This is a genomic window from Citrobacter sp. S46_ASV_140, from assembly GCF_018919545.1.
Taxonomy (GTDB): Bacteria; Pseudomonadota; Gammaproteobacteria; order Enterobacterales; family Enterobacteriaceae; genus Citrobacter; species Citrobacter braakii.
Window position 1 is genome coordinate 57,672 of record NZ_JAHLRC010000005.1, and the last position, 45,876, is coordinate 103,547.

The window sequence follows — 45,876 nt, forward strand, 5'->3', positions numbered from 1 at the left end:
TGTATATTGCCCGCCAGGACGATCGTCCCGTTGCAGCAATTCTTGAAGCTACGGCGCCAGATGGTTATTCCGGGGCTATTCAACTGCTGGTTGGTGTCGATTTTTCGGGTACCGTGTTGGGTACGCGGGTGACCGAACATCATGAAACGCCAGGGCTGGGCGATAAAATCGAACTGCGACTGTCCGACTGGATCACCCACTTTAGCGGCAAAACGATCGCTGCGGGTAACGACGCTCACTGGGCGGTGAAAAAAGACGGCGGCGACTTTGACCAGTTTACTGGCGCAACCATTACGCCGCGTGCGGTAGTTAATGCAGTAAAACGCGCCGGTTTGTATGCGCAGACGCTGCCCGCGCAACTTCCTCAACTTAGCGCCTGTGGAGAATAAACCATGAGCGAAATTAAAGACGTTATTGTCCAAGGATTATGGAAAAATAACTCCGCGCTTGTGCAGTTACTCGGGATGTGTCCGCTGTTGGCCGTCACCTCGACTGCCACTAACGCGCTGGGCCTGGGACTCGCGACTACGCTCGTCCTGACGCTGACGAATCTGACGATTTCTGCCCTTCGTCGCTGGACACCGCCTGAAATTCGTATTCCGATTTATGTCATGATCATCGCCTCCGTGGTGAGCGCGGTGCAAATGTTGATCAATGCCTACGCTTTTGGCCTGTATCAGTCTCTGGGCATCTTTATCCCGCTGATTGTGACCAACTGTATTGTTGTTGGCCGCGCTGAAGCCTTCGCAGCCAAAAAGGGCCCTGCGCTATCCGCACTCGATGGCTTTTCCATCGGCATGGGCGCAACTGGCGCCATGTTTGTTCTGGGCTCGCTACGTGAAATAATTGGTAACGGTACACTCTTTGATGGCGCAGACGGTTTGTTGGGTAGCTGGGCCAAAGTATTGCGCGTTGAGATCTTTCATACCGATACGCCGTTTCTGCTGGCCATGCTGCCACCAGGCGCGTTTATTGGCCTGGGTCTGATGCTGGCTGTTAAGTATCTGATTGATGAGAAAATGAAGAAACGTCGTGCCGAGGCGGCTGTCACGGACAGTCCGGCCGGTGAAACAGGGAATGTGTAATGAACAAAGCAAAACGGCTGGAAATACTGACGCGCCTGCGTGAGAACAATCCGCATCCGACAACCGAGCTAAATTTTACATCGCCGTTCGAACTGCTGATTTCAGTCTTGCTCTCCGCGCAGGCCACCGATGTCAGCGTCAATAAAGCGACGGCCAAGCTCTACCCCATCGCCAATACGCCAGCCGCGATGCTGGAGCTTGGCGTTGAAGGGGTTAAGTCCTACATCAAGACAATCGGTTTGTTTAACAGCAAAGCGGAGAACGTGATTAAAACCTGCCGCATTCTGCTGGAGCAACATAATGGTGAAGTGCCTGAAGACCGGGCCGCATTAGAAGCCCTGCCCGGGGTTGGGCGAAAGACGGCTAATGTGGTGTTAAATACCGCCTTTGGCTGGCCCACTATTGCCGTAGATACCCATATTTTTCGCGTTTGTAATCGTACCCAGTTCGCCCCGGGTAAAAACGTTGAGCAGGTTGAAGAGAAGCTGCTGAAAGTCGTACCCAGTGAATTTAAAGTCGATTGCCATCACTGGTTAATTCTTCATGGCCGCTACACCTGCATAGCCAGAAAGCCGCGCTGCGGCTCCTGCATTATCGAAGATCTTTGCGAATTCAAAGAGAAAGTCGATATCTGATGCTGCCGGGGCATACTGCTTGCCCCTCGCTAACATAACGATTAGTTATGCACTCCCCTGAGTTTATTTTCCCGACAATGATGCCGTTCAACCGCGCATATCTAATGCAATATTCTTGTTAATTAACACCTGAGCAGGTTAATCGTTTTTTTAGTAAAAGAAATTTCTATCTATACGTGATCCAGATCATCCAGATAACACAATGTTAAAAAATATTTATTTTTTAGTTAAAGTGACAATCAGATGACCTAACTGAACAGTTTCTAAACAAAACATTACACTGGCTATTTTTCAGATAATGGCCTATATCACTGGATTCAAGCGCAAATAGCAGAACATATCGCCACATTGCGGTTTTTACCCTGATTAAACAGTGTAAAAATCTGCCATTTTTCAAATGAAGAAATTTAACGCTAGATAACATTTCACAGTCCCGACGATTTCACCAGTCATGATATATGTAACAGATTATTACAAACCACTTGTCTGAATGGTCAAGATAGTGAACATTACTTGCCGTTTCCCCTCCCACTATAACAATCGGACGGATGAACTTGACTCATCACGTACCTGAACACCCCCGTTGATATGGGATGTAAAAAAAGAGGTAAAAGTGTCTACTGCAAACAATAAACCAACAGAAAGCGTGAGTTTAAACGCCTTCAAACAACCAAAAGCGTTCTATCTCATTTTCTCTATTGAGCTGTGGGAGCGTTTTGGTTATTACGGCCTGCAAGGAATTATGGCCGTCTACCTGGTTAAACAACTGGGTATGTCAGAAGCGGATTCCATCACCCTTTTCTCGTCCTTTAGCGCCCTGGTGTACGGTCTGGTTGCCATTGGCGGCTGGTTAGGTGATAAAGTTCTGGGTACAAAACGTGTCATTATGCTGGGTGCCGTTGTCCTGGCCATCGGTTATGCGTTGGTAGCATGGTCTGGTCACGATGCGGGTATCGTTTATATGGGCATGGCGGCCATCGCGGTCGGTAACGGCCTGTTTAAAGCAAACCCATCATCCCTGCTCTCTACCTGCTATGCCAAAGATGACCCGCGTCTTGATGGTGCATTTACCATGTACTACATGTCCGTCAACATCGGTTCATTCTTCTCTATGCTGGCAACACCGTGGTTGGCTGCGCATTACGGCTGGAGCACCGCGTTCGCTCTGAGCGTCGTGGGTATGCTGATTACCGTTGTTAACTTCGCATTCTGTCAGCGCTGGGTTAAACAGTACGGTTCTAAACCTGACTTTGAGCCGATCAACTTCCGTAACCTGTTGCTGACTATTGTTGGTGTCGTGGTACTGATCGCGATTGCAACCTGGTTGCTGCACAACCAGCAGATCGCTCGTATGGTTCTGGGCGTCATTGCTCTGGGTATCGTGTTTATCTTCGGTAAAGAAGCATTCACCATGCACGGTGCTGCGCGTCGTAAAATGATCGTCGCCTTCATTCTGATGCTGGAAGCGATTATCTTCTTCGTGCTGTACAGCCAGATGCCGACCTCACTGAACTTCTTCGCGATTCGTAACGTTGAGCACTCTATTCTTGGCATTGCTTTCGAACCTGAGCAGTACCAGGCACTGAACCCGTTCTGGATCATCATTGGTAGCCCAATCCTCGCCGCTATCTATAATAAGATGGGCGATACCCTGCCGATGCCAACCAAGTTTGCGATTGGTATGGTGCTGTGTTCCGGTGCATTCCTGATCCTGCCGCTGGGTGCTAAATTCGCTACCGATGCGGGCATCGTTTCCGTTAACTGGCTGATCATCTGCTACGGTCTGCAAAGTATCGGTGAACTGATGATCTCCGGTCTGGGTCTGGCAATGGTGGCTCAGCTGGTTCCGCAACGCCTGATGGGCTTCATCATGGGTAGCTGGTTCCTGACCACTGCCGGTGCAAACATCATCGGTGGTTACGTAGCCAACATGATGGCTGTACCAGAGAACGTCACTGACCCGCTGATGTCCCTTGAAGTCTACGGTCGTGTGTTCCTGCAGATTGGTGTTGCTACGGCTGTTATCGCTGTTCTGATGCTGTTGACGGCACCGAAACTGAATCGTATGACTCAGGACGATGACGTCAATGAGAAAGCCTCTAAGGCCGCAACAGCGTAATTCTCAGGGAAACTCTTTTTCAGGCCGCTAACTGGTGTTAGCGGCTTTTTTTTTGCCTGAGCTAGCACTACCATACGATATACCTCAGCCAAAAGGAGTTACCGATGAAACTGTTCTACAAACCGGGCGCTTGTTCTCTTGCTTCCCACATCACACTTCGTGAGAGCGGTAAAGATTTCACGCTGGATGGTGTTGATCTGATGAAGAAGCGTCTGGAAAACGGCGATGATTTTTTCGCGGTAAACCCAAAAGGGCAAGTTCCCGCGCTGCTGCTGGATGACGGTACGCTACTGACCGAAGGCGTCGCCATCATGCAATACCTGGCGGACACCGTTCCAGACCGTCAACTCCTTGCCCCGACCAGCAGCCTCTCCCGTTACAAAACCATTGAATGGCTTAACTACATTGCGACAGAACTGCATAAAGGCTTTACCCCACTGTTCCGTCCCGATACGCCGGAAGACTTCAAGCCAACCGTTCGCGCGCTGCTGGAGAAAAAAATGCAGTATGTGAACGACGCGCTGCAAGATAACCAATGGATCTGCGGTTCGCGCTTCAGCATTGCGGACGCCTATTTGTTCACCGTGCTGCGTTGGGCCTATGCGGTTAAGCTGAATATGGCAGGATTAAGCAATATCGATGCGTATATGGCGCGTATGGCTGAACGTCCGGCGGTTGCCGCGGCGTTGAAAGCAGAAGGGTTAAATTAATTGTTGTTGCCGGGTAGCGCTTGCGCTTACCCGGCCTACAGCCAAACGCAGGCCCGATAAGCGTGAGCGCCATCGGGCATTGGTTATAGCTGCGTCGCGCTGAAGTAGTGTTCAGGCTTCGCGATACAATCCTGCGCAGCCACGACCTGCAGCTCATACTCGTGCATTTTTTTGGTGGCAATCATCACTTCGTACACCGCCGCCGTCACGTGCTCCAGCGCCTGCTGTAAAGACGCGCCCTGCAGCAGTTTAACCAACAATAAGCCGCTGGTGACATCACCCACGCCAACCGGTTGACGAGCGCCAAAATCGACTAACGGTCGGCTGATATGCCACGCTTGTTCAGCAGTAACTAACAGCATCTCGAAACGATCTGCGCTGATACCCGCGCGAGCCAGATGCTTCACCAGCACAATTTCTGGTCCCTGAGCGATGAGCTCACGCGCTGCCGCCACGGCCTCATTGACATTATTCACCGCATGCTCGCACAGAATTTCGAGCTCAACCAAATTCGGGGCGATAATATCGCTGGCAGGAAGCGCATGGCGTACATGAAACTCAGCTACGCCCGGCGCGACGATACACCCTTTTTCCGGATGGCCCATCACCGGGTCACAAAAATATTTCGCCTGCGGATTGGCCGCTTTTACTTTGCGTACAATACCCAGAATATGCTCGCCCTGTTCAGCCGAGCCAAGATAGCCGCTCAGTACTGCGTCACAAGTCTGGAGTTTATCGATATCGGCAATGCCCTGGACAATGTCAGTCAGATGACTCGGCGGCATAACGCAACCGGTCCATTTGCCGTACTGTGTGTGGTTAGAAAACTGAACGGTATTCAGCGGCCAGACATTTGCGCCAAGGCGACGCATTGGGAATTCTGCTGCACTGTTGCCCGCATGACCAAAAACAACGTGGGACTGGATGGCGAGGATATTCTTCATTTTACTTACCACAACCCTGAAAAAATAAAGGGGCGTAGTTTCCCACGCCCCTGCTAACTAAATCTTACTTCCAGCAAATCAGACAATAGTTCTTCTTGCCACGGCGCAGTAAGGTGTAGCGCCCGAACAGGATATCACTCTCCTGGAAGAAATATTCCGGATCGGATTGCTTCTCACCGTTGATGGTCACCGCATTAGACGCGATAGTCTTACGTGCCTGGCCGCGGGAAGGTTGCAGCTCGGAGTCCACCAGCGCCTGCATCAGATCGGCACCTTTGTCCATCTCGATCATCGGCACGCCATCTTGCGCCAGCTGTTCGAAATCCGCTTCGCTCAAATCGCTCAGATTACCGTTGAACAAGCTTTCGGTAATACGTTTTGCCGCTACCAGCCCTTCTTCGCCGTGAACCAGACGCGTTACTTGCTCAGCCAGAACATACTGGGCGCGCGGCGCTTTACCGCTATTTTTATCATCTTCTTCCAGCGCATTGATCTCTTCAATGTCCATGAAGGTGAAGAATTTCAGGAAGCGATAAACATCCGCATCGGCGGTGTTGATCCAGAACTGGTAGAATTTGTACGGACTGGTTTTCTTCGGATCCAGCCACACAGCGCCGCCTTCCGTCTTACCGAATTTCGTGCCGTCAGCTTTAGTGATCAACGGAACGGTCAGACCAAACACCTGGTTCCGGTGCAGGCGACGGGTCAAATCGATACCCGAAGTAATGTTGCCCCACTGGTCAGAACCGCCAATCTGCAGCGCAACACCGTGCAGTTTGTTCAGGCAGGCAAAGTCATAACCCTGCAGCAGGTTGTAAGAAAACTCGGTAAAAGAGATCCCCTGATCGTCACGGTTCAGACGCTGCTTCACCGCTTCTTTGTTGATCATCTGGTTAACGGAGAAGTGTTTGCCGATATCACGCAGGAAAGTCAGTACATTCATACTGCCAAACCAGTCATAGTTGTTCGCAGCAATCGCCGAGTTGTCGCCACAGTCGAAATCGAGGAACGGCGCAACCTGTTTGCGGATTTTATCCACCCACTCCTGCACGGTGTCTTCGGTATTCAGTTTACGCTCGGCGGCTTTAAAGCTCGGGTCACCAATCAGACCAGTTGCGCCACCCACCAGTGCGACAGGCTTATGGCCTGCCTGCTGGAAGCGTTTCAGGCATAACAATGGAACCAGATGCCCCAAATGCAAGCTGTCAGCGGTAGGATCGAAGCCGCAATAGAGCGCGATCGGGCCTTGCGCCAGTCGCTCTGCTAACGCTTCCTCGTCCGTCACCTGGGCCACCAGCCCCCGCTCTTGCAATTGTTTAATCAAGTTACTGCTTGCCATCAAAATCTCCATGTATAAAACGACTGCACCTTAGCCGGTACACGACTTTTCGCCTGATGCGAAAGAAACATAGAATAAAGCGCCGGATTGTTCAGCACCAGCGCTTAAAACAAGAATTTTGCATCTTTAGGGGGCCAGGCGATCAATTTTCCACGCGTTATCTTCGCGTTGGTATAAAAAACGATCGTGCAGACGGTTTTCGCCACCCTGCCAGAACTCCATCTGCTCAATACTCACGCGAAAGCCTCCCCAGAAACTGGGCAGTGGAACGTCCCCTTGCTGAAACTTCTGCTTCAGTTCGAGGAATTTGCTTTCCAGAATACCGCGCGCGGAGATCCGACTGGATTGCTTAGAGACCCAGGCGCCAATCTGGCTATCACGTGGGCGACTGTGGAAATATTTCACCACTTCCAGCGTGGACAGGCGCTCAGCCTTGCCGATCACCATCACCTGCCGTTCCAGCGTATGCCAGGGAAACAGGAGGCTGATGCGTGGGTTTTTCTCAATCTGATGTGCCTTACGGCTACCGAGGTTGGTATAGAACACCAGCCCTTTATCATCATAATGTTTGAGCAACACGATACGCTGATAAGGCTGACCGTTTTCATCGACGGTAGCAACGACCATCGCTGTGGGATCGGCCAGTTTGGCGTCACAGGCTTGCCCCAGCCAGCGCTCGAACAGCGCAAGGGGCTCGGCGGGAAGATCGCGGCGGCGGAGACCGCCTTTCGTGTATTCACGGCGCAAATGCGCGATTTGCTGCAATTCGTCGTTATCAGACATGATGTTGGCTACGGATTGTCAGTGGGTGACGCTATTGTGCGCCGCCCAGGTGAAAATCTCAACGCTTCGGGTTCTGTAACTGACAGTTATTTAGCACAATTCTGTCTCGTTTATAGACCGTTGCCTCGTCGCCTTTAGACCAGAAGACGTAAATACCATCGGTATAGCGAGCACCTGATGCCGACACGCCCTGTTTGAGGTTCAATAGCTGATTATCATAAACAAAACTCGCCATCTGACGGGTATTGTTCAGCTTCACGGTAAGCGGTTTTTCTTCACAGCGGTATTCGAGGGTATCCGTTTGCATACGCTCGACAAATTGGTTGTACACGCTGCACCCGCTAAGCAGTACCGGCAGACACACTAACAACAGTTTTTTCATAGCCATATCCTGAAGACTTTCCTGGTCCTGGAGGGTAATGGCACCCTCCCTAATATCCCTAGTTTATCGACATATGGCGCTGAATAATTTCAGTTAACTCTGAGTTCGTGGGTTAGCAGGATAAATCGCCCCTAAAACGCTCGGTTCTGATGCGCCGGTCACGGAAGGCAGATTTCCCGGTAATCCCGCCAGCGTTCGCCACGCCAGCCAGGCAAAAGCCAGGGCCTCCATATCATCGCCGCTGATCCCAGCCTCATCGGTTGAAGTGACCTCTGTCCCTGGCAATAATGCCGCCAGACGCATCATCAGCAGCGGATTACGGCTGCCGCCGCCGCATACCATTAGCCGTTCACAGCCTCCACTTAGCAAGACCTGCTCGGAAATGGTCACGGCCGTCAGTTCGGCAAGCGTCGCCTGCACATCCCGCGGGCTTATTCCCGGGAACTGCGCCATATGACGTTCTATCCAGCCATAATTGAAATACTCGCGGCCAGTGCTTTTCGGCGCAGGCGCAGAAAAATAAGGATCGTTAAGCATATTTTGCAGTAAAGGCAGGATCACCGTTCCCGATGTGGCCCACTGCGCATCTTTGTCGTAGGGTTGGCCGCATTGCCGCCAGATCCAGGCATCCATCAGCATATTGCCCGGCCCGGTGTCGTAACCGCGAACGGGTTGCTGTGGGATAAGCAGAGACAGATTGGCAATTCCGCCGATGTTTAGCACCATCCGCCGCTCCGTTGGATGAGCCAACAGCGCTTGATGAAAAGCGGGAACCAACGGCGCGCCCTGCCCGCCGAGAGCGATATCGCGGCGACGAAAATCGCCGATCACCGTTATCCCGGTACGCGCGACGATTTGATTGTTGTCGCCAATTTGCAGCGTGTGCGGCGCGATTCCCGTCGGTTCATGCCACACGGTTTGCCCATGACAGCCAATCGCAACGATCTCATGCGGTTTCAATTTTTCTTGTGCCAACAGCGCATTCACCGCCTCGGCAAACAGATAACCGAGCTGTGCGTCAAGTTGGCCAAACTGCGATAACGTAAGCTGCTGCCCCTGGCAGATATCCAGGATCGCCTGCTTTATATGGAGAGGAATAGGCCAGGTCAGACTCGCCTGTTGCGCAACCATCGTTTCATCTATTGTCGCCAGCACAACATCGACACCATCAAGGCTGGTTCCAGACATTACACCGATAAAACGGCCCGATTTCATATGTCATCCTTTTAAGCAAATTAGCCTTGACACTCAACCATAAAGTGCCGACTAATGCCATGCTTCCTTAATGATTTTTGAGGGCTAATCATTACAATGGACGCTTTATTACATCAATTATATGAATGATTCGTTTATACTCGGTATATCCGATTTCGGTTAAGATTTTCATATTGTTCCAGTAGAACATGTGACCTTAGGCTCACAAGTGCCATATAATTTAGCCATGAAGGGTGCTTTATTAGCGTTTCGTGGTGTTAAAGGAGATTTGTAAATGATTAAACGTGTGCTGATTGTTGCATTAATGGGTGTGTCTTTGGCGGGCTGCGTTAACAATGATAGCCTTTCAGGCGACGTATACACCGCATCCGAAGCGAAACAAGTTCAGAACGTTACCTACGGTACAATTGTTCATGTTCGTCCGGTGCAAATCCAGGGTGGCGATGACGCAAACGTGATTGGCGCCATTGGTGGTGCGGTACTCGGCGGGTTCCTGGGTAACACCGTCGGCGGCGGTACGGGTCGTTCATTAGCCACGGCGGCTGGCGCAGTTGCCGGTGGCGTAGCGGGTCAAGGCGTACAAGGTGCGATGAATAAAACCCAGGGTGTAGAACTGGAAATCCGTAAGGACGACGGTAATACCATCATGGTGGTTCAGAAACAGGGTGCGACCAAGTTCTCAGCTGGCCAGCGCGTTGTTATGGCTAACAACGGCAGCCAGGTTACCGTGTCTCCACGCTAATCGAATTCACGTGTGGTCAGGCTCTGGCCACACGTCATCTTATCGTTTCAGCCCTGTGACTGCAGTTCAATAATATTGTGTTCCAGTCTGGCGACCAGTTTAATCAGCAGATCAATTTCCTCAGCTGAAATCCCTTCCAAAATTTCTCCACGCGTCTTGTTGATAACCGCTTCCATATCTGCAATCAGCGGCTCTGCTTTTTCTGTCAGTTTAATTCTCTTTGCCCGACGATCGCTGGCGCAAGTCTGTCGTGAAATGAGTCCCTTTTCTTCCAGCTGGTCAAGCGTGCGTACCAACGAAGGCTGCTCGATGCCAATCGCTTTAGCCAACTGAATCTGCGATTGATCAGGCGGCAATTGATGAATGTTGTGCAGCGTAACCCAATGCGTCTGCGTCAACTCCAGAGGTTTCAGGCGATGGTCAATCAGAGCACGCCAAATGCGCACCAACCGTGCCAGATCAGAACCTAATGGCGATTCCAATTTCATCTCCTTATAATTAGCTTGCTAAGTTATTATGCTGATTTTAGAATAGTGTGCAGCATTTGTATTCCCAAAACAAATGTATTGCCAAATTTGCTTACCGGCTGACATTTTTTCAGACATTATGCGTTACAGAGACTCATTGTCTCTTTTTTGCTAAACCTATAGCAATGCTCTCTTCCGCCAAGGATTTTGCCCGTGAAGTTTATGTTTAATGCAACAGGATTGCCCCTACAAGATTTAATGATCGGAGCATCTGTCTACTTCCCTCCTGTTTTCAAGGCGTTTGTAGCAGGATTTATTCTCTGGCTGGTTGTTCATCGCCTCCTGCGCGACTGGATTTACTCCGGCGAAATCTGGCATCCCCTGTTAATGGATCTGTCACTCTTTACGCTTTGCGTATGTCTGGCCTTTGTAATGCTGATTGTGTGGTGATTATGTCGCTTAAAACCATTAAATACTTCTCCACCATTATAGTCGCTGCCATCGCAGTTTTCGCCGGATGGTGGATGTGGAATTACTATATGCAATCGCCCTGGACACGTGATGGCAAAGTGCGAGCTGAGCAGGTCAGCATCACGCCGCAGGTCTCAGGCAGCATTAGCGAACTCAATATAAAAGATAACCAGTTTGTTAACAAAGGCGATGTCCTTTTTATCATCGATAAGACGCCGTTTCACATTGCTGAACTAAATGCGCAAGCGCAGCTGGCGAAGGCACAGTCCGATCTGGCGAAAGCCAATAACGAAGCCAACCGCCGCCGTCATTTATCGCAAAATTATATCTCAGCCGAAGATCTGGATACTGCTAACCTCAACGTGAAAGCCATGCAGGCCAGCGTTGAAGCAGCCGAGGCCAGTCTGCGCCAGGCACAGTGGCAACTGACGCAGACGGTGGTCAAAGCGCCCGTAGCGGGCTGGGTCACCAACCTTTCAACTCGTACTGGAGACTACGCCTCAACCGGTAAGCCCCTGTTTGCCCTTGTCGACAGCCACTCTTTCTATGTGATGGGGTATTTTGAAGAAACCAAGTTGCGCCACATTCGTGAAGGTGCGCCTGCGATTATCACGCTCTACAGCGGCAACATAAAGTTACAGGGTCACGTATCCAGTATTGGTCGCGCCATCTACGACCAAAGTGTGGAAAGCGATTCCGGTCTGATTCCCGACATCAAACCCAATGTGCCGTGGGTGCGTCTGGCCCAACGCGTTCCGGTCCGCATCGAATTCGACGCTCTGCCGCAGGATGTCACCCTGGTTTCTGGTACGACCTGCAGCGTGTCTATCGGCCAGCGTAAATGAAACTGTCCCACCTGATGCCAGGCCATTGGCCGTGGTTTAAAGCCACGGTAGCGCAGTGGCGTTATGCGTTGCGAAATACCATTGCGATGTGTCTGGCGTTAACGTTCGCCTATTACCTGAATCTGGATGAGCCCTACTGGGCGATGACCTCGGCGGCAGTGGTCAGCTTTCCCACCGTCGGCGGGGTTATCAGCAAAAGTCTGGGTCGTGTTGCGGGTAGCTTGCTGGGTGCCACCGCCGCGTTGATTATTGCCGGTCATACCCTCAATGAGCCGTGGTTGTTTTTGCTGAGCATGTCAGTGTGGATCGGTTTTTGTACTTGGGCATGCGCGCATTTCACCAATAACGTCGCCTATGCCTTTCAACTGGCCGGTTATACGGCGGCGATCATTGCTTTTCCCATGGTCAATACCATAGAAATTACGCAGTTGTGGGATATCGCTCAGGCCCGCGTATGCGAGGTCATCGTCGGTATCCTGTGCGGCGGCATGATGATGATGATCCTCCCCAGCACCTCCGATGGCACTACGCTGCTTACCGCGCTGAAAAACATGCATTCGCGTTTACTGGAGCATGCCAGCTTACTCTGGCAACCGGAGACAACAGATGCGATTCGCACAGCTCATGAAGGTGTTATCGGTCAGATTCTTACCATGAACCTGCTGCGTATTCAGGCGTTCTGGAGTCACTACCGTTTTCGCCGTCAAAATGCGTTGCTCAATTCGCTGTTGCATCAGCAGTTACGTATGACCAGCGTGATCTCCAGTCTGCGCAGGATGCTCCTGAACTGGCCCAATCCCCCGGCTAATACCCGGGAAATCATCGAACAACTGCTCAGCGAGCTGGTCAAATCCAATACCGACACCTACACCGTCGCACGTATTATCGCCCCCCTGCGTCCTCTCGATGCACGCGACTATCGGCACGTCGCCTTCTGGCAACGACTGCGTTATTTTTGTCGGCTGTACTTACGCAGCAGTCATTATCTGCATTTACTGGAAAATGGCGTTACCGCCGAGCGTATTACTATCGCCCGCACGCCAGGACTTGCCCGTCATACCGATAATGCGGAAGCACTCTGGAGCGGATTGCGTACGTTCTGTACCCTGATGCTTATCGGCGCATGGAGCATTGGCGCGCAATGGGAATCAGGCTCTGGCGCACTAACGCTCGCGGCCATCAGCAGCGTGCTCTATTCCGCCGTAGCCACGCCGTTCAAGTCACTTTCTTTGCTGATGCGCACGCTGGTTCTGCTGTCGCTGTTTAGCTTTGTGGTTAAGTTTGGCCTGATGGTGCAAATCTCTGACCTCTGGCAATTCATTCTGTTTCTCTTCCCGCTGCTCGCTACCATGCAACTCCTGAAGCTGCAAATGCCCGCGCTGGCGGGTCTTTGGGGACAGCTAATCGTGTTTATGGGATCGTTTATCGCGGTGACTAATCCGCCGGTTTATGATTTTGCTGATTTCCTGAATGACAATATGGCGAAAATCACCGGCGTGGCGCTATCGTGGCTGGCATTCGCCATTCTGCGGCCCGGATCGGATGCGCGGAAAGGTCGCCGCCATATTCGCGCCCTGCGCCGGGATTTTGTCGATCAGCTCAGCCGACATCCCTCACTCAGTGAAAACGAATTTGAGTCGCTGACCTATCATCACGTCAGCCAACTCAGCAACAGTCAGGATGCACTGGCGCGACGCTGGCTATTGCGTTGGGGGGTTGTCTTGCTGAACTGCTCGCACGTGGTGTGGCAACTGCGCACCTGGGAGGTACGTTCAGATCCTCTGGCTCGCGTCAGAGACGTGTGTATTTCGCTGCTTCGCGACGTAATGAGTGAGCGCGGCGTTCAGCAACGACCGCTGAATGCCACGCTGAGTGAGCTACAGCGTATTTGCGACACGCTCGCCCACCATCATCAACCTGCGGCGCAGGAACTGTCGGCGCTTATCTGGCGACTACACTGCTCGCTTTCTCAGCTCGAACAGGCGCCTCCGCCGGGTACGCTAGGCAATTGATTATTTGATAACGCCACAGGCGTAGCGCGCGCCACCACCGCCAAGCGGTTTTGGTTGATCGGACATATTATCGCCACCGACATGGATCATCAGCGCTTTGCCTTTAACCTCATCGAGCGTTTTCAGCCGCGGCGCAATGACCGGTGTTGTGGCGTTACCGTCGTTATTCACCACCAGCAGCGGCAGGTCACCCATGTGGCCTGCGCCTTCGGGGCCTTCGTGCTTGCCGGTTTGGTGCGGATCATAATGGCCTCCAGCCGATTCCGCGGCTGAGGCTTTTCCTTCTTTAATCGCCGGTTGGCAACTGCCATTCGCATGGACATGGAAGCCATGTTCACCCGGCGGCAGCGCTTTCAGATCGGGCGTAAACTCCAGCCCTTTCCCGGTTTCAGCAATAGTGACCGTACCAATCGCCTGGCCGACGCCTTGCGACGTTACCAGATTCATCGTCACTTTTTCTTCACTAGCAGCCTGCGCACCTGCACAGGCGAGTAGAGTAATAATGGCCAAACTCAAACGCTTCATAAGACCTCCGTCCGAAAGGTGTCTGATTGATAAGTGTAAACCAGTGACACAAATTTGAACGGAGAAGCGTCAAAAACGCGATTACGGTACGTCGTAACCCAGCGCGGCTTTGCGAATACGGAACCACTGCTGGCGAGACATGTTCAATGACTCAGACTCAACGGCAGCGCGTACGCGCTCTATCTTCCCTGAGCCAATAATCGGCAACGGCTGAGACGGCAGACGTAAAATCCAGGCGTACACCACCTGCTCAATGGACTGCGCGTTTAACTCTTCTGCGATTGTGGCAAGTTCATTACGTAATGGCTGGAACGCATCGTCATTAAACAGACGACCACCGCCGAGGCAGGACCAGGCCATCGGACGAATGCGCAGTTGTTGCAGTTGATCTAAAGTACCATCCAGCAGGAGCGGCTGATGTACCGGTGAGATCTCAACCTGGTTAGTCGCCAGCGTGAACGGCAGACGCGATTGCAGCAGTGAGAACTGTGCCGGGGTGAAGTTAGATACGCCAAAGTGACGCACTTTTCCGCTATGGTGCAATTTTTTGAACGCGTCGGCGACGTCGTCCGCATCCATGAGCGGATCGGGACGGTGGATGAGCAGCAAATCAATATGATCGGTCGCCAGTAACTTCAACGATGCTTCCGCACTGGCAATGATATGCGCGCTGTCGGTGATGTAATGACCCAGCGCATTTTCCGTGCGCGCCGTCGTGGCGATCCCGCACTTGGTAACAATCTGCATTTTTTCACGCAGATGCGGAGCCAGCTTCAGTGCCTCACCAAACGCCGCTTCACACTGGTATCCGCCGTAAATATCGGCGTGATCGACGGTGGTAACGCCCAGGTCCAGATGTTCTTCAATAAAGCTGACTAGCTGGCGCGCGGACATATTCCAGTCCATCAGGCGCCAATACCCCATTACAAAGCGAGAAAATTCCGGACCTTGCGGCGCAATAGTAATACGCTGAACCATAGCAGCTTCCTTATAAGTGAATGTGCATCGAGTATACGCAATTACGCTTTTAAAAGAGTGAAGGTTGTTGCGGTTCTTCCGAAGGGTTGGCTTTGTTTGCTCGTAATTTACGCATCAGGCGCTGACGACAAAGCCGTAGCACTTCCTGCTTTTCGGCATCGCTCATCTTTTGCCAGTTAAAACGCTCATCCCGACTGCGAAAACAGCCGCGGCAAAAACCGCGCTCGTCAGACTGACATATTCCACGGCATGGGCTCTGGACGGGGAAAAACTCCAGCTGTTCGGCCACATCCCCTCCTTTCGTAAGATTGATATACCTATTGAAGACGTTAACTGAATTTCTCGCAAGCGCTATTGCATTAGACCGACTGGTCTATTACACTCCTTCCCATGAACAAAATCACTGAACACGATACGCGCGAACATCTGCTGGCGACTGGCGAACTGCTGTGTATGCAGCGCGGCTTCACCGGTATGGGCTTAAGCGAACTACTGAAAACCGCTGAAGTCCCCAAAGGTTCGTTTTATCACTATTTTCGCTCTAAAGAAGCGTTCGGTGTTGCGATGCTGGAACGCCACTATGCGGCCTATCATCAGCGACTGGCTACGCACTTTGATACGGGGGCAGGAAACTATCGCGACCGCATTCTGGCCTACTATCAGGAAACCCTGAACCAGTTTAGCCAGCACGGTATTATCAGCGGTTGTTTAACCGTAAAACTGTCTGCCGAAGTGTGCGATCTGTCAGAAGATATGCGCACGGCGATGGATAAAGGCGCGCGGCACATTATTGCGCTGTTAGCGCAGGCGCTGGAGAAAGGTCAGGCAAATCATTGTCTGTCCTTTGTTGGCGAGCCGTTACAGCAGGCGCAGGTATTGTATGCGCTGTGGCTGGGCGCCAACCTGCAGGCCAAGATTTCTCGTAGCGCCACCCCGCTGGAAAATGCGCTGGCGCACGTTAAAACCATCATTACTACGCCTGCCGTTTAACAGGCGTTTTTATTTCTTTTATTACTAGACGACCGGTCTATTCAGGAGTGCCATATGTCATCTGAAAAACTTTTTTCCCCACTGAAAGTGGGTGCTATTACGGCAGCAAACCGCGTATTCATGGCGCCACTGACGCGTCTGCGCAGCATTGAGCCTGGCGACATCCCTACTCCGCTGATGGCCGAGTATTACCGTCAACGCGCCAGCGCGGGTCTTATCATCAGTGAAGCTACACAGATTTCCGCGCAGGCGAAAGGCTATGCGGGGGCACCCGGCTTACACAGCGAAGCGCAAATTGCCGCATGGAAAAAAATCACCGCTGCCGTACATGCGGAGCAAGGTCATATTGCGGTCCAGTTGTGGCATACCGGGCGCATCTCTCACGCCAGTCTGCAGCCCAACGGTCAGGCACCGGTCGCACCTTCCGCGATTAGCGCCGGTACCCGGACCTCGCTGCGTGATGAAAATGGTCTGGCAACGCGTGCGGATACCTCAATGCCGCGTGCGCTGGAAACTGAAGAAATTCCTGGCATCGTTAATGACTTCCGTCAGGCGATTGCCAACGCGCGCGAAGCGGGTTTCGACATGGTTGAACTGCACTCCGCTCACGGCTATCTGCTGCACCAGTTCCTGTCGCCAACGTCTAACCAGCGTACCGATCAGTACGGCGGCAGCGTCGAAAATCGTGCACGTCTGGTGCTGGAAGTTGTCGATGCCGGTATTAAAGAATGGGGTGCCGATCGCATTGGTATTCGCGTATCTCCGATTGGCTCATTCCAGAACGTTGACAACGGGCCGAACGAAGAAGCCGATGCGCTGTATCTGATTGAACAACTGGGCAAGCGCGGAATCGCTTACCTGCATATGTCTGAGCCGGACTGGGCTGGCGGCGAGCCGTATTCCGATGCGTTTCGCGAAAAAGTTCGTGCGCGTTTCCACGGTCCGATCATTGGTGCGGGTGCCTACACACCTGAAAAAGCAGAAGCACTGATCGAGAAAGGCCTGATCGACGCCGTTGCTTTTGGTCGCGCCTATATCGCTAACCCGGATCTGGTTGCGCGCCTGCAGCGTAAAGCGGAGCTGAATCCGCAACGTGCCGAAAGCTTCTACGGCGGCGGCGCGGAAGGTTACACCGATTATCCTACCCTCTAACGTCACAAACTCCGTTCTGCCATTGATAGCGGCGTAACAACGCCGCTATACTAAAACAACATTTTGAATGTATTAGCCATTTTCGAAGGGGAAAAAGATGCGTTTACTTCATACCATGCTGCGCGTGGGTGACCTGCAGCGTTCCATCGAGTTTTATACCAACGTGCTGGGCATGAAGCTGCTGCGTACCAGCGAAAACCCTGAATACAAATACTCCCTGGCCTTTGTCGGCTACGGCCCTGAAACCAGCGAAGCCGTGATCGAACTGACCTATAACTGGGGTGTCGACAAGTATGAGCTGGGCACTGCCTACGGCCATATCGCCCTGAGCGTAGATAACGCAGCCGAAGCCTGTGAACGTATTCGTCAGAATGGCGGTAACGTCACGCGTGAAGCCGGTCCGGTAAAAGGCGGCACAACCGTAATCGCATTCGTTGAAGATCCAGACGGTTACAAAATTGAACTGATCGAAGAGAAAGACGCCGGGCGCGGCCTGGGCGACTAACCTCCCCACGGGCGCAGATCGTCTGTGCCCGTAGTTTTATACTCATCATTTTGCCATAATACGCGCTGCAATTTTCCCGTATTAAGAGACCCAGATGTCCGATAACGCTCAACTTTCCGGTCTGTGTGACCGTTTTCGTGGTTTTTATCCTGTCGTCATTGATGTCGAAACCGCAGGGTTCAATGCCAAAACCGATGCGCTGCTTGAGATCGCAGCCATCACACTGAAAATGGATGAACAAGGCTGGCTGATGCCGGACACGACGTTACATTTCCACGTAGAGCCATTTGAAGGCGCGAATTTGCAGCCGGAAGCCCTCGCCTTTAACGGAATTGACCCTAACAATCCGCTACGCGGCGCGGTCAGCGAATATGACGCTCTGCATGCCATCTTTAAAATGGTGCGTAAAGGCATTAAAGACAGCGGCTGCAATCGGGCGATCATGGTGGCGCATAACGCTACGTTCGACCACAGTTTTATGATGGCCGCAGCAGAACGCGCCTCGCTCAAACGTAATCCATTTCATCCGTTCGTCACCTTTGATACTGCGGCCTTAAGCGGCCTGTCTCTGGGGCAAACTGTGTTATCGAAAGCGTGCCTGGCGGCAGGAATGGAATTTGACGGGACTCAGGCGCACTCGGCGCTGTATGACACCGAACGGACGGCCGTGCTGTTTTGCGAAATTGTTAACCGCTGGAAACGTCTCGGCGGCTGGCCTCTTCCCGTGCCTGAAGAGGCATAACGGACCGATAAAAAAAGCGACCATCACGAGGTCGCTTTTTTATTTACGCTGATATTATTCAGCGTCCGGCTCTTCGGTTTTGTATTTCGCCGCTGTTTCTTTAATCAGCTGCTGCAACTCACCGCGCTGGTACATTTCGATCAAAATGTCACAGCCGCCAACCAGCTCACCATCAACCCACAGCTGCGGGAAGGTTGGCCAGTTTGCGTATTTCGGCAGCTCGGCGCGAATATCCGGGTTCTGCAGAATATCAACATAAGCAAAGCGTTCACCACAGGCGGACAGCGCCTGCACAGCCTGAGCGGAGAAACCGCAGCTTGGCAGTTTAGGGGAACCTTTCATGTACAGGAGAATCGGGTTTTCAGCGATCTGGCGCTGGATTTTTTCGATAGTGGTGCTCATTATCTTGCTTCCTTAAACTTCTTTTACGGCAGTAGTCTGACATTGTAGCGGGTCAGACAGGCAACGGAAAATAACATTTTCATTACGCGTTATTATTTTATCCCCTGACGCCAAAAGTTGCATTCACAATCTCACTTATCCCTTTAAAGCCTGTGGATTTGATTATTCGTTCACCAACGCCAACTTTAATTGCTGATTTTTTTTGCGGTCGGTTACGAAACGTAGTTTTAAACAAAAAAGCTATTAACTTTCCCTCTTTCTATAGATTAGAATCATCAAGTTTTGAAAATCACACGCAGGCATGATAGACCTGCCTTACCAGAGGATTGCTCAGTGGCGCGGATAAACCGAATCTCGATCACGCTCTGTGCTTTACTTTTTACTACACTGCCCTTTACGCCCATGGCTCATGCTTCCAAGCAGGCCAGGACGACACCTACCCATTCCCACACCATCAAAACGGTAGATAAAAAGAAAAGCGCAACAACCAGCCAAAAAACAACAAAAACCAGCAAGAAAACGGCGACAAAAACCACCAGCAAAACCAGCACCAAAACCGCTTCCTCTTCTAAACATCGCACTGCCGCTCCGGCAAAGTCGACTAAAACGGCAAACCGTCGTGGTAAAAACATCGCAGCACAAACCGCTGCCGTTACCTGGACTGAAAAATGCACGCCGCGCAAAGGTCATAAGCCGCGCTGTGTAAAAGTGAAAACCACCGTACCAACGACGCTGGCTGACGCGCATAAAGTGAAAGTGCAGAAAGCCACTAAAACCGCCATGTCCACGCTGATGAACCAAATCGGCAAGCCTTATCGCTGGGGCGGCACCTCACCAAGAACCGGGTTTGACTGCAGCGGTCTGGTCTATTACGCCTATAAAGATCTGGTGAAATTCCGCATTCCACGTACAGCGAACGAAATGTATCATCTGCGCGATGCTGCGCCGATTGAACGTGGCGAACTGAAAAATGGCGATCTGGTATTTTTCCGTACCCAGGGGCGTGGAACTGCCGATCACGTTGGCGTTTATGTTGGCAACGGTAAGTTTATTCAGTCACCGCGCAGCGGTCAGGAAATTCAAATCACCTCTCTGAGTGAAGATTACTGGCAGCGCCACTATGTGGGCGCTCGTCGGGTAATGACGCCAAAAACAATTCGTTAAAAACTTACCCTACAGGACATGCTGTAGGGTAAGTTCTTCTTTTGCATAACCTTTCAATTTGCTACCCTATCCTTACTCACAATGAGGCTATTGTGTGTACTCAATATAAATAATAAGGAGAGAAGCAATGTCGTTTGAATTACCTGCATTACCGTATGCCAAAGATGCTCTGGCACCGCACATTTCTGCCGAAACGCTGGAATATCACTATGGCAAACACCATCAAACTTACGTGACTAATCTGAACAACCTGATTAAAGGCACGGCGTTTGAAGGCAAATCACTGGAAGAGATCGTACGTAGCTCTGAAGGCGGTGTATTCAATAACGCAGCACAGGTATGGAACCACACGTTCTACTGGAACTGCCTGGCACCGAACGCAGGTGGCGAACCTACCGGTAAACTGGCCGAAGCAATTGCCGCCTCCTTTGGCAGCTTTGCGGATTTCAAAGCGCAGTTCACCGATGCCGCTATTAAAAACTTCGGTTCTGGCTGGACCTGGCTGGTAAAAGGAACGGATGGCAAACTGGCTATCGTTTCCACCTCCAATGCAGGTACACCGCTGACCACCGACGCGACGCCGCTGATGACCGTTGACGTATGGGAACACGCCTACTACATCGATTATCGCAATGCCCGTCCTGGCTACCTGGAAAACTTCTGGGCGCTGGTGAACTGGGAATTTGTTGCGAAGAACTTCGCAGCATAAAAAAGATGACGCAGAAGGAGAACCCTTCTGCGTTTTAGCATTAATTCGCGGTAGTGAAAGCCTCTTCAGGCTGTTTGCGCGCCGAGATAAAGACCAGCAGCAGCGCAAGCCCCGCCACAATTGCCCCCATCACCGGAACAAAGCTGTAGCCCAACCCACCGGAAATCACCGCCCCACCGGCTGCGGCACCCAGAGCATTCCCCAGATTAAACGCGCCAATGTTGACTGACGATGATAATCCAGGCGCTTCGCTGGCAACGCGCATCACGCGCATCTGCAACGGCGGAACGACCGCAAACGTCGCCGCCCCCCAGACCACCATACTGACTGCCGCACCCAGCTCATTACGCGCCAGGAAAGGAATGGCCAGCATAATAACCATCAGCAGCAGTAAAAAGCCTTTCAGCGTACCGTTGACGGAACGGTCAGCCAGTTTGCCACCAAGATAGTTACCGATTGAGAAGCCAACGCCAATCAGCACCAGCATACCGGTCACAAACGCCGGTGTGGCATGGGTGATCGTATGTAACACTGGTGAGATATAGGTATAAAGCGTGAACATCGCCCCGGCTCCCAGAACGGTCGTCAGCAGCGCCGACAGCACCTGCGGACGCATAAGTACCGCCAGTTCGCTACGGACATCCGGGCGCTCTCCCGCCCCACCTTTGGGTAATGAGACGAACAGGCTGACCATGGAGATGACGCCCAGACCCGCCGTTGCCATAAACGACATACGCCAGCCGATGGTTTCACCAAGCCAGGTCGCCGCAGGAACGCCACCAATATTGGCAATGGTCAACCCCATAAACATGGTTGCCACGGCGCTGGCCTGCTTATGTTTGGGTACTACGCTTGCAGCGACAACGGAGCCAAGACCAAAAAATGCCCCATGGTTCAGACTGGTCAAAATACGCGATAACATCAGGGTGGTGTAATCCGGCGAGATAGCCGAAAGCACGTTGCCCAGCGTGAAAATCGCCATCAGGAATATCAACGCATTACGTCGCGCACGATGGGACAGCAGTAATGTCATCAGCGGAGCCCCCACCATCACCCCAACCGCATACGCGCTGATTAACATTCCGGCCGCGGGAATCGAGACATCCACACCTTTGGCAATGACGGGCAATAATCCCATTGGCGAAAATTCAGTGGTGCCAATGCCAAACGCGCCGATCGCCAGCGCCAGTAAAGGATAATTGAGTTTCATATTTCGACTCCGTAACGTCGAGCCGGGGCGCGACATAAAATAAGAGTCAAAAGCATGACATTGATCGCAAAATTAATAAAGTTAACAAAATTGCAAAAGACTTTTGCTTATTCGCAAACAATCGACGGGAAAGGCAAGCGGAAAGGATGAGGGAGAGCGAACTCCCTCGGGGGAAATCAATGCAGCGCTGCGGTCAGGCCACCCGCGACGATCAAACCCAGAACAATAATGGTAGTCACTAACGAAAATTTCAGATCGGTGCTCATCAAGTTTTCTCCTTTTTATTCCCACACAAAAAGTGATATTGCGCATTTTTACACACTTGAAAGCAAAAATCTCTCACGATTTATATTGATAACTGCTTTTAACTCTTCCCCTTTTCGTTAAGATCAGACAAAATTCCACGCTTACTTGATTAGCGTACCGGCCATTGACCCCTTCCTGACGTTCCGTGTCGTTTTCCCGGCGTGCCGCAACCCTTACGTTGCGCTAAGGGTGTGTTAAGGCAAACGTTTACCTGGAGTATTCTCAGGAGCTTAGGATATGGTCTGGAGTGAGATGTAATGGCAACAATTAAAGATGTAGCGAAGCGAGCAAACGTTTCCACTACAACCGTATCACACGTAATTAACAAGACGCGCTTTGTCGCGGAAGAAACGCGTAATGCTGTCTGGGCGGCGATCAAAGAGCTGCACTATTCTCCGAGCGCCGTGGCGCGCAGCCTGAAGGTGAATCACACCAAGTCTATTGGCTTGCTGGCCACCAGCAGCGAAGCGGCCTATTTCGCTGAAATTATCGAAGCCGTTGAGAAAAACTGTTTCCAGAAAGGCTATACCCTGATTCTGGGTAACGCATGGAACAGCCTCGAAAAACAGCAGGCTTATCTGTCGATGATGGCGCAAAAGCGCGTTGATGGTCTGCTGGTGATGTGTTCTGAGTATCCGGAGTCGCTGCTTTCGATGCTCGAAGAGTACCGCCATATTCCGATGGTCGTCATGGACTGGGGCGAAGCTAAAGCCGACTTTACCGATACGGTCATTGATAACGCCTTCGAAGGCGGTTACATGGCGGGTCGGTATCTGGTAGAACGCGGTCATCGTGAGATTGGCGTGATCCCAGGACCAATGGAGCGTAATACCGGAGCCGGGCGTCTGGCAGGCTTTATGAAAGCGATGGAAGAAGCGCTGATTAAAGTTCCTGAAAACTGGATTGTGCAGGGCGATTTTGAGCCTGAATCGGGCTATCGCGCCATGCAGCAAATTCTGTCACAGTCGCATCGTCCTACCGCCGTCTTCTGCGGTGGCGATATCATGGCGATGGGTGCGCTGTGCGCCGCTGACGAGATGGGACTGCGCGTACCGCAGGATGTCTCGCTCATCGGTTACGACAACGTGCGCAACGCCCGCTTCTTCACGCCGGCTCTGACGACCATTCACCAGCCTAAAGATTCACTGGGGGAAACGGCCTTCAACATGCTGTTAGACCGTATTGTGAATAAACGTGAAGAGTCGCAGTCTATCGAGGTTCATCCGCGCCTGGTAGAGCGCCGTTCCGTTGCCGACGGCCCGTTCCGCGATTACCGTCGTTAAGACTGTGGTGCGGGAGCCTCATCGGGCTCCCGCAACCATTCCTTATTCAGCGTTTCACTATCCCCTAAATAGTCCAGCAGCCAGCTCAATGCTGGCGACGTATCGTTCTGTTGCCAGGTCAGGCAGCATGCGGCATCAGGAAATGGATTCTCCAGCTGTAGCGCGACCCATTTGCCGCTATCAATCCACGGTTTGGCAAAATGCGTCGGTACCATGCCCACGCACAGACCTGCAGATAAACAGGTCGCAGAAGATTCCCAGTCAGGCACCACAACGCGCTTTTGGTTATCCAGCAGCCAGGTAATACGCTTAGGAAGCGTACGCGACGTGTCTTCACGCACCAGCGACGGCCAGTTGCGCAACGTGTCGTCGCTTAGCGGTCCGGGCATTGACGCCAACGGATGATGGCTTGCCACCACGCAGCTCCAGCTCAGCATTCCCATGTCGCGGAAGGTATAGCGCCCCCCCACCGGAATCGCCTGCGTGGCGCCGATTGCCAGCTCAACGCGCCCATCGGACAGCGCATCCCAGACACCGTTAAACACCTCCTGGAAAACCAGCAGCTCCACATCATCAAAATGACGGTAGAAATCCACGATCATCTGTCGGGTACGATCCGGGCGGACAATGTTATCTACCGCGATCGCCAACTGCCCGCGCCAGCCGTTGGCAATTTGCTGACATTGCTGGCGGGTGATCTGCATTTTTTTGATAACAGAGCGGCCTTCTTTGAGAAACCATGCACCGGCAGGCGTCAATTCCACGTCCCGATGGCGTCGCTCAAAAAGCGGCACCGCCAGCCACTCTTCCAGTTGACGCACGGTGTAGCTTACCGCCGAGGGTACGCGGTGCAACTCCTGCGCGGCCGAACTAAAGCTACCGTTACGCGCAACCGCATCCACAACTTCAAGTGAATATTCCGACCACATATTCTGCCTACAAAAAATTTGAAATCAGTAAGCAAATATTAGCGTTTCACAGCAAGAATTACACTCACTACACTCAGCGGCATTGTTCTACTGCTAAAAAAAGAGAAATGATGATGCAACCTGGGAAAGGATTTTTAGTCTGGCTGGCGGGTCTTAGCGTACTCGGCTTTCTGGCAACGGATATGTATCTGCCCGCCTTCGCCGCAATTCAGTCCGATCTGCAGACACCTGCATCTGCCGTCAGCGCCAGCCTTAGCTTATTCTTAGCGGGTTTTGCCGTCGCGCAACTTCTGTGGGGGCCGCTCTCTGACCACTATGGTCGCAAGCCAGTTTTGCTGCTGGGTTTATCCATCTTCGCGCTGGGCAGTTTGGGCATGCTGTGGGTTGAAAATGCCACCGGTCTGCTGGTACTGCGCTTTGTTCAGGCCGTTGGCGTTTGTGCGGCATCGGTTATCTGGCAGGCGCTGGTCACCGATTATTATCCTTCACAAAAAGTAAACCGCATCTTTGCCACCATTATGCCATTGGTCGGGTTATCCCCGGCATTAGCGCCGTTATTAGGCAGTTGGATCCTGGTACATTTTTCCTGGCAGGCCATTTTCGCCACCCTGTTTGCCATTACTCTAATCCTGATGCTTCCGGCTCTGCGCTTAAAACCAACAGCTAAAGCACGCGACGACAGCCAGGATAAACTGACTTTCGCTACCCTGTTGCGCTCAAAAGTTTACCGCGGAAACGTGCTGATTTATGCCGCCTGCTCCGCGAGCTTCTTCGCTTGGCTGACGGGTTCCCCGTTCATCCTCAGCGAAATGGGCTACAGTCCGGCGGTGATTGGCCTGAGTTATGTTCCGCAAACCATCGCTTTCTTAATTGGTGGTTACGGCTGCCGCGCTGCGCTGCAAAAATGGCAGGGCCGTCAGCTGCTGCCCTGGTTACTCATTCTGTATGCCTTTAGCGTAGTGGCCACCTGGGCAACCGGATTTATTCACCATGTTGCGCTGGCTGAAATCCTCATCCCATTCTGCGTTATGGCGATTGCCAATGGAGCAATCTACCCAATTGTTGTGGCTCAGGCGTTACGTCCTTTCCCACAAGCTACGGGACGCGCAGCGGCATTGCAGAACACACTGCAACTGGGTTTATGCTTCCTGGCAAGCCTTGTGGTTTCCTGGTTGATCGCCACCCCGCTGCTCACCACCACCAGCGTGATGCTGACAACGGTGCTGCTGGCGGCCACGGGTTACAAAATGCAATCGCAGAAGGCTAACGCCCCGCACACAGATGATCGGGCGCAAATTGCCCACGGTGAGTCTCACTAGTAATCACCCTTGATAATTGATTAGCCTGCTAATATTTATTGGTTGAATCGTCAAAAATTCAGGCCTATACTGATTTCCGGTTGTTAAAAAAACGATAATTGTTATGTGTTAACGGGGACAAGAACGTTCCCGTTTTCCCATGGATGGTCTTTTCGGCAAGGGTTCCTCCCTTCCTCTGTTCTACGTCGGATTATAGATTCGCGGATTAATTCCGTGAGAGTTCTCACAAAGCCCAAAAAAGCGTCTACGCTATTTTAAGGTTCTGATCACCGACCAGTGATGGAGAAGCTATGAGTTCATCGTGTATAGAAGACGTCAGCGTACCGGATGATGACTGGTACCGCATCACCAATGAATTATTGAGCCGTGCAGGTATTACCATTAATGGTCCGGCACCGGCAGATATTCGCGTAACGAACCCCGATTTTTTCAAACGCGTATTGCAGGAAGGATCGTTAGGGTTGGGCGAAAGTTATATGGATGGCTGGTGGGAATGCGACCGGCTGGACATGTTTTTTTGTAAAGTCCTGCGCGCCGGTCTTGAAAACCAACTCCCCCGCCACTTTAAAGACACGCTACGTATCGCCACGGCTCGCCTGTTCAATTTACAGACCAAAAAACGTGCGTGGGTCGTCGGCAAAGAACACTACGATTTGGGCAACGATCTCTTTACCCGCATGCTGGACCCTTATATGCAGTATTCCTGCGCCTACTGGAAAGATGCCGATACCCTGGAATCTGCCCAACAGGCGAAGCTAAAAATGATTGCCGAAAAACTGCAGTTGAAGCCAGGCATGCGGGTGCTCGATATTGGCTGCGGCTGGGGCGGCTTATCCCAGTTTATGGCGTCACAATATGGCGTTAGCGTGGTGGGCGTGACCGTTTCGGCAGAACAGCAGAAAATGGCGCAGGCGCGTTGTGCGGGGCTGGATGTCACAATTTTGCTGCAGGATTATCGCGACCTGAACGACAAATTTGATCGCATTGTCTCCGTTGGCATGTTTGAGCATGTGGGGCCGAAGAACTACGCGACTTATTTTGAGGTGGTTGATCGTAATTTAAAACCCGACGGCCTCTTTTTGCTGCATAGCATCGGTTCCAAAAAGACCGACAATAACGTTGATCCGTGGATCAATAAATATATCTTCCCGAACGGCTGTTTACCGTCAGTTCGCCAGATTGCCAACGCCAGCGAGCCGCATTTTGTGATGGAAGACTGGCATAATTTTGGCGCGGATTACGATACAACGTTGATGGCATGGCACGAGCGTTTCATGAGATCCTGGCCTGAAATCGCCGATAACTATACCGAACGCTTTAAACGGATGTTCAGCTATTACCTGAACGCCTGCGCCGGTGCGTTTCGTGCTCGCGACATTCAGCTGTGGCAGGTGGTTTTTTCCCGCGGCGTTGAACACGGCCTGCGCGTTCCCCGCTAATCGTTATCACCCCCGTGCCAACGGGGGTTTTACACTCTGGCTTAGGCTCCCGCCTCACCCGTTACGTTACTGATGGCGCTTTCACGCGCCGCCAGTACGCGCTCAACGGTATCAACCACCGCCTGGGTTTGAGGATCGATTTCGATATTGACCCGCGCGCCTAACTTTTTCTTACCCAGCGTCGTACGTTCCAGCGTTTCCGGGATCAAATGCACACAGAAACGCGTCGGTGTCACCTCGCCGACCGTCAGACTGATGCCATCAATTCCGATAAATCCTTTGTACAAGATGTATTTCATCAGCGACGGATCCTGAACTTTAAACCACACCTGGCGGTTGTTCTCCGAGGTCAGAATTTTCGACACTTCGGCGGTCGTCATAATATGGCCCGACATTAAATGTCCGCCAATTTCATCACTGAATTTTGCCGCACGCTCAACGTTGACCAAATCCCCAACCTTCAGGTCACCCAGATTGGTGATACGCAGCGTTTCTTTCATCAGATCAAAGCTTATCTGGTTACCGTTGATTTCGGTTACCGTCAGGCAGCACCCATTGTGGGCAACCGATGCGCCGGTCTCCAGCGCATCCAACATATATTCAGGTAACTCCACAACATGCGTACGAAAATTTGGTTTTTCATCAATGGACACCAGTTTCGCGGTGCCCTGCACAATACCCGTAAACATACTTCTAACTCCTGAACTGAATTAAGACATCTCTGCACAGCACAATAGCAGGTGGAAATTCAGGTTGCCAGCAATGCGCCGCTACTGCCTGTTTTTTCACTGGAGAATTACGTATTCCTCGCTACAATAGACTGAAATTTCCCCTGCTTTTTCTCCTTGCTGCCATATAAGGCGGCTTTTTTAGTCTCTCAAATAACAACAATATAGTGGTGTACACGTGCAAAAGTATGTAAGTGAAGCGCGTCAGTTATTAGCTCTGGCAATTCCGGTGATTCTTGCGCAAATCGCTCAAACCGCAATGGGATTCGTTGATACCGTCATGGCGGGCGGATACAGCGCCACGGACATGGCGGCCGTCGCCATTGGCACATCTATCTGGCTGCCGGCCATTTTGTTTGGTCACGGACTGCTGCTGGCCTTGACGCCAGTGATTGCGCAACTCAATGGTTCCGGGCGCCGCGATCGTATAGCCCATCAAATACGTCAGGGTTTCTGGCTGGCGGGCAGCGTCTCCATTCTGATTATGATCGTGCTCTGGAACGCGGGATACATTATTCGCTCCATGCATAACATCGACCCGGCGCTGGCGGATAAAGCCGTCGGCTACCTGCGTGCGTTGCTGTGGGGCGCGCCGGGGTATTTGTTCTTCCAGGTAGCCCGTAACCAGTGTGAAGGTCTGGCCAAAACCAAACCGGCGATGGTGATGGGATTTCTCGGCCTGCTGGTGAACATTCCTGTTAACTATGTTTTCATTTATGGGCATTTTGGCATGCCGGAGCTAGGCGGCGTGGGCTGCGGCGTGGCAACAGCGGCGGTTTACTGGGTGATGTTTATCGCCATGCTGTCATACGTTAAACGCGCACGCTCGATGCGTGATATCCGTAATGAGCGTGGTTTCCAGAAACCGGACACCGCCGTAATGAAGCGCCTGGTACAGCTGGGTTTACCTATCGCGCTGGCGTTATTTTTCGAAGTGACGCTGTTTGCTGTGGTGGCGCTGCTGGTTTCCCCGCTGGGGATTGTCGACGTGGCCGGACACCAGATCGCGCTCAACTTCAGCTCGTTAATGTTCGTCCTGCCGATGTCTCTGGCTGCAGCCGTCACCATTCGAGTCGGTTATCGTCTGGGCCAGGGTTCCACGCTGGATGCGCAAACCGCAGCCAGAACAGGTCTGGGCGTCGGCGTCTGCATGGCGGTTGTGACGGCGATTTTCACCGTAACATTCCGTGAGCACATTGCCCTGCTCTACAACAATAACCCGGAAGTTGTCGCTCTGGCAGCGCAGCTCATGTTACTGGCCGCGGTGTATCAAATATCGGACTCTATCCAGGTTATTGGCAGCGGTATCCTACGTGGTTATAAAGATACGCGTTCCATTTTCTTTATTACCTTTACGGCATACTGGGTACTGGGTCTGCCGAGCGGTTATATTCTGGCGCTGACCGATCTGGTGGTTGACCGGATGGGACCGGCAGGATTCTGGATGGGCTTTATTATCGGCCTGACCTCTGCGGCAGTGTTAATGATGCTGCGGATGCGTTTTCTGCAGCGCCAGCCGTCAGCGGTTATTTTACAACGCGCCGCACGATAATCCCCAAATAGCCGCCATCTGGCGGCTTTTTTATATCCTCAAAACGGGCTGGCGTTTTGGGCCGTCATCCATTCCTGACTGACCGGATGCCTGAAATGCAGTTCACTGGCATGCAGCATCAGTCTCGACGTCCGTTCGGTGCCTGGCAGCAGACGCCCACCATATAAATCGCACCCCAAAATGGGATGCCCCAACTGCTGACAGTGGATCCGCAACTGGTGGGTACGCCCGGTTTCAGGTGTCAGCCGTACCCGCGTCAAAGCGAGTAACGCCCCATCTTGCTGGCGATGATGAAAACGCTCAATAACCTGATAGCGCGAGCGCGCGGGTTTACCGTTAATGGCGCAAATCGACATCAGTGGAAACAGCGCCGGGTCTTTGGCAATCGCTGCATCTATAACGCCTTCATCGTTTTTCAGATGCCCGCACAACAACGCACTATACACCTTGCTTACCGCGCGCTGACTGAACTGCTGGCAAAGCGCGGCGTTGATAGCCTTGTTACGGGCAATCACCATCAGCCCTGACGTCCCAAAATCAAGCCGATGTACCAGCGTACAGCCGGGGTAAATCTGTACCAGCCGGTGATGTACCGAATCGAGATTCTGCGGGTTTTTCCCCGACAAACTAAGCAGTCCGGTGGGTTTATTGATAAGCACCAGATGCTCGTCCTGATAGAGGATCGCTATCTCCTCATGACAAGGCGGGGCAATAAAGGTATCGAGGATCGTAGACATGAGCGGCCAGGATGAAGTGTGGAAACGGATGATAGCGAATTTTTACCACACTGGCGAATCAGGGCGCTTAACCAATGACAATCATTGCATGATAGAGTGTGGGATATCCTGAGTGCGATGAGAGGTTACACCGTGCAACAAATCGATTTCTACATGGTAGATGCCTTTACCACTACGACGTTTGGCGGTAATGCCGCAGCAGTATGCCCGCTCGATGACTGGTTGCCCGATGAAATATTATTAAAAATGTCACAGCAGCATAACCAGTCGGAAACCGCTTTTTTTGTCGCTAGTGAGAATGGCTTCGAGCTGCGTTGGTTTACCACGCAAGGCGAAATTAATCTGTGTGGGCATGCCACGCTTGCCGCCGCACATGTCATCTTTGAACATCTGGATTACCCGGAAGCGACCATCCATTTTGCCACCCGTTTTGTGGGTCCACTGACGGTCACGCGCAACGGTGATTGGCTGACGCTTGATTTTCCTGCCTGGCAAAGCGAACCTGCCGAACCGCCCGCCTTACTGCTGGAAACATTGGGCATCACCGAATATAAAGAAGTGCGCGTCGCGCGCGATTACATGGTCGTGATGGAGAATCAACAGCAGGTTGAGGCTGTGCGCCCGAATATCCACGCCATGATTCCCCTCGGGAAAATGGTATGTATCACCGCGCCGGGTGACGGGGAATACGATTTCGTCAGCCGTTTCTTCTGCCCGGGTGAAGCAGTCGCAGAAGACCCGGTTACCGGTTCGACGCATAGCATGCTGATTCCTTACTGGGCTGCGAAACTGAATAAACCGCAGATGCTGGCGCGCCAGGTCTCTGAACGCGGCGGCGATTTACGCTGCCAACTGACAGGAACGCGTGTTTATATTGGTGGACAAGCAGTAACTTATCTGACGGGTAAGGTGCTGTTACGCTAGCAGCCTTACCCGAATTAACCAATCCATGGAGGATTTATGGCGAACAAACTCGTGCAGATACACTTTGATTTTCCTGGTCCGTTTGGCGCTGAGATGTCACATCAGCTTGTTGAACTGGCAGAATCCATCAACCAGGAGCCGGGTTTCATCTGGAAAATCTGGACCGAGAACGCAGCAAACCACGAAGCGGGTGGCATCTACCTGTTTCAGGATGAAAACAGCGCTCTGGCCTATATCAAAAAACACACGGCTCGCCTGAAGCACCTGGGTGTGGAAGACGTGACGTGCAAAATCTTCGATATCAATGAACCGTTAAGTAAGATTAACCACGGCCATATCGGCTAATTTTTGGCTTTAACGCCCCGCCCCGGGGCGCTTCTTCACTCCCCTGCTTTACCCTCATCAAAAGCGTTCCCCCTCTTTCACCGCGCCAGGATAGCTATATAACGTGGGTCACGTTTGCCATAGTTCACAAAATCATCACCTTTGAAAACTATCACTAGCCGAACGCGGTATGAAAGCGTATAAAATAATACAAACAGTATTATTTTATACAAAATGAATTACCACTAACTACAGGAGATTCTCTTATGTCCGTGGACATTACATTGAACTCATCTGCAGGAGGTTTTCCGCCTGCAGGTCATTACTCACACAGTACAACGGCTGGCGGATTCGTCTTCATTTCTGGTCAGTTGCCGGTCACGAGTGATGGCGAAAAAAAAACCGAGGCCTCTTTTGAAGAGCAGACGCGGCTGGTACTGCAGAATATTGATGCCTGCCTGGCTGGCGCAGGGGTTTCTCGACAGCACCTGGTGTCAGTACGCGTCTATGTGACAGATATCAACCAATGGCCAACGTTTAACAAAATCTATGGGGAGTGGATCGGTGATTTCCGGCCCTCCCGCGCGGTAGCGGGCGTTGCAGAACTTCATTATGGTTTCGCGCTGGAAGTTGAAGCTATTGCCCTGGCCCCACAAGCATGACGTTTAACGACATACAGGTGAACAACAATGACTGAAATGACACTGCCTGATTATAACGATGTTGCCGCCGCGGCAGAGCGCATCGCCGACTATGCCAACAAAACGCCGGTGATGACCTCCCGAACGGTTAATGACGAATTTGGTGCTGAAGTTTTCTTCAAGTGCGAAAACTTCCAGAGAATGGGCGCGTTTAAATTTCGCGGAGCCATGAATGCGTTACGCCAGTTCACGCCAGAACAACGCGCTGCGGGCGTCGTCACCTTTTCGTCCGGCAACCATGCACAGGCCATTGCCCTGTCGGCAAAATTGTTGAGGATCCCGGCGACGATTATCATGCCGCATGATGCCCCGGCGGCTAAAGTTGCAGCCACAAAAGGCTATGGTGGAAATGTGGTGATTTACGATCGCTATACCGAAGATCGTGAAAAAATCGGGCGGGAGTTGGCAGAGAAACAAGGATTGACGCTGATCCCGCCATACGACCATCCGCACGTGATTGCGGGCCAGGGCACCGCCACAAAAGAGCTGATTGAAGAAGTGGGTCAGCTAGACGTTCTTTTCGTGTGTCTGGGCGGCGGCGGCCTGCTTTCGGGCTCCGCACTGGCAGCCAGGCATCTGTCACCTGACTGCATCATCTATGGTGTCGAGCCAGAGGCAGGAAACGATGGTCAACAGTCGTTTCGCAGCGGAAAGATTGTTCATATCGATACGCCGAAAACCATTGCTGACGGTGCTCAGACCCAACATCTCGGGAATATTACGTTTCCGATTATCCAGCGAAATGTGCACGATATTCTGACTGTCTCAGACGATGAATTAGTCGCCTCGATGAAATTTATCGCTGAGCGAATGAAAATTGTCGTGGAGCCGACTGGCTGTCTGGGTTTTGCCGCCGCCAGAGCGCGCAAAACTGAACTTCGCGGCAAGAAAATCGGCATTATCATCAGCGGCGGGAACGTGGATATCAGCCGCTACAGTGAATTCCTTGCCGAGTAATTAATAAGGTATCTGCCATGCGGATACCTTATTACCGTCTGAACACTCGCGTCTGGAAAAGCGAACCCTGCTCACTGTAAACTGCCCGCAATTATGGCAACAGGCATCACCGCAGGAGACTGGCATGCCAAAAACCGATAACAACTCACTTCTCAGCCAAATTGACACTATCGCCAGGGGCTTGAGCGAGACCTTCTCTCCGTTTTGTGAAGTGGTGGTTCATGATCTCAAAAATCCTGAACATGCCATTTTATCCATCCATAATAACCTGTCCGGGCGAGAACCCGGCCAACCGGCAACAGAACTGGGTCTGGCGCGAATCGCATCGCCTGAATTTCCCAGCATTATTGCCAACTACAGCAACCAGTTTGCCGATGGCCGCCCGGTGAAAAGTACCTCCATCGGCATCAAGGATGACGAAGGCAAATACGTAGCAGCACTCTGTCTGAACGTGGATATGACGCTGTTTCGTGGCATGCAGAGTGCCCTTGCGCGTTTTACTGAAACCGCGGACTCCCCCATTAAGGAACATATCGATCCCGGCAGTAATGAAGTCATCCGCCAGCGTATCGATGACTTTGCCGCTAAATGCGCAACGACGGCCCGCGCCCTGAAACCTGAAGACCGTAAACGACTGATTCAACAATTACGCAAAGACGGTTTGCTGAACGTACGAAAATCTATGGACACAGTGGCGCAGCATCTGGGCGTCTCCAGAGCAACCGCGTATCTGTATGCCCGCCAGTCGGCTCAGGCTGGCGAATAAACCCGGTTATGCGGCGCTCAGCAAGGTATATCCGCCTGGCTCAGGCAGCAAGCCAGCGCGGCATATTCCCCCAATCGCGGTGCATCCAGCCATTGATAAGTTCATTAAGTTGCTGACGATCCCGTAGGTGATTTTGCATATTTTGAATTCCTGATAATTGACTATTTTTGAACGTCTGCTACGCCTGTGTAATCTAATCCCGGGAATAGGCAAAAGTTCGATTTATTCAACAAGGTTACCCGCCGATAAAACAACGATTCCCTGTCGCTGCACAAAAAAATAAACCTTTATGATCGTGTGATTTTTTAACAACCACAGAGTGATTGTTTTTTGTACAGACACAACAAAAATCACCGTCCGTTAATAACAGACTTCTCCTGATTTAATAAATATTCATAACCATTAAGCATGGCAACCCATTGATTTAAATGAATTAAAATACAAATAGTTTCACATCACCAATAATAGACAGGCGGAATATATAAATAGCGTGATATCTAAATTATAATTCTTTTACATCCGGCTGATTGGTGAGGTTAGAATGCGGTTAATAGTCATGTTGGTAAGCGTTGTGCTCTCCACCCAGCTTTGGGCGGGTGAACTTTCCAGGCCCACTGGTAAAGTTCTTTTAACGTTATCCGGTAATATTGAAAATACAAATGAAGACGGGAAAGCGGTTTTTGATACCGCCAGCCTTGAGAAGCTGGGCATGGTAAGTTTTCAGACCACCTCCCCCTGGTATAATGGACGTACGACCTTTACGGGTATTCCACTACAAAAACTCATGGATTATGTTGGGGCGAGCGGCTCCGTTGTAAAGGTCACAGCGCTTAATGATTACACCACCGTTATCCCTCTCAGTGATTTCAAAAAATACAATGCCATCCTTGCTTTAAAAATCAACGGAAAATATATGCGCATCCGTGATAAAGGCCCATTATTCATTGTGTACCCCTATGACAGCATGCCGGAACTAAATAATCAGATTTATTATTCAAGGTCTGCATGGCAGGTCAGTAGTATGGATATTGAGTAAGCGTTCAGAGGAACATCATGAACAGAATACTGGCTGGCATCATCTTTTTTCTTTTTATTTCGACCGGATATATCTCTTTCCTCGTGCATGAAAGGCAACAAGAGCTACAGAAACTGACTCACTACACCGATTCCTGGTCTGCCGCTCAGTTGGTATCTCAATATTACCGATTTGAATCGTTGCTTGGTCTTTACACTATCGATGATACGATGAATCTTGATGATGTACGCATGCGTCTCGACATTATGCTCAGCCAGAGTGATTTGATAAAAGAAGGTGATTTGGGGCGCTACATAGAAAGCAATATAGCCCACCGTGAGCTAGCGGTAACACTTGAAAATATCCTTAGTTATCTGGATGATAATCTCGAGAAAATGAACCGTCCAGCACTCCAGGCATATCTGAAAAAAATGCATACCCTGGATGCACAACTTGGGCGTCTTTCATCCGGCGCATTAAACAAAGATGTTAACTCGATTAATAACGCCAACCAAAAAATTCAAACGCTGTACTATATTTACTCAACGACATCTGTACTGCTAATAATACTGAGTGCGATTCTGGGCGTGCTCATTTTTTATCAAAACAGAAATATTCTGCGGGGGCACCTTCAGGTCAAGAGTCTTGCCGAAGAACTGCAAAAATCGAAGGAAAAGCTACAGATTCAGAATGCCAAGCTGGAATATGACGTCTACCATGACTCGCTCACCGAGATGAATAACCGTCAGCTATTCTGGAGCGATTTAAATAAAACAATCGAAATGGCAGAGAAAAATAACGATGCTGTGACTGTGATGTTGTTTGATTTAGATCGATTCAAAGAGGTCAATGATACGTATGGTCATGATGCCGGTGATATGTTACTGCGCCAGATATCCGATCGTCTGATTTCGACAAGCCTTACGTCGGATACGCTGTATCGCTTAGGCGGGGATGAGTTTGCGTTTCTCTCAAGTGGCCTGACAGAAAGTCGGGCCGTGTCGCGAGCCCAGAAAATATGTGAGTTTATCAGCCAGCCCTACACCATTTACAACACAATTATCAACATAACTACCTGTGTTGGCATTGTTATCTCAGAAAATGAGCGTCGCTCCGACTATCTTTATAAATTTGCCGATCTGGCCCTTTATGAAGCCAAAAATGAAGGCTCTGGCAAGATAAAAGTCTTCCGGCAACGAATGTTAGAAAAATTGCAGGAAAGCAGAACGCTTGAGCATGATATGGCATTAGCAATAGTCAACAAAGAGTTCGTGGTGTATTACCAGCCTATTGTCGATTCTTTCAGTCAGAAAATATACAGCTATGAGGCGCTAATTCGTTGGGTCCATCCTCTCAAGGGCCTCCTGTCGCCGGATAGCTTTATTCCTGTTGCTGAAAAAACAGGGATGATTAATGAGATGGGGAAAGCGGTGCTGGAAATTGCCTGCAGGGAAGCCGCGGGTTGGGCGGTTCCGGCTAAAATTTCAGTCAATGTCTCCCCTGTCCAGCTAAGCAGCAAGGCCTTTGCAGGAATCGTGTTAACCATTCTGAAAGAAACTGGACTTCCACCTGACCGCCTCGAACTGGAAGTGACTGAATCCTCTCTCTTTACCGAGAGTGCTACGCCGATAAATACGCTTAATAAGCTCCGGACCCTGGGGGTAAAAATCTCCATCGATGATTTTGGTACCGGATACTCTTCTCTTTCGCGCCTCAGCAGACTGGCCTTCGATAAAATCAAAATAGACAAGTCCTTTGTGCATTCGATATCTACGCAGGAAGACGCCCTGACTATCATCAAACTGATCACGGGTATGGCGAAATCTCTCAATATGAAGGCTGTTGCAGAAGGTGTTGAAACGCAGGAGCAACTGACAAGACTTCAGGCTCTGGGCTGCGATTTCGCGCAAGGATATCTGTTTGGCAAACCTCAGCCTTGTATCGATGAGGAAATCAGAAACGGTTAAATCGCGGTCGGCACATTTGCCCGTGGGTGCGGGCCGCATTGTCTCATCGATTACACACCGTGAAAATTATCCCTGCTTAAACGCATCAGAAAACGGCAGGGATAACCTTCGCGAACAACGGATATTTCTGCCCCAGATTTACTCGCCATCAGGCTAATTAATCATTAACCGTAGGGCTAAATCCTTCGGATAAGGATCAAAATAGTTCTGGGTAAGTAAATAGCTGTCTGGGTATTCAGCAAGGTAGTGCTTGAGCAGAGTCAGTGGCGCCAATATTGGCAGCAGTCCGCCGCTATAGTTGAGGATAACGTCACGCAACTCTCCGCGCTGGCGGGTGTTCAACCGATCGCGGAAGTAGCCCTGAATATGCATCAGTACGTTGGTGTGATTTTTCCGTGAGGCGGGCTTTTTGAGGATCGCCATTAGCTTTTCGCGATATACCACGAAAAAAGCGTCCAAATCATCCCACTGATGGAGCGAGGCCACGAAAGGGCCAATATCCCGGTAACCCGCCTGGTGATGAGCCAAAAGCTGGAGCTTATAGCGACTGTGGAAGTTGAGTAAACCGTGGCGAGTAAGACCAGTGGCTCGCAGCGTATTAAGCTCATGTAACGCGAACACTCGCTCGACAAAGTTCTCCCTCAGCACCGGATCGTGCAAGCGGCCATCTTCTTCGACCGGCAACCACGGGTAGGTTTCCATTAAGGTGCCGGTAAACAGACCGGTTCCCTCTTTTCGCCCACGATTTCCCTTTTCGTCATACAGCCTCACTCTCTCCATTCCGCAGCTCGGTGATTTAGCACAGACGATAAAACCCGACAGACCGCCAAGCCCATTGATATATGAAGCGGTGAAATCGGACATTTTATCGGTCACATCCTCACCAGGCGCATGGCTAAAACACATGCGGATATTCCCCTGGGCGGTTTGAACCAAACGCAACGCGGGGCGTGGTACAGGCAAACCGATGGACATCTCCGGGCAGACAGGTTTAAAAGTCACCCACTGAGCCAGCTCGTCCATCACAAATCCCATCCGTTTATGCCCGCCGTCAAATCGCACGGCTGAGCCGGTTAAACATCCACTAATCCCGATGACAGGTTGAGTGTTCATAACGCCCCCTCTTTTTTGACGCCCTTTTTCGGGAAGAAAAGTATGACTGTTTCACTAATAAATCATAGCGTACGTTATTTATCTGTCGCAGGCTCCCTACGAAAAACAGGTTAACCAATTTAAGAAAATATGCGCAGCGAAAGTTGGTAATTCCCCTGAACGGTTCTATAGTCGGGACTGCTTCTCATTACAGGGTTCACTAATGCGATTTAACGGACTGACTAAAGGTTTCTTCATTTTCATACTTGCCCTCGTGACCTGGGCGTTCTTCGATGTGTTGTCTCCCTATTTCTCTGCCATTTTGTGGGCCGCAATCTTAACCACCATCTTTAACCCGGTGAAAAACAGACTGCGCAGCGCGCTTGGCGAACGTAACGGGCTGGCGTCACTGCTCACCATCGGCATCATCTGTCTGATTGTTTTTATCCCACTGATGGTGATCTTCTCCTCGTTGGCTATTGAGCTGAACGTGGTGTATGCCAAATTACAACAAAACGACACTCAGTTCCCGGAAGTGGTCACCGCCATTATTTCGTATCTTCCTGACTGGGCCAGAGGATTCCTCGCAGAACATAATCTGGATAACGTCGCGCAGATCCAGAAAAAACTGTCCGACGTTGTACTGCAGGGTGGACAGTACCTCGCCGGCAGCGCGTTTCTGATTGGTAAAGGGACATTCGGCTTTGCTATTAGCTTTGGCATCATGCTGTATCTGCTGTTTTTCTTACTGAAGGACGGGCCGTACCTGGTGCGCCAGATTCTGGACTCATTACCGCTTTCTGATTTTGCCAAACAGCACCTGTTTGCCAAATTCGTCGGCGTGACGCGGGCAACGGTCAAGGGCACAGCGGTCGTGGCGTTGGTTCAGGGTATTCTTGGCGGCATCGCGTTTGCAATTGTCGACATCGACGGCAGCGTCCTGTGGGGCGCGCTGATGGCGTTTCTCTCCCTCGTGCCCGCGGTCGGCTCAGCGATCGTCTGGGTACCTGCGGCAATATTCCTCTTCGCCACGCACCAGCTGTGGCAAGGGCTGTTTATCGTTGGCTTCTTCGTGATTATCGTCGGGCTGGTGGACAATATCCTGCGCCCGCTGCTGGTGGGTAAAGACACCAAAATGCCGGATTATCTGATTCTGATTTCCACTCTCGGCGGAATGGAGATCTACGGCATTAACGGCTTTGTGATTGGCCCCCTGATTGCCGCACTGTTCATTACCTGCTGGAACCTGTTTTCCGGGCGCGATCATGAAGGTAACGTGGAAGGAATCGACGAAGCCTTTATGGAAGAAGGAAAAAATCCTCCAGATTTATGATGGCAGGACGATAACAGAAGGCGGTCCTGAGACCGCCTTTTTTATTTTCACGCAAAATCATACGTTTCCTATAATTTCAATCATGCTTATTCATTAATCGTCGCAGAAGGAACTAATCAGTGCGAATTGCCACAATCACCAACTGGGCCTACAGCGCGACGGTGTGTCTGACCATTGCCTCCGGCGTTGTCATGTTGATGGCCTCCAGCGCCGATAACACCGAACGCCAGGTGGTGGAGCAGCGTTATCAATTCGATCAACTGACCGAAGAAGTCGAGCTCGATGCCTGGTCGCTGTCCAGTCTGGCACGCGAATATGTTATTGCAAAAGACCCGGAAGCGCTTAACGCCTACCGCCAGAAAGAAGCGTCGCTGAAAGCCGTTGAACAGCGGCTGTCGAAACTAAAAGACATTGGGGCGACGGATGAAGAGCTGGCGCTATTGCATGAAGGGCTGCAGATTGTTGATACCCTGCAGGATGAGCAAGCTGCGGCGCTTGCCAGCGTCGCGCGCGGAGAAGAGTCGCAGGCCATCGCCCTGCTGTATGGCAAATCCTATGAACAGGAACTGGAGCGAGCCCAGGACCGGATAGATCATTTCCGTCAGTTACTCGACAGCCGCGTACGCAACACCATTGAAGATGCCACTCAGACATCGCGCACGCTACGTACGGCTTCGGAAGTGATGGTCGGGCTGACGGCGCTGCTATTTTTGTTCGTTCTCGGCTTTATTTTAAAACGCCGCGTACTGCGTCCCGTGGTGCGTTTGAGCGATGTGGTTAACCGTCTGGCGTCGCAGGATTACGCCGTTGAGACACCCAGCTTTAATCAGATCGATGAAATCGGCGATATGGCACAGGCGATCCGCATTTTTCGCGAGAACGGCCTGGCACGTCAGCGACTGGAGAAAGAACGAGACGCCGACTGGTCAATCCGCGAGCTGCTCGCACGTATGACTCAACGTTTGCAAGGCTGCGAGAATTTTGCCGATGTCATTAATGTGGCAGAGCTGTTTGCGCCGAATGTTGCTCCCGGTATTGCCGGGCGGCTTTACATACTGGATCGAGAGCCCTGGCAAATGCGCTGCGTTGCGCAATGGCTTTCACCGCAGGGCAAAGCGGATGCTTTCCACCCGGACGAATGCTGGGCAGTGCGCCGCGGTCAGAGCCATCCACCGGTGCAAGGCGAACCCGATATCGCCTGCTACCATCTATCGGAATCATGCCAGCAGCATACCCTGTGCGTGCCACTGATTGCCCAGGGTGAAGCCATCGGCCTGCTCTCATTCCAGAACCTCAGCAATGATTCCGCTCCCTCTCGCGCGTATCTGGAACTGATGGCGGAAGCACTCGGTCTGGCGTTAGCCAACCAGCGCCTGCGTGATGCGCTGCTGGAGAAAGCGCTCTACGACCCGCTAACCGGCCTGCGCAACCGTCACCATCTGGAAGATACGCTGCGCACCCAGATGAGCCAGGCAGTGCGTAACAAAGAGCCAATCAGTTGCCTGATGATCGATATCGATCATTTCAAAAATATTAACGACCGCTTTGGCCATGAGGCGGGCGATAGCGTGATAAAAAGTATCGCCACCACTATTCAGCGCGTTGTCCATGACAGCGGCATGGCCTTCCGCTACGGCGGTGAAGAGTTTCTGGTGTTGCTGGCCAATACGGATGAGCAGGCCGCCAACCGCTTTGCGACAGATATTTATAATGGTGTACGCGAACTGTCGCTGCGCTTTGGACTCTCAGAGATTGGTCACGTTGATGTCTCTATCGGCGTTGCCAGCTATCCGCAGCACGCCCAAAGCGACAATCTTCTGCGCGCCGCAGACGTGGCGCTGTATCGCGCGAAAGAGTTAGGCCGTTCGCGCATCGTGAGCTTTGGCATGCTGGAAGCGAGCTAAGATACGTCAGTACGCCGCGCATTGCTTTACCTCTGTGCCAGGCGGTGATATGTTGACTGGATGAACACAAAACACGATATCACCGCGTTTAATCACAACCTGTGGTGGCTGCCTTCTTAAAGGCGGTCAGAATGTGTTTTCCCCATTTTAAATAACCGCCGAAAGGCGGTTATTTGCATTTAAAGACCCCTTTCGGTTTTTTGATTAAGGAGTCTTACATGAACGATAAAACTATCATCCTCACTGGCGATCGTCCCACTGGCCCGCTGCATCTCGGCCACTATGTTGGCTCTCTGCGCCAGCGCGCCACGCTGCAACATGATTATCAGCAGTTTATATTGGTTGCTGACCTGCAAGGGCTAACCGATAACGGCAGCACACCACAAAAGATCCGCAACAATATTCCCGAAGTGCTGGCTGATTACCTCGCCGCAGGAATCGACCCGTCACTCACCACCCTTTGTCTGCAGTCGGCCCTGCCCGCCCTCGCCGAGCTGACTGCGCTTTATATGAACATCGTTACCGTGGCTCGCGTGGAGCGAAATCCTACGGTCAAAAACGAAATTGCGCAGAAAGGATTTGCCCGCTCGTTACCGGTTGGCTTTCTGGTTTATCCCATCAGCCAGGCGGCAGATATTACCGCCTTCAAAGCCGAGGTGGTTCCCGTCGGCGACGATCAGTTGCCCATGATCGAACAGACCAATGAGATCGTGCATAAGATGAATAGTCTGTTACCGACCTCTGTCTTGTCGCATTGTAAAGCGCTACTGAGTGAGACCAGCCGTCTTCCAGGGATCGACGGTAATGCCAAAATGTCAAAATCGCTCGGCAACACTCTACTCCTGTCCGCCAGCGAAGAGGCCATTCATCATGCGGTCAGCGCAATGTACACCGATCCCAATCATCTAAAAGTGTCCGATCCGGGGCAGATTGACGGCAATATGGTATTTACTTACCTCGATGCTTTTCATCCGGATAAAGCAAAAGTGGCGGAGATGAAAGCACATTATCAGCGCGGCGGGCTGGGTGACCGGACATGCAAAAACGAGCTGGAGATGTGCTTGCAGGAGCTTATCGCCCCGATGCGCGAGCGGCGGGCAACCTACATCCAGGATAAAGGTATGCTGATGGCGATGCTCAAAAAAGGAAGCGAAGAGGCGCACGAGGTCACGCAGCAGACATTAAAAGAAGTAAAGCAAGGACTGGGTTTGCCGGTGTTCTGAACTCGAAGCACTACAGGTTCGATAATTAAAGATAGCTCCCGACGAATGACAATCGCCGGGAGTGGCGCAGCCATGCGTTGACGCGTAAAGGTAACCACTGTCACAGAGGCTAATTAATTCGCTGTTTAATAATCCGCGCAATACGATATGTCGTTTTTTATGCAGTGTTATTTCTACCCTGCCCCTTCAATTATTTCAGCTAATCATTATGAATTACCCATTACATGTACGGGTTCGAAATCCTCACCTTGCCTGAGATATGATTATTTGTTAAATTAACCGCATTAGCGTTAAATACATTGAGCATTACACAGACGCTATTTATACAATAATGAATGATGGAGTTAAAATGAAGTATGCGTTTGCATTAATGTTGAGTATGGTATTGTCAGGTTGTACCGCAAATGATTGGGTGGATGCTGCAAGTGGGATAATGCAGGCAAAAGACCAACACGATAAAGACGCAAGAAACAATCGCATCAAAGAAGCCAACAGGGCTGCAGGCTACTGATATCTAAATGATTAGCACATCCCTCTTCTTGTCTTTATAAACAGAAGAGGAATGGTATTCTAAACAAATTTACTGACTAAATAGCACAATTAAAATTTGTGTATAGCGCATACATATCCTTGCAGAGAATATAATAACCTAACGCTCAGTCCGCGCCAGACGCTGGCTTTGCAAGTCCCCTATCCCTATTCCTCATGTAAAAATGGCACTAATTGAAAGATGCCAATCCACCTCCTCATGTATATTTATATCCACACATAGTCATAAAGAAAAGGATGGATGAAGATGCTAAGAGGTAAAAGAGCTGTAATTACGGGTGGAGGCGGAGGATTTGGCCAGGCGCTGTGCGTGTGGCTGGCGCAAGAAGGCGTCGAGGTGGATTTTTGCGCGCGGCGTGCTGATCATATTCAAAAAACTTGCAGTATCATCGCGGCTGAAGGCGGGATTGCAAAAGGATATATCTGTGATTTAACCCAGCCTGAATCCCTTTCGCAGTTTTCTTCACAGTTGTTAACTTCAGACAAGCCCATCGATATTTTAATCCTCAATGCCGCCCAGTGGCTGTCAGGAACGTTAGACGATCAACCAGACGCAGAAATTATCAATACCATCAGTTCAGGCCTGACAGGTGCGATTCTACTGACTCATGCATTGTTGCCTGGGTTAAGACGTTCAGAAAGCGCGGATGTCGTCTCAATAATATCTTCATGTGGGATTCCGAATTTTACGGATTCAATTGCGCATCCCGCTTTTTTTGCCAGCAAACACGGGCTTAGCGGATTCACAACTAAACTGTCACACCAGTTGTCCGAAGAAAATATACGTGTGACCGGGTTGTATCCACCGGATTTCGAACTTACAGGGTTAGATACGTTTGTTGATAGTCAATCCAGAATGGGGGAACGTTTATTAAATGGACGCTCAGTCTGGGAAACTATTCGTTTTGTACTCGCTCAACCGCGTAGTTGCCATATAGGTAGTATCTACTTTCAAGGTCCAACTCGCGAGAAACTGAGTGCCAGGGACGGCTCCTCGTAAAAACATTAACATCAGTAAGAAAAGGTTTGTCTCGCTCCATTTAGGTTAGAAAAGCGATCTCATCTTCTAAAATTTTCGCTCGATATGATGTGGTCAACTAAAACTGACCACCGCTTTAGAGTTTTTCCTGTATCGGCTTTCCGATTCGTTTGGGGGTAACCCTCCGTTATAGTCATGCGCCCTTAGCGAGCTGTAATACCCGACGATATAGTCTGTGATCGCATGAGCAGCTTCGCTAAAGTTTATATAACTTGTCGCTGGCACCCACTCGTTTTTCAGACTCTGGAAGAAGCATTTTATCGGGCTGTTGTCCCAACCGTTTCCACATCGGCTGATACTCTGCCTGATCCGGCAACGCCACAGTAACTGCCGGAACTGCCTGCTTGTAGAGTGGCTACTCTGGTCACTGTAGAACATCGCTCCGACTGGTTTACCCATCGCGTCATGGTAGAAAAACCCACATCCATAGCACCGGCCAGCAGCATCCCGGCCGACCCTGGCCGAAATGGTGGAGCAGATAACACCGTTGAACATGCCGGATGAGGTTTACCGATACACCGGTGTGCCAGATGCCGTCCTTTCCCCTGCTGCGAGAAGCCGGTTTTCAAGCTCACCGTGGGGGCTAGACTGGGGTTAATCAATACCCCGCGCCGTCGACGCGGGGATTACGCATTACGGGACGTTCACTGTAAAAGAGGAAAACAGACAGCTGCCTTCGCTTGCCTGGCCGTGCAGGTTTAGGGCCGCCAGCCCCAGTTTAGCACCCACCCATTTGCCTTTTCCGGCGGCAAAGGTGCGGGGACAACTCTGCCATTCTTCGCCGTCGCTCCGCCAGCTAAAACGGCAAATGCCGCCTGTACCCACTTCGACGCGCAACTGGCACTGTGAACCGGCAAGCAGGGTTATACACTCAGTCTCTTCCCGTACCTGACCGCTGTCGCTCATCCAGCCGCACACCCACAGCAAACGGCAGGCATTATCGCCGTGTTCAAGCAATAATGCCGCGTAGCGCTCGCCATACACGATCAGGCCGCCGGCATCTCCCGACCGTGCGGTATCAAGCTGCAATGCCGTTTGTGCGCTGAATGTCCTGGCGGGGAATTTTTGCAGCAGCAGATTGGGCGACCAGTAAAGCGCCTCGCGCCGCACGGGCTGGAAGGTGAGATGAAGTCCACCACTGCCCGCTTTACGCCACTGTGGCTGCGGGTTGGCCTGCCATTGCCACTGTAAACCGGGTACACCGTGGTGAAAGTCATCGCTGGTTTGTGGGCCACCGTGCTCAGCAGCGAGCAATCCCGAAGGAGACGGGCACTGAGATACTGGCTGTCCGACACCCGTCTCCCCGATCTGCTCGCCGATGCGCGGCCAGTCATCATCTCCCCAGAACATCGGTTGCAGATGAACGATCCGGCCATAGATATGGGCATCCTGGAAATGGACAAACCAGCATTCCCCCTGCTCGCCCTCTACCCAGCCCCCTTGATGCGGCCCGTTAACCGGCGTATCGCCCTGAAAAAGCACATTACGCGTCTGCCATGGGCCCTGCATGTCCCGGGCGCGCAACACGGTTTGCCAGCCTGACTCCACGCCTCCGGCTGGGGCGAAGATGTAATACCAGTCGTTGCGCTTATAGACCTTCGGGCCTTCCAGAGTCGGTAAATCGCAGGTTCCGTCATAGAGAATTTGCCCTTCGCCGGTGACC

Annotated in this window: 47 protein-coding genes and 2 pseudogenes (1 of these 49 cut by a window edge); 31 read left to right on the forward strand and 18 right to left on the reverse strand. The window is 51.4% G+C overall.

Annotated elements, in window-relative coordinates; all coding sequences use genetic code 11:
* The 5 genes from rsxG to gstA form a co-directional block, all read left to right on the forward strand.
* Nucleotides 1–389, forward strand: partial view of an electron transport complex subunit RsxG gene (gene rsxG, locus KQJ19_RS03015; protein WP_016153006.1) — the 3' portion only. The gene continues 232 nt to the left of window position 1, outside the view; the window shows 389 of its 621 coding nt (coding positions 233–621); the start codon falls outside the window, past its left edge; it ends in the stop codon at nt 387–389.
* 3 nt (nt 390–392) lie between these two features.
* Nucleotides 393–1,085: an electron transport complex subunit E gene (locus tag KQJ19_RS03020; RefSeq protein WP_016153005.1), complete on the forward strand. Its 693-nt coding sequence runs from the start codon at nt 393–395 to the stop codon at nt 1,083–1,085.
* Nucleotides 1,085–1,720, forward strand: coding sequence for an endonuclease III (gene nth / locus KQJ19_RS03025; protein ID WP_016153004.1), 636 nt, complete (start codon nt 1,085–1,087; stop codon nt 1,718–1,720). The genes KQJ19_RS03020 and nth overlap by 1 nt, the downstream gene beginning before the upstream one ends.
* A 613-nt stretch (nt 1,721–2,333) precedes the next feature.
* On the forward strand, nt 2,334–3,839 hold the full coding sequence (gene dtpA, locus KQJ19_RS03030; protein ID WP_016153003.1) for a dipeptide/tripeptide permease DtpA: 1,506 nt from the start codon (nt 2,334–2,336) through the stop codon (nt 3,837–3,839).
* Between the two features lie 104 nt (nt 3,840–3,943).
* Nucleotides 3,944–4,549 carry a glutathione transferase GstA gene (gene gstA / locus KQJ19_RS03035; protein WP_016153002.1) on the forward strand — a complete coding sequence of 202 codons (606 nt, stop codon included), beginning with the start codon at nt 3,944–3,946 and terminating at the stop codon, nt 4,547–4,549.
* A gap of 83 nt (nt 4,550–4,632) precedes the next feature.
* Here the strand turns inward: gstA and pdxY are convergent, their stop codons facing one another.
* The 5 genes from pdxY to anmK form a co-directional block, all read right to left on the reverse strand.
* Nucleotides 4,633–5,493 (reverse strand): pyridoxal kinase PdxY, encoded by an 861-nt coding sequence (pdxY, locus tag KQJ19_RS03040; RefSeq protein ID WP_019076734.1) that lies wholly within the window; start codon nt 5,491–5,493, stop codon nt 4,633–4,635.
* Nucleotides 5,494–5,557: 64 nt separating this feature from the next.
* The gene (gene tyrS / locus KQJ19_RS03045; protein WP_216403325.1) at nt 5,558–6,832 is read right to left on the reverse strand and encodes a tyrosine--tRNA ligase; all 1,275 of its coding nucleotides are present in this window, start codon (nt 6,830–6,832) and stop codon (nt 5,558–5,560) included.
* A gap of 126 nt (nt 6,833–6,958) precedes the next feature.
* On the reverse strand, nt 6,959–7,615 hold the full coding sequence (gene pdxH, locus KQJ19_RS03050) for a pyridoxamine 5'-phosphate oxidase (protein WP_047500532.1): 657 nt from the start codon (nt 7,613–7,615) through the stop codon (nt 6,959–6,961).
* Between the two features lie 58 nt (nt 7,616–7,673).
* Nucleotides 7,674–8,003 carry a C-type lysozyme inhibitor gene (mliC, locus tag KQJ19_RS03055; RefSeq protein WP_141875155.1) on the reverse strand — a complete coding sequence of 110 codons (330 nt, stop codon included), beginning with the start codon at nt 8,001–8,003 and terminating at the stop codon, nt 7,674–7,676.
* 87 nt (nt 8,004–8,090) lie between these two features.
* Complete coding sequence (anmK, locus tag KQJ19_RS03060) at nt 8,091–9,212, reverse strand: anhydro-N-acetylmuramic acid kinase (RefSeq protein ID WP_016156434.1); 1,122 nt, start codon at nt 9,210–9,212, stop codon at nt 8,091–8,093.
* Nucleotides 9,213–9,486: 274 nt separating this feature from the next.
* On the opposite strand from anmK, the gene slyB reads away from it, so the two are divergent.
* Nucleotides 9,487–9,954: an outer membrane lipoprotein SlyB gene (gene slyB / locus KQJ19_RS03065; RefSeq protein ID WP_046276343.1), complete on the forward strand. Its 468-nt coding sequence runs from the start codon at nt 9,487–9,489 to the stop codon at nt 9,952–9,954.
* 47 nt (nt 9,955–10,001) lie between these two features.
* On the opposite strand, the gene slyA is transcribed toward slyB, so the two are convergent.
* Nucleotides 10,002–10,442 (reverse strand): transcriptional regulator SlyA, encoded by a 441-nt coding sequence (gene slyA / locus KQJ19_RS03070; RefSeq protein ID WP_019076732.1) that lies wholly within the window; start codon nt 10,440–10,442, stop codon nt 10,002–10,004.
* A 192-nt stretch (nt 10,443–10,634) separates the two neighbouring features.
* Between slyA and KQJ19_RS03075 the strand changes: the two genes are divergently transcribed.
* The 3 genes and pseudogenes from KQJ19_RS03075 (at nt 10,635) to KQJ19_RS03085 (ending at nt 13,774) form a co-directional block, all read left to right on the forward strand.
* Nucleotides 10,635–10,871 (forward strand): DUF1656 domain-containing protein, encoded by a 237-nt coding sequence (locus tag KQJ19_RS03075; RefSeq protein WP_016156432.1) that lies wholly within the window; start codon nt 10,635–10,637, stop codon nt 10,869–10,871.
* Between the two features lie 2 nt (nt 10,872–10,873).
* Entirely contained in the window at nt 10,874–11,737 is an 864-nt protein-coding gene (locus tag KQJ19_RS03080) for an HlyD family secretion protein (RefSeq protein WP_216403326.1), read from the forward strand.
* Nucleotides 11,734–13,774 (forward strand): annotated as a pseudogene (locus tag KQJ19_RS03085) (FUSC family protein). Before KQJ19_RS03080 ends, KQJ19_RS03085 begins: the two are co-directional and overlap by 4 nt.
* Here the strand turns inward: KQJ19_RS03085 and sodC are convergent.
* The 3 genes from sodC to KQJ19_RS03100 form a co-directional block, all read right to left on the reverse strand.
* Nucleotides 13,750–14,274, reverse strand: a complete 525-nt coding sequence (sodC, locus tag KQJ19_RS03090) for a superoxide dismutase [Cu-Zn] SodC (RefSeq protein WP_016156429.1) — start codon at nt 14,272–14,274, stop codon at nt 13,750–13,752. The pseudogene KQJ19_RS03085 and the gene sodC sit on opposite strands and share 25 nt — an antisense overlap.
* 81 nt (nt 14,275–14,355) lie before the next feature.
* Entirely contained in the window at nt 14,356–15,252 is an 897-nt protein-coding gene (locus KQJ19_RS03095; RefSeq protein WP_016152993.1) for an aldo/keto reductase family oxidoreductase, read from the reverse strand.
* 49 nt (nt 15,253–15,301) lie between these two features.
* Nucleotides 15,302–15,541, reverse strand: coding sequence for a DUF1289 domain-containing protein (locus KQJ19_RS03100; protein WP_016156428.1), 240 nt, complete (start codon nt 15,539–15,541; stop codon nt 15,302–15,304).
* Between the two features lie 101 nt (nt 15,542–15,642).
* On the opposite strand from KQJ19_RS03100, the gene KQJ19_RS03105 reads away from it, so the two are divergent.
* The 4 genes from KQJ19_RS03105 to rnt all read left to right on the forward strand — a co-directional run bounded on the left by KQJ19_RS03105 (nt 15,643) and on the right by rnt (nt 18,641).
* Nucleotides 15,643–16,242 carry a TetR/AcrR family transcriptional regulator gene (locus KQJ19_RS03105; RefSeq protein ID WP_016152991.1) on the forward strand — a complete coding sequence of 200 codons (600 nt, stop codon included), beginning with the start codon at nt 15,643–15,645 and terminating at the stop codon, nt 16,240–16,242.
* 54 nt (nt 16,243–16,296) lie between these two features.
* Nucleotides 16,297–17,394, forward strand: coding sequence for an alkene reductase (locus KQJ19_RS03110; RefSeq protein WP_003029197.1), 1,098 nt, complete (start codon nt 16,297–16,299; stop codon nt 17,392–17,394).
* Nucleotides 17,395–17,491: 97 nt separating this feature from the next.
* Entirely contained in the window at nt 17,492–17,899 is a 408-nt protein-coding gene (gloA, locus tag KQJ19_RS03115; RefSeq protein ID WP_003029198.1) for a lactoylglutathione lyase, read from the forward strand.
* Between the two features lie 94 nt (nt 17,900–17,993).
* Nucleotides 17,994–18,641, forward strand: a complete 648-nt coding sequence (rnt, locus tag KQJ19_RS03120; protein WP_016152990.1) for a ribonuclease T — start codon at nt 17,994–17,996, stop codon at nt 18,639–18,641.
* Nucleotides 18,642–18,695: 54 nt separating this feature from the next.
* On the opposite strand, the gene grxD is transcribed toward rnt, so the two are convergent.
* Nucleotides 18,696–19,043, reverse strand: coding sequence for a monothiol glutaredoxin 4 (grxD, locus tag KQJ19_RS03125; RefSeq protein ID WP_003832760.1), 348 nt, complete (start codon nt 19,041–19,043; stop codon nt 18,696–18,698).
* Nucleotides 19,044–19,376: 333 nt separating this feature from the next.
* On the opposite strand from grxD, the gene KQJ19_RS03130 reads away from it, so the two are divergent.
* Both KQJ19_RS03130 and sodB read left to right on the forward strand, forming a co-directional pair.
* Nucleotides 19,377–20,207, forward strand: a complete 831-nt coding sequence (locus KQJ19_RS03130) for a C40 family peptidase (protein ID WP_216403327.1) — start codon at nt 19,377–19,379, stop codon at nt 20,205–20,207.
* Nucleotides 20,208–20,334: 127 nt separating this feature from the next.
* On the forward strand, nt 20,335–20,916 hold the full coding sequence (gene sodB / locus KQJ19_RS03135; RefSeq protein WP_016152988.1) for a superoxide dismutase [Fe]: 582 nt from the start codon (nt 20,335–20,337) through the stop codon (nt 20,914–20,916).
* A 40-nt stretch (nt 20,917–20,956) separates the two neighbouring features.
* Here the strand turns inward: sodB and KQJ19_RS03140 are convergent, their stop codons facing one another.
* Nucleotides 20,957–22,126, reverse strand: a complete 1,170-nt coding sequence (locus KQJ19_RS03140) for an MFS transporter (protein WP_103766268.1) — start codon at nt 22,124–22,126, stop codon at nt 20,957–20,959.
* Between the two features lie 176 nt (nt 22,127–22,302).
* On the reverse strand, nt 22,303–22,392 hold the full coding sequence (gene cydH, locus KQJ19_RS03145; protein WP_003029209.1) for a cytochrome bd-I accessory subunit CydH: 90 nt from the start codon (nt 22,390–22,392) through the stop codon (nt 22,303–22,305).
* A 297-nt stretch (nt 22,393–22,689) separates the two neighbouring features.
* On the opposite strand from cydH, the gene purR reads away from it, so the two are divergent.
* The gene (gene purR / locus KQJ19_RS03150) at nt 22,690–23,715 is read left to right on the forward strand and encodes an HTH-type transcriptional repressor PurR (protein WP_003832757.1); all 1,026 of its coding nucleotides are present in this window, start codon (nt 22,690–22,692) and stop codon (nt 23,713–23,715) included.
* On the opposite strand, the gene punR is transcribed toward purR, so the two are convergent.
* Complete coding sequence (punR, locus tag KQJ19_RS03155) at nt 23,712–24,644, reverse strand: DNA-binding transcriptional activator PunR (RefSeq protein WP_049281608.1); 933 nt, start codon at nt 24,642–24,644, stop codon at nt 23,712–23,714. The two genes, purR and punR, sit on opposite strands and share 4 nt — an antisense overlap.
* A 113-nt stretch (nt 24,645–24,757) precedes the next feature.
* Here punR and punC point away from each other — a divergent pair, with 113 nt between their 5' ends.
* Both punC and cfa read left to right on the forward strand, forming a co-directional pair.
* Nucleotides 24,758–25,963 carry a purine nucleoside transporter PunC gene (punC, locus tag KQJ19_RS03160; protein ID WP_216403334.1) on the forward strand — a complete coding sequence of 402 codons (1,206 nt, stop codon included), beginning with the start codon at nt 24,758–24,760 and terminating at the stop codon, nt 25,961–25,963.
* 290 nt (nt 25,964–26,253) lie between these two features.
* Nucleotides 26,254–27,402 carry a cyclopropane fatty acyl phospholipid synthase gene (cfa, locus tag KQJ19_RS03165; protein WP_016152983.1) on the forward strand — a complete coding sequence of 383 codons (1,149 nt, stop codon included), beginning with the start codon at nt 26,254–26,256 and terminating at the stop codon, nt 27,400–27,402.
* Nucleotides 27,403–27,443: 41 nt separating this feature from the next.
* Here the strand turns inward: cfa and KQJ19_RS03170 are convergent, their stop codons facing one another.
* A complete protein-coding gene (locus KQJ19_RS03170; protein ID WP_016152982.1) occupies nt 27,444–28,091 on the reverse strand; it encodes a riboflavin synthase in 648 nt (215 codons plus the stop codon).
* Between the two features lie 217 nt (nt 28,092–28,308).
* Between KQJ19_RS03170 and mdtK the strand changes: the two genes are divergently transcribed.
* Nucleotides 28,309–29,682 (forward strand): multidrug efflux MATE transporter MdtK, encoded by a 1,374-nt coding sequence (gene mdtK, locus KQJ19_RS03175; RefSeq protein ID WP_016152981.1) that lies wholly within the window; start codon nt 28,309–28,311, stop codon nt 29,680–29,682.
* Between the two features lie 38 nt (nt 29,683–29,720).
* On the opposite strand, the gene KQJ19_RS03180 is transcribed toward mdtK, so the two are convergent.
* Nucleotides 29,721–30,419, reverse strand: a complete 699-nt coding sequence (locus KQJ19_RS03180) for an RluA family pseudouridine synthase (protein ID WP_103928182.1) — start codon at nt 30,417–30,419, stop codon at nt 29,721–29,723.
* Nucleotides 30,420–30,551: 132 nt separating this feature from the next.
* On the opposite strand from KQJ19_RS03180, the gene KQJ19_RS03185 reads away from it, so the two are divergent.
* From KQJ19_RS03185 to KQJ19_RS03215, 7 genes are all read left to right on the forward strand, one after another.
* Nucleotides 30,552–31,343, forward strand: a complete 792-nt coding sequence (locus tag KQJ19_RS03185; RefSeq protein WP_200051771.1) for a PhzF family phenazine biosynthesis protein — start codon at nt 30,552–30,554, stop codon at nt 31,341–31,343.
* 36 nt (nt 31,344–31,379) lie between these two features.
* Nucleotides 31,380–31,688 carry a monooxygenase gene (locus tag KQJ19_RS03190; RefSeq protein ID WP_153690393.1) on the forward strand — a complete coding sequence of 103 codons (309 nt, stop codon included), beginning with the start codon at nt 31,380–31,382 and terminating at the stop codon, nt 31,686–31,688.
* Nucleotides 31,689–31,933: 245 nt separating this feature from the next.
* The gene (locus tag KQJ19_RS03195) at nt 31,934–32,329 is read left to right on the forward strand and encodes a RidA family protein (RefSeq protein ID WP_019076721.1); all 396 of its coding nucleotides are present in this window, start codon (nt 31,934–31,936) and stop codon (nt 32,327–32,329) included.
* Nucleotides 32,330–32,356: 27 nt separating this feature from the next.
* Nucleotides 32,357–33,325 carry a threo-3-hydroxy-L-aspartate ammonia-lyase gene (locus KQJ19_RS03200; protein WP_216403328.1) on the forward strand — a complete coding sequence of 323 codons (969 nt, stop codon included), beginning with the start codon at nt 32,357–32,359 and terminating at the stop codon, nt 33,323–33,325.
* A gap of 124 nt (nt 33,326–33,449) precedes the next feature.
* Nucleotides 33,450–34,091: a PAS domain-containing protein gene (locus tag KQJ19_RS03205; protein ID WP_016152975.1), complete on the forward strand. Its 642-nt coding sequence runs from the start codon at nt 33,450–33,452 to the stop codon at nt 34,089–34,091.
* Nucleotides 34,092–34,632: 541 nt separating this feature from the next.
* Nucleotides 34,633–35,127 carry a molybdopterin-dependent oxidoreductase gene (locus KQJ19_RS03210; protein WP_016152974.1) on the forward strand — a complete coding sequence of 165 codons (495 nt, stop codon included), beginning with the start codon at nt 34,633–34,635 and terminating at the stop codon, nt 35,125–35,127.
* Between the two features lie 17 nt (nt 35,128–35,144).
* Nucleotides 35,145–37,073, forward strand: coding sequence for a bifunctional diguanylate cyclase/phosphodiesterase (locus KQJ19_RS03215; RefSeq protein ID WP_137380396.1), 1,929 nt, complete (start codon nt 35,145–35,147; stop codon nt 37,071–37,073).
* Between the two features lie 153 nt (nt 37,074–37,226).
* Here KQJ19_RS03215 and KQJ19_RS03220 read toward each other — a convergent pair whose 3' ends face one another.
* Nucleotides 37,227–38,186, reverse strand: a complete 960-nt coding sequence (locus tag KQJ19_RS03220; protein ID WP_191220026.1) for a DUF523 and DUF1722 domain-containing protein — start codon at nt 38,184–38,186, stop codon at nt 37,227–37,229.
* Nucleotides 38,187–38,388: 202 nt separating this feature from the next.
* On the opposite strand from KQJ19_RS03220, the gene KQJ19_RS03225 reads away from it, so the two are divergent.
* The 5 genes from KQJ19_RS03225 (at nt 38,389) to KQJ19_RS03245 (ending at nt 44,174) form a co-directional block, all read left to right on the forward strand.
* Entirely contained in the window at nt 38,389–39,498 is a 1,110-nt protein-coding gene (locus tag KQJ19_RS03225) for an AI-2E family transporter (RefSeq protein WP_016156415.1), read from the forward strand.
* 119 nt (nt 39,499–39,617) lie between these two features.
* Nucleotides 39,618–41,402, forward strand: a complete 1,785-nt coding sequence (locus tag KQJ19_RS03230) for a diguanylate cyclase (RefSeq protein WP_216403329.1) — start codon at nt 39,618–39,620, stop codon at nt 41,400–41,402.
* A gap of 218 nt (nt 41,403–41,620) precedes the next feature.
* Nucleotides 41,621–42,625, forward strand: a complete 1,005-nt coding sequence (gene trpS, locus KQJ19_RS03235) for a tryptophan--tRNA ligase (protein ID WP_216403330.1) — start codon at nt 41,621–41,623, stop codon at nt 42,623–42,625.
* Nucleotides 42,626–42,974: 349 nt separating this feature from the next.
* Entirely contained in the window at nt 42,975–43,136 is a 162-nt protein-coding gene (locus tag KQJ19_RS03240; RefSeq protein ID WP_016152967.1) for a hypothetical protein, read from the forward strand.
* Nucleotides 43,137–43,421: 285 nt separating this feature from the next.
* On the forward strand, nt 43,422–44,174 hold the full coding sequence (locus tag KQJ19_RS03245; protein WP_216403331.1) for an SDR family oxidoreductase: 753 nt from the start codon (nt 43,422–43,424) through the stop codon (nt 44,172–44,174).
* Nucleotides 44,175–44,267: 93 nt separating this feature from the next.
* Here KQJ19_RS03245 and KQJ19_RS03250 read toward each other — a convergent pair.
* Nucleotides 44,268–44,609: pseudogene (locus KQJ19_RS03250) on the reverse strand (IS3 family transposase); the annotation flags it as partial.
* 237 nt (nt 44,610–44,846) lie between these two features.
* Nucleotides 44,847–45,876: family 43 glycosylhydrolase (locus KQJ19_RS03255; RefSeq protein ID WP_216403332.1), on the reverse strand; the 1,030-nt coding region annotated here is incomplete at its 5' end.

Coding starts and splice junctions, on each gene's coding strand:
- KQJ19_RS03020 (WP_016153005.1), top strand. CDS start 393: ATGAGCGAAATTAAAGACGTTATTGTCCAAGGATTATGGAAAAATAAC.
- nth (WP_016153004.1), top strand. CDS start 1,085: ATGAACAAAGCAAAACGGCTGGAAATACTGACGCGCCTGCGTGAGAAC.
- gstA (WP_016153002.1), top strand. CDS start 3,944: ATGAAACTGTTCTACAAACCGGGCGCTTGTTCTCTTGCTTCCCACATC.
- pdxY (WP_019076734.1), bottom strand. CDS start 5,493: ATGAAGAATATCCTCGCCATCCAGTCCCACGTTGTTTTTGGTCATGCG.
- tyrS (WP_216403325.1), bottom strand. CDS start 6,832: ATGGCAAGCAGTAACTTGATTAAACAATTGCAAGAGCGGGGGCTGGTG.
- pdxH (WP_047500532.1), bottom strand. CDS start 7,615: ATGTCTGATAACGACGAATTGCAGCAAATCGCGCATTTGCGCCGTGAA.
- mliC (WP_141875155.1), bottom strand. CDS start 8,003: ATGGCTATGAAAAAACTGTTGTTAGTGTGTCTGCCGGTACTGCTTAGC.
- anmK (WP_016156434.1), bottom strand. CDS start 9,212: ATGAAATCGGGCCGTTTTATCGGTGTAATGTCTGGAACCAGCCTTGAT.
- slyB (WP_046276343.1), top strand. CDS start 9,487: ATGATTAAACGTGTGCTGATTGTTGCATTAATGGGTGTGTCTTTGGCG.
- slyA (WP_019076732.1), bottom strand. CDS start 10,442: ATGAAATTGGAATCGCCATTAGGTTCTGATCTGGCACGGTTGGTGCGC.
- KQJ19_RS03080 (WP_216403326.1), top strand. CDS start 10,874: ATGTCGCTTAAAACCATTAAATACTTCTCCACCATTATAGTCGCTGCC.
- sodC (WP_016156429.1), bottom strand. CDS start 14,274: ATGAAGCGTTTGAGTTTGGCCATTATTACTCTACTCGCCTGTGCAGGT.
- KQJ19_RS03095 (WP_016152993.1), bottom strand. CDS start 15,252: ATGGTTCAGCGTATTACTATTGCGCCGCAAGGTCCGGAATTTTCTCGC.
- KQJ19_RS03105 (WP_016152991.1), top strand. CDS start 15,643: ATGAACAAAATCACTGAACACGATACGCGCGAACATCTGCTGGCGACT.
- KQJ19_RS03110 (WP_003029197.1), top strand. CDS start 16,297: ATGTCATCTGAAAAACTTTTTTCCCCACTGAAAGTGGGTGCTATTACG.
- gloA (WP_003029198.1), top strand. CDS start 17,492: ATGCGTTTACTTCATACCATGCTGCGCGTGGGTGACCTGCAGCGTTCC.
- rnt (WP_016152990.1), top strand. CDS start 17,994: ATGTCCGATAACGCTCAACTTTCCGGTCTGTGTGACCGTTTTCGTGGT.
- grxD (WP_003832760.1), bottom strand. CDS start 19,043: ATGAGCACCACTATCGAAAAAATCCAGCGCCAGATCGCTGAAAACCCG.
- sodB (WP_016152988.1), top strand. CDS start 20,335: ATGTCGTTTGAATTACCTGCATTACCGTATGCCAAAGATGCTCTGGCA.
- KQJ19_RS03140 (WP_103766268.1), bottom strand. CDS start 22,126: ATGAAACTCAATTATCCTTTACTGGCGCTGGCGATCGGCGCGTTTGGC.
- cydH (WP_003029209.1), bottom strand. CDS start 22,392: ATGAGCACCGATCTGAAATTTTCGTTAGTGACTACCATTATTGTTCTG.
- purR (WP_003832757.1), top strand. CDS start 22,690: ATGGCAACAATTAAAGATGTAGCGAAGCGAGCAAACGTTTCCACTACA.
- punR (WP_049281608.1), bottom strand. CDS start 24,644: ATGTGGTCGGAATATTCACTTGAAGTTGTGGATGCGGTTGCGCGTAAC.
- punC (WP_216403334.1), top strand. CDS start 24,758: ATGCAACCTGGGAAAGGATTTTTAGTCTGGCTGGCGGGTCTTAGCGTA.
- cfa (WP_016152983.1), top strand. CDS start 26,254: ATGAGTTCATCGTGTATAGAAGACGTCAGCGTACCGGATGATGACTGG.
- KQJ19_RS03170 (WP_016152982.1), bottom strand. CDS start 28,091: ATGTTTACGGGTATTGTGCAGGGCACCGCGAAACTGGTGTCCATTGAT.
- KQJ19_RS03180 (WP_103928182.1), bottom strand. CDS start 30,419: ATGTCTACGATCCTCGATACCTTTATTGCCCCGCCTTGTCATGAGGAG.
- KQJ19_RS03190 (WP_153690393.1), top strand. CDS start 31,380: ATGGCGAACAAACTCGTGCAGATACACTTTGATTTTCCTGGTCCGTTT.
- KQJ19_RS03195 (WP_019076721.1), top strand. CDS start 31,934: ATGTCCGTGGACATTACATTGAACTCATCTGCAGGAGGTTTTCCGCCT.
- KQJ19_RS03200 (WP_216403328.1), top strand. CDS start 32,357: ATGACTGAAATGACACTGCCTGATTATAACGATGTTGCCGCCGCGGCA.
- KQJ19_RS03205 (WP_016152975.1), top strand. CDS start 33,450: ATGCCAAAAACCGATAACAACTCACTTCTCAGCCAAATTGACACTATC.
- KQJ19_RS03210 (WP_016152974.1), top strand. CDS start 34,633: ATGCGGTTAATAGTCATGTTGGTAAGCGTTGTGCTCTCCACCCAGCTT.
- KQJ19_RS03215 (WP_137380396.1), top strand. CDS start 35,145: ATGAACAGAATACTGGCTGGCATCATCTTTTTTCTTTTTATTTCGACC.
- KQJ19_RS03220 (WP_191220026.1), bottom strand. CDS start 38,186: ATGAACACTCAACCTGTCATCGGGATTAGTGGATGTTTAACCGGCTCA.
- KQJ19_RS03225 (WP_016156415.1), top strand. CDS start 38,389: ATGCGATTTAACGGACTGACTAAAGGTTTCTTCATTTTCATACTTGCC.
- trpS (WP_216403330.1), top strand. CDS start 41,621: ATGAACGATAAAACTATCATCCTCACTGGCGATCGTCCCACTGGCCCG.
- KQJ19_RS03240 (WP_016152967.1), top strand. CDS start 42,975: ATGAAGTATGCGTTTGCATTAATGTTGAGTATGGTATTGTCAGGTTGT.
- KQJ19_RS03245 (WP_216403331.1), top strand. CDS start 43,422: ATGCTAAGAGGTAAAAGAGCTGTAATTACGGGTGGAGGCGGAGGATTT.